General features: G+C 61.5%; 50 protein-coding genes and 2 riboswitches (1 of these 52 running past the window's edge). Of the genes, 26 read left to right on the top strand and 24 right to left on the bottom strand.

Annotated elements, in window-relative coordinates; genetic code table 11:
• From IB245_RS09890 to pedF, 6 genes are all read right to left on the bottom strand, one after another.
• Positions 1-261: the beginning of an aldehyde dehydrogenase family protein gene (locus IB245_RS09890; protein WP_008024867.1), read on the bottom strand. The gene continues 1,260 nt to the left of window position 1, outside the view; the window shows 261 of its 1,521 coding nt (coding positions 1-261); its start codon is at positions 259-261; its stop codon lies off the left edge, out of view.
• Positions 262-512: 251 nt separating this feature from the next.
• On the bottom strand, positions 513-2,288 hold the full coding sequence (locus IB245_RS09885) for a PQQ-dependent methanol/ethanol family dehydrogenase (RefSeq protein ID WP_008024869.1): 1,776 nt from the start codon (positions 2,286-2,288) through the stop codon (positions 513-515).
• 248 nt (positions 2,289-2,536) lie between these two features.
• Positions 2,537-3,478, bottom strand: coding sequence for a quinoprotein relay system zinc metallohydrolase 1 (locus tag IB245_RS09880; RefSeq protein WP_192227444.1), 942 nt, complete (start codon positions 3,476-3,478; stop codon positions 2,537-2,539).
• Between the two features lie 16 nt (positions 3,479-3,494).
• Complete coding sequence (locus tag IB245_RS09875) at positions 3,495-4,256, bottom strand: quinoprotein dehydrogenase-associated SoxYZ-like carrier (protein ID WP_192227443.1); 762 nt, start codon at positions 4,254-4,256, stop codon at positions 3,495-3,497.
• A complete protein-coding gene (locus tag IB245_RS09870; RefSeq protein ID WP_192227442.1) occupies positions 4,253-5,131 on the bottom strand; it encodes a substrate-binding periplasmic protein in 879 nt (292 codons plus the stop codon). Before IB245_RS09870 ends, IB245_RS09875 begins: the two co-directional genes overlap by 4 nt.
• A 3-nt stretch (positions 5,132-5,134) precedes the next feature.
• Complete coding sequence (gene pedF / locus IB245_RS09865; RefSeq protein ID WP_192227441.1) at positions 5,135-5,596, bottom strand: cytochrome c-550 PedF; 462 nt, start codon at positions 5,594-5,596, stop codon at positions 5,135-5,137.
• Between the two features lie 254 nt (positions 5,597-5,850).
• Between pedF and exaA the strand changes: the two genes are divergently transcribed.
• On the top strand, positions 5,851-7,743 hold the full coding sequence (gene exaA / locus IB245_RS09860) for a quinoprotein ethanol dehydrogenase (RefSeq protein ID WP_192227440.1): 1,893 nt from the start codon (positions 5,851-5,853) through the stop codon (positions 7,741-7,743).
• 98 nt (positions 7,744-7,841) lie between these two features.
• On the top strand, positions 7,842-8,489 hold the full coding sequence (locus IB245_RS09855) for a pentapeptide repeat-containing protein (RefSeq protein ID WP_192227439.1): 648 nt from the start codon (positions 7,842-7,844) through the stop codon (positions 8,487-8,489).
• 123 nt (positions 8,490-8,612) lie between these two features.
• On the opposite strand, the gene IB245_RS09850 is transcribed toward IB245_RS09855, so the two are convergent.
• From IB245_RS09850 to IB245_RS29205, 3 genes are read right to left on the bottom strand one after another with little or no spacing between them, the layout of a single operon-like run.
• Entirely contained in the window at positions 8,613-9,251 is a 639-nt protein-coding gene (locus IB245_RS09850; RefSeq protein ID WP_192227438.1) for a response regulator transcription factor, read from the bottom strand.
• The gene (locus IB245_RS09845) at positions 9,248-10,510 is read right to left on the bottom strand and encodes a histidine kinase (RefSeq protein ID WP_192227437.1); all 1,263 of its coding nucleotides are present in this window, start codon (positions 10,508-10,510) and stop codon (positions 9,248-9,250) included. The genes IB245_RS09850 and IB245_RS09845 overlap by 4 nt, the downstream gene beginning before the upstream one ends.
• A gap of 2 nt (positions 10,511-10,512) precedes the next feature.
• Complete coding sequence (locus IB245_RS29205; protein ID WP_008024888.1) at positions 10,513-10,635, bottom strand: hypothetical protein; 123 nt, start codon at positions 10,633-10,635, stop codon at positions 10,513-10,515.
• Between the two features lie 157 nt (positions 10,636-10,792).
• Between IB245_RS29205 and IB245_RS09840 the strand changes: the two genes are divergently transcribed.
• From IB245_RS09840 to IB245_RS09815, 6 genes are all read left to right on the top strand, one after another.
• The gene (locus IB245_RS09840) at positions 10,793-11,977 is read left to right on the top strand and encodes an ABC transporter substrate-binding protein (protein WP_192227436.1); all 1,185 of its coding nucleotides are present in this window, start codon (positions 10,793-10,795) and stop codon (positions 11,975-11,977) included.
• A gap of 29 nt (positions 11,978-12,006) precedes the next feature.
• Positions 12,007-12,966 (top strand): YVTN family beta-propeller repeat protein, encoded by a 960-nt coding sequence (locus IB245_RS09835; protein ID WP_192227435.1) that lies wholly within the window; start codon positions 12,007-12,009, stop codon positions 12,964-12,966.
• A complete protein-coding gene (locus tag IB245_RS09830) occupies positions 12,963-13,694 on the top strand; it encodes an ABC transporter ATP-binding protein (RefSeq protein WP_192227434.1) in 732 nt (243 codons plus the stop codon). Before IB245_RS09835 ends, IB245_RS09830 begins: the two co-directional genes overlap by 4 nt.
• Entirely contained in the window at positions 13,691-14,482 is a 792-nt protein-coding gene (locus tag IB245_RS09825) for an ABC transporter permease (protein WP_008024895.1), read from the top strand. Before IB245_RS09830 ends, IB245_RS09825 begins: the two co-directional genes overlap by 4 nt.
• Before the next feature lie 172 nt (positions 14,483-14,654).
• Entirely contained in the window at positions 14,655-15,212 is a 558-nt protein-coding gene (locus tag IB245_RS09820) for a PQQ-dependent catabolism-associated CXXCW motif protein (protein ID WP_192227433.1), read from the top strand.
• 56 nt (positions 15,213-15,268) lie between these two features.
• Entirely contained in the window at positions 15,269-15,934 is a 666-nt protein-coding gene (locus IB245_RS09815) for a response regulator transcription factor (RefSeq protein WP_192227432.1), read from the top strand.
• Between the two features lie 321 nt (positions 15,935-16,255).
• Here IB245_RS09815 and nahK read toward each other — a convergent pair whose 3' ends face one another.
• The 4 genes from nahK to IB245_RS09795 form a co-directional block, all read right to left on the bottom strand.
• Positions 16,256-18,889, bottom strand: coding sequence for a hybrid sensor histidine kinase/response regulator NahK/ErcS' (gene nahK / locus IB245_RS09810; protein WP_162130703.1), 2,634 nt, complete (start codon positions 18,887-18,889; stop codon positions 16,256-16,258).
• Entirely contained in the window at positions 18,819-19,982 is a 1,164-nt protein-coding gene (gene nosP, locus IB245_RS09805) for a nitric oxide-sensing protein NosP (protein WP_008024902.1), read from the bottom strand. Before nosP ends, nahK begins: the two co-directional genes overlap by 71 nt.
• Positions 19,983-20,226: 244 nt before the next feature.
• Positions 20,227-21,411 (bottom strand): porin, encoded by a 1,185-nt coding sequence (locus IB245_RS09800; RefSeq protein ID WP_192227431.1) that lies wholly within the window; start codon positions 21,409-21,411, stop codon positions 20,227-20,229.
• 175 nt (positions 21,412-21,586) lie between these two features.
• Positions 21,587-22,393 (bottom strand): sulfite exporter TauE/SafE family protein, encoded by an 807-nt coding sequence (locus IB245_RS09795; protein ID WP_008034065.1) that lies wholly within the window; start codon positions 22,391-22,393, stop codon positions 21,587-21,589.
• 160 nt (positions 22,394-22,553) lie between these two features.
• On the opposite strand from IB245_RS09795, the gene IB245_RS09790 reads away from it, so the two are divergent.
• The gene (locus tag IB245_RS09790; RefSeq protein WP_192227430.1) at positions 22,554-23,417 is read left to right on the top strand and encodes an MBL fold metallo-hydrolase; all 864 of its coding nucleotides are present in this window, start codon (positions 22,554-22,556) and stop codon (positions 23,415-23,417) included.
• 214 nt (positions 23,418-23,631) lie between these two features.
• Here IB245_RS09790 and bkdR read toward each other — a convergent pair whose 3' ends face one another.
• Complete coding sequence (gene bkdR / locus IB245_RS09785) at positions 23,632-24,120, bottom strand: Bkd operon transcriptional regulator BkdR (protein WP_008034067.1); 489 nt, start codon at positions 24,118-24,120, stop codon at positions 23,632-23,634.
• Positions 24,121-24,306: 186 nt separating this feature from the next.
• On the opposite strand from bkdR, the gene IB245_RS09780 reads away from it, so the two are divergent.
• The 5 genes from IB245_RS09780 (at position 24,307) to IB245_RS09760 (ending at position 30,493) form a co-directional block, all read left to right on the top strand.
• Positions 24,307-25,542 (top strand): 3-methyl-2-oxobutanoate dehydrogenase (2-methylpropanoyl-transferring) subunit alpha, encoded by a 1,236-nt coding sequence (locus tag IB245_RS09780; protein WP_008034068.1) that lies wholly within the window; start codon positions 24,307-24,309, stop codon positions 25,540-25,542.
• Position 25,543: 1 nt separating this feature from the next.
• Entirely contained in the window at positions 25,544-26,602 is a 1,059-nt protein-coding gene (locus tag IB245_RS09775) for an alpha-ketoacid dehydrogenase subunit beta (protein ID WP_008034069.1), read from the top strand.
• Positions 26,603-27,874 carry a dihydrolipoamide acetyltransferase family protein gene (locus tag IB245_RS09770; RefSeq protein ID WP_192227429.1) on the top strand — a complete coding sequence of 424 codons (1,272 nt, stop codon included), beginning with the start codon at positions 26,603-26,605 and terminating at the stop codon, positions 27,872-27,874.
• A gap of 3 nt (positions 27,875-27,877) precedes the next feature.
• A complete protein-coding gene (gene lpdA, locus IB245_RS09765) occupies positions 27,878-29,260 on the top strand; it encodes a dihydrolipoyl dehydrogenase (protein ID WP_192227428.1) in 1,383 nt (460 codons plus the stop codon).
• A 213-nt stretch (positions 29,261-29,473) separates the two neighbouring features.
• Positions 29,474-30,493, top strand: a complete 1,020-nt coding sequence (locus IB245_RS09760) for a branched-chain amino acid aminotransferase (protein ID WP_008034076.1) — start codon at positions 29,474-29,476, stop codon at positions 30,491-30,493.
• 180 nt (positions 30,494-30,673) lie between these two features.
• Here the strand turns inward: IB245_RS09760 and IB245_RS09755 are convergent, their stop codons facing one another.
• Positions 30,674-31,504, bottom strand: a complete 831-nt coding sequence (locus tag IB245_RS09755; protein ID WP_192227427.1) for an ArsR/SmtB family transcription factor — start codon at positions 31,502-31,504, stop codon at positions 30,674-30,676.
• Positions 31,505-31,586: 82 nt separating this feature from the next.
• Between IB245_RS09755 and IB245_RS09750 the strand changes: the two genes are divergently transcribed.
• Together IB245_RS09750 and IB245_RS09745 are read left to right on the top strand one after the other, a co-directional pair.
• Positions 31,587-32,699, top strand: coding sequence for a cytochrome P450 (locus IB245_RS09750; protein ID WP_192227426.1), 1,113 nt, complete (start codon positions 31,587-31,589; stop codon positions 32,697-32,699).
• 116 nt (positions 32,700-32,815) lie between these two features.
• The gene (locus IB245_RS09745) at positions 32,816-33,847 is read left to right on the top strand and encodes a D-cysteine desulfhydrase family protein (protein ID WP_192227425.1); all 1,032 of its coding nucleotides are present in this window, start codon (positions 32,816-32,818) and stop codon (positions 33,845-33,847) included.
• 115 nt (positions 33,848-33,962) lie between these two features.
• Here the strand turns inward: IB245_RS09745 and IB245_RS09740 are convergent, their stop codons facing one another.
• Positions 33,963-34,301, bottom strand: coding sequence for an FKBP-type peptidyl-prolyl cis-trans isomerase (locus tag IB245_RS09740; RefSeq protein WP_032832522.1), 339 nt, complete (start codon positions 34,299-34,301; stop codon positions 33,963-33,965).
• A 163-nt stretch (positions 34,302-34,464) separates the two neighbouring features.
• Here IB245_RS09740 and IB245_RS09735 point away from each other — a divergent pair, with 163 nt between their 5' ends.
• The 4 genes from IB245_RS09735 (at position 34,465) to IB245_RS09720 (ending at position 39,275) form a co-directional block, all read left to right on the top strand.
• On the top strand, positions 34,465-35,538 hold the full coding sequence (locus IB245_RS09735) for a sensor domain-containing diguanylate cyclase (protein ID WP_008040041.1): 1,074 nt from the start codon (positions 34,465-34,467) through the stop codon (positions 35,536-35,538).
• A 127-nt stretch (positions 35,539-35,665) separates the two neighbouring features.
• A complete protein-coding gene (locus IB245_RS09730; protein WP_008040042.1) occupies positions 35,666-36,271 on the top strand; it encodes a LemA family protein in 606 nt (201 codons plus the stop codon).
• 24 nt (positions 36,272-36,295) lie between these two features.
• A complete protein-coding gene (locus IB245_RS09725) occupies positions 36,296-37,315 on the top strand; it encodes a M48 family metallopeptidase (RefSeq protein ID WP_192227424.1) in 1,020 nt (339 codons plus the stop codon).
• Positions 37,316-37,466: 151 nt separating this feature from the next.
• Entirely contained in the window at positions 37,467-39,275 is a 1,809-nt protein-coding gene (locus IB245_RS09720) for a monovalent cation:proton antiporter-2 (CPA2) family protein (protein ID WP_008040046.1), read from the top strand.
• 128 nt (positions 39,276-39,403) lie between these two features.
• Here the strand turns inward: IB245_RS09720 and IB245_RS09715 are convergent, their stop codons facing one another.
• Both IB245_RS09715 and IB245_RS09710 read right to left on the bottom strand, forming a co-directional pair.
• Positions 39,404-40,963, bottom strand: a complete 1,560-nt coding sequence (locus IB245_RS09715) for a TerC family protein (RefSeq protein WP_008040048.1) — start codon at positions 40,961-40,963, stop codon at positions 39,404-39,406.
• A 405-nt stretch (positions 40,964-41,368) separates the two neighbouring features.
• Positions 41,369-42,235 carry a LysR family transcriptional regulator gene (locus IB245_RS09710; protein ID WP_192227423.1) on the bottom strand — a complete coding sequence of 289 codons (867 nt, stop codon included), beginning with the start codon at positions 42,233-42,235 and terminating at the stop codon, positions 41,369-41,371.
• A 165-nt stretch (positions 42,236-42,400) separates the two neighbouring features.
• Here IB245_RS09710 and IB245_RS09705 point away from each other — a divergent pair, with 165 nt between their 5' ends.
• Entirely contained in the window at positions 42,401-43,942 is a 1,542-nt protein-coding gene (locus IB245_RS09705) for an MFS transporter (protein ID WP_192227422.1), read from the top strand.
• A gap of 108 nt (positions 43,943-44,050) precedes the next feature.
• Entirely contained in the window at positions 44,051-45,274 is a 1,224-nt protein-coding gene (locus tag IB245_RS09700; RefSeq protein WP_192227421.1) for an NADH:flavin oxidoreductase/NADH oxidase family protein, read from the top strand.
• Positions 45,275-45,425: 151 nt separating this feature from the next.
• On the opposite strand, the gene IB245_RS09695 is transcribed toward IB245_RS09700, so the two are convergent.
• The 5 genes from IB245_RS09695 to cobW form a co-directional block, all read right to left on the bottom strand.
• Positions 45,426-47,072: a phospholipase D-like domain-containing protein gene (locus IB245_RS09695; RefSeq protein WP_192227420.1), complete on the bottom strand. Its 1,647-nt coding sequence runs from the start codon at positions 47,070-47,072 to the stop codon at positions 45,426-45,428.
• Between the two features lie 173 nt (positions 47,073-47,245).
• Positions 47,246-47,857 carry a vWA domain-containing protein gene (locus tag IB245_RS09690; protein ID WP_192227470.1) on the bottom strand — a complete coding sequence of 204 codons (612 nt, stop codon included), beginning with the start codon at positions 47,855-47,857 and terminating at the stop codon, positions 47,246-47,248.
• A 53-nt stretch (positions 47,858-47,910) separates the two neighbouring features.
• On the bottom strand, positions 47,911-48,909 hold the full coding sequence (locus IB245_RS09685) for an ATP-binding protein (protein ID WP_192227419.1): 999 nt from the start codon (positions 48,907-48,909) through the stop codon (positions 47,911-47,913).
• A 138-nt stretch (positions 48,910-49,047) separates the two neighbouring features.
• Positions 49,048-52,914 carry a cobaltochelatase subunit CobN gene (gene cobN / locus IB245_RS09680; protein WP_192227418.1) on the bottom strand — a complete coding sequence of 1,289 codons (3,867 nt, stop codon included), beginning with the start codon at positions 52,912-52,914 and terminating at the stop codon, positions 49,048-49,050.
• Positions 52,915-52,917: 3 nt separating this feature from the next.
• Positions 52,918-53,985 carry a cobalamin biosynthesis protein CobW gene (cobW, locus tag IB245_RS09675; protein ID WP_008035722.1) on the bottom strand — a complete coding sequence of 356 codons (1,068 nt, stop codon included), beginning with the start codon at positions 53,983-53,985 and terminating at the stop codon, positions 52,918-52,920.
• A 95-nt stretch (positions 53,986-54,080) separates the two neighbouring features.
• A riboswitch (cobalamin riboswitch) is annotated at positions 54,081-54,293 on the bottom strand.
• Positions 54,294-54,471: 178 nt separating this feature from the next.
• A riboswitch (cobalamin riboswitch) is annotated at positions 54,472-54,700 on the top strand.
• Positions 54,701-54,819: 119 nt separating this feature from the next.
• Between cobW and IB245_RS09670 the strand changes: the two genes are divergently transcribed.
• The 4 genes from IB245_RS09670 (at position 54,820) to cobM (ending at position 56,969) form a co-directional block, all read left to right on the top strand.
• Positions 54,820-55,014 (top strand): CbtB domain-containing protein, encoded by a 195-nt coding sequence (locus IB245_RS09670; RefSeq protein ID WP_192227417.1) that lies wholly within the window; start codon positions 54,820-54,822, stop codon positions 55,012-55,014.
• 11 nt (positions 55,015-55,025) lie between these two features.
• Entirely contained in the window at positions 55,026-55,730 is a 705-nt protein-coding gene (locus tag IB245_RS09665; protein WP_008035813.1) for a CbtA family protein, read from the top strand.
• Positions 55,727-56,152 (top strand): cobalamin biosynthesis protein, encoded by a 426-nt coding sequence (locus IB245_RS09660; RefSeq protein ID WP_192227416.1) that lies wholly within the window; start codon positions 55,727-55,729, stop codon positions 56,150-56,152. The genes IB245_RS09665 and IB245_RS09660 overlap by 4 nt, the downstream gene beginning before the upstream one ends.
• 70 nt (positions 56,153-56,222) lie before the next feature.
• Positions 56,223-56,969, top strand: coding sequence for a precorrin-4 C(11)-methyltransferase (cobM, locus tag IB245_RS09655; protein ID WP_192227415.1), 747 nt, complete (start codon positions 56,223-56,225; stop codon positions 56,967-56,969).
• 87 nt (positions 56,970-57,056) lie between these two features.
• Here the strand turns inward: cobM and nfuA are convergent, their stop codons facing one another.
• Positions 57,057-57,641 carry a Fe-S biogenesis protein NfuA gene (gene nfuA, locus IB245_RS09650; RefSeq protein WP_008035804.1) on the bottom strand — a complete coding sequence of 195 codons (585 nt, stop codon included), beginning with the start codon at positions 57,639-57,641 and terminating at the stop codon, positions 57,057-57,059.
• Positions 57,642-57,671: the final 30 nt, after the last annotated feature.

Genomic DNA, 57,671 nt, shown 5'->3' with positions numbered 1-57,671 from the left:
GATTTTCAGCAGCACCAGCGAGCGGTCCTGGGCCGAGGTTTTGCCCCAGGCATCGGCAGCGGCGTGGGCGGCGTCGAGCGCCCTTTCGATGTCGGCGGCGCTGGAGCGCGGGAACTCGGCGATCACTTCACCGGTTACCGGCGAGGTGTTGGTGAAGTACTCGCCATTGACCGGTGCGACGAACTCGCCGCCGATGAAGTTGCCGTAGCGCGGTTTGAAGGAAACGACGGCGCCGGGTGTTCCGGGTTGTGCGTAGATCATGATGGGCCTCTGTCTGGGTCGATGCCTGTCGGGCAAACAGGCGATGAACCGATAGTAGAGAGCCCCGCGTGCCAGACGAATGCGCCGTTGGCAGGGGGGGCTCTCGTTATTTGGTAGTAGGTTTCACACAAATCCCAATGTGGGAGCGGGCTTGCTCGCGAAGGCGGTGCGTCAGTCAACCAATGTGTTGAATGTGAAGCCGCTATCGCGAGCAGGCTCGCTCCCACAGGGGTTATGTGGTGGATTTGAGGTTAGTGCTTGGCCACCAGGTCTTTCGGCAACTTGAAGGTCCAGAGCATGCCGCCCTGGTTGAAGTCCTTCACGCGCTTGGCCACTTCACCGCCCCACAGCGGAACCGCGCCGCCCCAACCGGACAGCACCGAAACGTACTGCTCGCCGTCCATTTCCCAGGTCACCGGCGAGCCCAGTACGCCGGAGCCGGTCTGGAATTCCCAGACTTTCTCACCGGTCTTGGCATTGAATGCCTGGAGGAAACCTTCCGGCGTGCCGGTGAACACCAGGTTGCCCTTGGTGGTCAGCACCCCGCCCCACAGCGGCGCGAAGTTCTTGTGACGCCAGACTTCCTTGCCGGTTTTCGGGTCGATGGCGCGCAGCACGCCGATGTAGTCTTCGTTCAAGGGCTTGATGGTGAAACCGGCACCGAGGAACGCCGCGCCTTTCTTGTAGGCGATGCCTTCGTTCCAGATGTCCATGCCCCACTCGTTGGACGGTACGTAGAACAACCCGGTGTCCTTGTTGTAGGCCATCGGCATCCAGTTTTTCGCGCCGAGGAACGCCGGGGCGACGAACACCGAACTGCCCTTGGCTTCGGTGCCCGGTGCGCCCGGACGGCTGGCTTCGTTGTAGATCGGTCGGCCTTGTTTATCGAGGCCAGTGGCCCAGGTGATCTTGTCGACGAAGGGGAAGCCGCGAATGAACTTGCCGTTGGTGCGATCCAGTACGTAGAAGAAACCGTTGCGGTCCGCAGTCGCGGCGGCTTTGATTTCTTTGCCGCCTTCGCTGTAGTTGAACGACACCAGTTCGTTCACGCCGTCATAGTCCCAGCCGTCGTGGGGCGTGCTCTGGAAGTGCCATTTGATGGTGCCGTCGTCCGGGTTCAGCGCCAGGCGTGACGAGGAGTAAAGGTTGTCGCCAGGACGCAGGTGCGAGTTCCACGGCGCCGGGTTGCCGGTGCCGAACAGCAGCAGATTGGTTTCCGGGTCGTAGTAGCCGCCGAGCCAAGGGGCGGCGCCGCCGGTTTTCCACAGATCGCCCGGCCAGGTCTTGCCTGCTTCGCCACCGGAGATGCCGTTCTCTACCGCTTTGCCGTCCTTGTAGACGTAGCCCATGTGGCCCTCGACGGTGGGTCGGGTCCACAACAGATCACCGTTTTTCGGGTCGTAGGCTTCGATCTTGCCCACCACGCCGAACTCGCCACCCGCCACGCCGGTAATCAGTTTGCCGTTGATCACCAGCGGCGCGGCGCTGATCGAATAACCTTCCTTGTGGTCGGCGACTTTCTTGCTCCACACCACTTTGCCGGTGTCTTTGTTCAGGGCCACGAGCTTGGCGTCGAGGGTGCCGAAAATCACCAGGTCGCCATACAGCGCCACGCCCCGGTTGATCACGTCACAGCACGGGCGGATGTCATCGGGCAGACGCGCATCGTATTGCCAGAGTTTCTTGCCGGTGCGCGCATCCACCGCAAACACCCGCGAGTAGGAGCCGGTCATGTACATCACGCCGTCCTTGATCATCGGTTGCGCTTGCTGACCGCGTTGTTTTTCACCGCCGAAGGAGAAGGCCCAGACCGGCCGCAAGTCTTTCACGTTGTTGACGTTGAGGGTGTCGAGCGGGCTGTAGCGTTGACCCTGGACGCCCAGACCGTTGGTGACGACCTGCTCCGGGTTCTTGGGGTCCTGGAGAATGTCCTGGTCGGTGACGGCGGCCAATGCGGTGCCGGACAACAGCATGGCACTGAGCAACAGGCTCAAGACGAAGGGTTGGCGACGTGCGGGTTGGGTCATGACGGCTGCCTCTGCGGTTATTGTTATACCCGGGAAATTTTCCCGGTCTGGTGCAGATTCTTGGGCGCCGCCGCCCTTGCAACAATTGCCCGCAGTGCTGAGATTGCTAGTTCCTTAGTACAGGGTCGGGTGTTATTGACCAACACACATCCCCTGTGGGAGCGAGCCTGCTCGCGAAGGCGGCCGCACATTCAGCATCAATGTGACAGACAGACCGCTATCGCGAGCAGGCTCGCTCCCACAATGGATCAGCGTTGGTTGGTGGTGGAGTCAACGCGTTTCATTTGTGTGCGCTCGTAGCGCGGATAGAGATGGCTGACGCTGCGGATCAGTTCGTAGCGACTCAGGCTGATCCCGGCGAAGCGTTCGGGAATCGGGCTGCGGATCATCTCGGCCATGTCGCTGCCGTCGGCCGCACCCTCGCGCATCAACTGGTCGAGCCAGCCGAGGTAGTCACGCATTTGTTCGAACGGTTTTGCATCCGTGGAGATCGGGCCGTGACCGGGGACGATAAGCGTCCACGCCAACCCCTGAAGCGTGGCGATGTCCGCCAGCCACACCGACAACCCCGGACTGTTGGGCGTGGTCAGCGCCCGCTGGTAAAACACCAGATCCCCGGCAAACAGCACGCCGGTTTGCTGGTCGAGAATAGCCAGATCCGCGCCGGTATGCCCACCCAGGCTCAGCAGGCGCAGATCGTGATCCCCAAAATTTCGCACGCCGGGCGTCAGCGTCTCGGTCGGCAACACCACTTCGGTGCCCCGCATCCAGTCGCCCACCAGCCGATACATGTTCTCGGCCATGGCGTCGCCCTGCTGTTTCAACAACTCACAGGTGCCCGCGAGCGCGCCGATCGGCACATCGCTGAAGGCCTGATTGCCCAGCACATGATCGGGATGATGATGGGTCAGCAACACCTGGATCACCGGTTTGTCGGTGGTCGCGGCAATGGCTTTGCGCATCGCTTCGCCGTATCGCCTGGACGGCCCGGTGTCGATCACCACCACGCCGCGTTCGGTGACGATGAACGCGGTGTTGACGATGTTGCCACCGTTGGTCTTGGCAAAATTGTCGGTACTGCCTTCCAGCAGCCAGGTGTCGGCGGCGATCTGCCGGGGCTTGAGTGAATAGTCGAGTTCGGCCAACGCCGGAAGGCTCAGGCTGATGAACAACAGCAGCATCCAGCGCATCACGCGCTCCTTTGAGTCAGGGTATGGCCGCATCAAATTCGTTGCCGCTGTTGTCGCGCAGCAACAGGCGCGTCTGCCCTGCCCCTTCGATGTCGAAGGCCAGGTTGGGGTTTTCGCTGACGGCGGGAAACAGTTCGAGGCGGGCCAGCACTTGATCGTTCTGATCCCGCAGCTCGGCATGGTTGATGAAGAATTCCGGGATACCGCCGACCATGCCGTTATCCATCGGGTGCGCCACCTGCAAACGCAAGCGGCTGAATTCGCCACGGGGATAACGTCCGCCAAGCACTTCGCCGATGTGCTCTTCCCAGCCCGGCTGGGTGCGCACCACGCTCGGCGCCGTGCATCCGCCGCCCGCCGCATCGATCAGGGTCGAGCCGACATGCCACACACCGTCGCGAGTCAGGACGGCCGCGCGCAGCGGGGTGGCTTGTTCGACACGAATGCGGATCGACAGCCAGGGCAACACCCGATCCAGCGGCTGGAAATCGACAATCTTCGGCAAAGGATTGAGCTCGGCCCAGGCGAGGATTTTCACCACCTCGCCCTTGAACGCTCGGGCGTCGATTTCCAGCGGCACTTGCCGGGCATCTTCGGCGAACGGCGGCGCCAGCAACCTGACCCGCTCATCAAACACGAACGGCGCGTCGCCAAGCATCTGCTTGTGATAGAAGGCCCACATCACCGACGGCACCGGGTCTTTACCCGGCGCGATGTCTGCCGCGTGCGCGGCCAAGGGTAGCCAACAGGCCAACAGACAACACGCGCGCCAGTTCACTGTTGATACATCTCCGGGACGTCATAGCGCAGGCCATAACGGGCATAAATGGCTTTCACCGAACCCTCGCGGATCAAGGCTTCCAGCGCCTCTTCCACGGCATAGGCCAATTGCCGGTTGCTCTCGTGCACGGCCATGCCGATTTCCCAGAGTTGCTTGCCCATGTTCGGGTAGGCGTTTTCCGCCAGCGCCACTTGCGGGTCGGCGGCTTCATGAACCTGCCAGTCGATCTCGCCGCGCATGGCCATGACCGCGTCGACTTCCCCAGCCTTCATCGCCGCGAATGCCTGGGGCACGCCGGGATAGTGATGGGTTTTGCCGGCGAGCATGCCGTTGAACACCGAGGTCAGGTAGAACGACGGCACACTGTCGACCTCGACGCCGATCGGGTGATGCTCGAACACGGCAACGCTGGCCACCGATTCCAGTCGACGACGGTCATAGGCGACTTGCCATTGTTCGTTCTGATACGGACCGAACATCACCACATGGCTGTTTTCCAGTTCGCCCAGTTCGTTGCGTTTGCGCGCGTAATCCTGGTCATAGGGCACGCGCATCATCAGGTCCGCCAGTTGCAGATCGTGCAACGGACTGGCGCGCCAGATGTAGTCGCGCAGGTCGTCGTCGAGCTTCTCGCCGGCGGGCGCCCAGATCAGCGTCAGGCGCACACCAAGCGCTTTTGCCAGCGCCTCGGCGAGGTCGACATCGACGCCACGGGGTTGGCCGGCGTCGTCGAAACTGTAGGGGGCGAAGTCTTTGTAGACCGCCACTTTCAGCTCCCCGGCAGCGATCATTTCGTCATAGCTGCGGACCTGCGCCTGCACCGACTGGCAGCACAGCAACACAGCGCTGATCAACACCGCGAGCAGGCGCATGCATTACTCCTCGACGCGGACGCTGTCCAGGTAAGTGCGCACCGCCCACAGGGCTTCCTGGCTCAGGTAATCCGCCATTTTCGGCATGTACACCCGGCCGTCACGCACCGCGCCATGGCGCACCCGTTCGACGAACCATTCATCACCGGCCTCGCCGACATCGAGCATGCGCAAATCAGGAGCGATGCCGCCGGACTTGGCTTCCAGGCCATGACAGGCCGCGCAGTTCTGGTTGTAGGCCGATGAACCGATCTCGACGGCCTTATCGTGTTCCGGGGAAGTGCGGTAAGGGTTCACCGCCGCCCATCCATCGCCATCGAGTTGCACGCCGGCGTCCTTGATCGGGGTCAGTCCCTGGGTTTCGACGGCTTGTGGCACGACATTGCCGTGAGCCCAGACCGAACCTGCACTGATGAAGCCGGCCAGCAGGCCGGCAACGAGCAAGACGTTGCGTTTTGTTGTCATTGTTATGCCCTCAGGATTGCACGCAAAACCTCTTTACAGAGGCTATGGCAGCCATCTTAGGAATCACTTCGCACAAGCCCCATGCTGCTTTGGTGGTCGCCACCCAGTACCTTGGTAGTAGGGCTTGCGACGCACATCCAAATCAGGTGCCGCCTGGGAAATTTTCCCGGCAACAGCGGGACTTTTTCCGTATTCGGCACCCCGTCGGACGCACCACCCTGTGCAGGCCAAAACCTCCACTGGGAACTGCAACCATGACAATAAGATCGCTACCCGCCCTTTCCCCTTTGACCCTCGCCGTGCAAGCCTTTTTGCTGGTGAGCAGCCTGTCCCTGAGCGCTGCCAGCCAAGCTGCAACCGCGCCTGCCACACCGACGCACAACGTGAGCTGGGAAGACATTGCCAACGATCACCTGACCACCAAGGACGTTCTGCAATACGGCATGGGCACCAACGCCCAGCGCTGGAGCCCACTGGCCCAGGTCAATGACAAGAACGTGTTCAAGCTGACACCGGCCTGGTCCTACTCCTTCGGCGATGAGAAGCAGCGCGGCCAGGAATCCCAGGCCATCGTCAGTGACGGCGTGGTGTACGTCACCGGTTCGTACTCGCGGGTATTTGCCCTCGACGCCAAGACCGGCAAGCGCCTGTGGACCTACAACCATCGCCTGCCGGACAACATTCGTCCGTGCTGCGATGTGGTCAACCGTGGCGCGGCGATTTATGGCGACAAAATCTACTTCGGCACCCTCGACGCGCGGCTGATCGCGCTGGACAAGAACACCGGCAAAGTGGTCTGGAACAAAAAATTCGGCGACCACGCCGCCGGTTACACCATGACCGGCGCCCCGGTGCTGATCAAAGACAAGACCAGCGGCAAGGTGCTGTTGATCCATGGCAGTTCCGGTGATGAGTTCGGTGTGGTCGGGCAACTCTATGCCCGCGACCCGGACACCGGCGAAGAAGTGTGGATGCGACCTTTCGTCGAAGGCCACATGGGCCGCTTGAACGGCAAGGACAGCACGCCGACCGGCGACGTCAAGGCGCCGTCCTGGCCGAACGATCCAACCACTGAAACCGGCAAGGTCGAAGCCTGGAGCCACGGCGGTGGTGCCCCTTGGCAGAGCGCCAGTTTCGACTCGGAAACCAACACCATCATCGTCGGCGCCGGCAACCCTGGCCCGTGGAACACTTGGGCGCGCACCTCCAAGGATGGCAACCCGCACGATTACGACAGCCTCTACACTTCGGGCCAGGTCGGCGTCGATCCGAGCACCGGCGAGGTGAAATGGTTCTACCAACACACCCCGAACGATGCCTGGGATTTCTCCGGCAACAACGAGCTGGTGCTGTTCGACTACAAGGACAAGGACGGCAAAACGGTCAAGGCCACCGGCCATGCGGACCGCAACGGTTTCTTCTACGTGGTCGACCGCAACAACGGCAAATTGCAGAACGCCTTCCCCTTCGTCGACAACATCACCTGGGCCAGCCACATCGACCTGAAGACCGGGCGGCCGGTCGAGAATGAAGGCCAGCGTCCGGCCAAGCCGCTGCCGGGGGAAACCAAGGGCAAACCGGTGGAGGTTTCGCCGCCGTTCCTCGGTGGCAAGAACTGGAACCCGATGGCCTACAGCCAGGACACCGGGCTGTTCTACATTCCGGGCAACCAATGGAAAGAGGAATACTGGACCGAAGAGGTCAACTACAAGAAAGGCTCGGCCTATCTGGGCATGGGTTTCCGCATCAAGCGCATGTACGACGATCACGTCGGCACCTTGCGGGCGATGAACCCGACCACGGGCAAAGTGGTGTGGGAGCACAAGGAACACTTGCCGTTGTGGGCCGGCGTGCTGGCGACCAAGGGCAACCTGGTGTTCACCGGCACCGGCGACGGTTTCTTCAAGGCCTTCGACGCGAAAACCGGCAAGGAGCTGTGGAAGTTCCAGACCGGCAGCGGCATCGTCTCGCCGCCGATCACCTGGGAACAGGACGGCGAGCAGTACATCGGCGTGACCGTCGGCTATGGCGGCGCGGTGCCGTTGTGGGGCGGCGACATGGCCGAGCTGACCAAACCGGTGGCTCAGGGCGGGTCGTTCTGGGTGTTCAAGATTCCGAGCTGGGATAACCAGACCGCGAAACGCTGATGCCCCCATCGCCAGCAAGCCGGCTCCTACAGACGTGCGCAACCTGTAGGAGCCGGCTTGCTGGCGATAACGCCCTCCCAGACAACGAGAACTCCGCCATGAAATACCTGCCTCTAATGTTATTACTCGCCGCCCTTCCGGTTTTCGCGGACGACAGCGACGACGCCCCCCTGATCATCAACGGCTGCACCCTCGCCGAACACAGCCAGTGCCCCGGCGCCAATCTCAAAGGCGCCAACCTGAGCAATCAGGACCTGCGCAACATGAACCTCAGCGGCGCCGACCTGCGCGACGCCGACTTGCGTCACGCCCGCCTCGACCTCGCCAACCTGGAAAAAGCCCAACTGCAAGGCGCCAACCTGACCCGCGCCAGCCTGCAACAAAGCAACCTGCGCCTGGCCGACTTCAGCGGTGCTACGTTGATGGCGGTCCAGGGCTGGGGCTTGTTTGCCCAGGGTGCGCAGTTTCAGGACGCCAACCTCAGCGGCGCCTACCTGCAATTCGCCCGCCTCTCCGGCGCCAAACTGCACAACGCCAATCTGCGGGCGGCCGACCTGGAAATGACCTGGTTGAGCAAAGCCGACCTCAAAGGCGCGAATCTCAGTGATGCCAATCTGCAGGAAGCCAAGTTCGGTGAAAGCAACCTGGAACAGGCAAACCTCAGCGGTTCGCGTCAGCATTATGCGAACTTTCAGGATGCGAATATGGACGGCTGCATCGGTTGCCCGACGACGTGGAATAAATAACACCTCCCCTCTTTGTAGGAGCCGGCTTGCTGGCGATAGCGGTGGGTCAGGCACCATTGATGTCGACTGATCCACCGCTATCGCCAGCAAGCCGGCTCCTACAAGGGGAATGTGTGAGTTCAGCTACCCCGCCTTTCGCACCACCCCCATATCAATCCCCAGATGCACCAGCTCGGCATGGGAGCTCACCTGCAATTTGCTCTTGAGCAACGTCAGGTGATTGGAGACGGTCTTGCTGCTGATGCTCAGCTGTTCGGCAATCACACGGGCCGGGGTGCCTTTGGCGAGCATCACGAAAATCTCCAGTTCGCGCTGGGTCATGCTCTGCAAACGGGGGTCGCTGGCGTCCTGTTGTGGGTGACACGCCAGTTGAGTGGCCAGGGGCTGTTCGATGTAGGCGTGGCCCGCGAGAATCCGCCGCACCGCCTCGATCAGCACTTCGGGCGCCGAGCTTTTGGTCAGGTAACCCGAAGCGCCCGCCTCCAGTGCCTGGCGCACCAGCGGCAGCTCATCGTGCATGCTGAAAAACAGCACGCGCAGTTGCGGCAGACGCTGTCGCAACCGGCGCGTGGTTTCCAGCCCGCTGATCCCCGGCAGGCCGAAATCCATGATCACCAGATTTGGCACGGCCTCCTGAACCCTGATCAGCGCTTCTTCACCCGTCGCGGCTTCACGCACCTCCATCGCCGGCAGCAACGCGCGCAACAAACTCGCGTAGCCCTGACGGACTACCGCATGGTCATCCACCAGCAGAATATTCATGACGCCTCCAAAGGCATGCTCAAGGCCAGCGCCCAACCGGCGCCGGGGTGGCTGATGATGCGTAACTCACCGCCCAGACTGCGGGCGCGCTCGAACATCGAATACAAACCGATACCCGGCCGCTGTGGCTGGCGGGCGCCGCGTCCGTTGTCACGAATCAATAAGCGCAACTGCCCGCCGCAGTGTTGCAGGCGAACCCGCACCTGGCTTGCATCGGCGTGGCGGGCGACGTTGGTCAAGGCTTCCTGCAACAGGCGGTAGAGATGGGTTTTGGCCGGCGCAGACAATGGCGGCAACGAAGCGCTGACGCGCAACTGACAATCGACACCCTGTCGGCCTTGCCACTGCTCCACCAGCAACGCGAAAGCCTCGGCCAACGGCAGGTGTTGCAACACCACCGGATAGAGGTCGTGCACCAGCGCTCTGAAACCTTGTTGCAGGTGCTCGCAGTTGTGTTCCAGCTCACGCACCGTGCGCTCCACGGTGTCCGGTTGATCGGCGACCAGGCGCAACAGACAGGCCTGCGCGCGAATCCCCGCCAGGTATTGACCGAGGTCGTCGTGCAGGGTCTGCGCCAGATGAGTGCGTTCCTGTTCCTGCACCGCCAGCAAGGTCTGGGTCAGTTGCGTGTTGTCTGCGCGCGCCTGTTCCAGTGCTTCGGTCATGCGATTGAAGTGCACCGCCAGTTGCTGCGCTTCCGGCAGCCCTTGCGCGCGCAGTCGCACCTTGAGCTGGCCTCCGGAAACCTGCCGCAATGCGCGCAGCAACTCATCGAGCAGGCCCATGCCCCGGCGCACGGCCCAGCGAATGGTCAACAGACTCAACAACAACGCCAGACCACACAGGCTCAGTAATTGCTGGAGGGAATCCCAGACTTCATCGATTTCATCCCGTGGATCGACCGCAATCAGCACACGCCGGCCATCCTGCAGATCCAGCTCCCGCACGCTGTGCCGGGCCTCGGCAAACAGCAATCGCCCGAGCCAGGCGTCGAGCCCGTCCTGCATTGGCGGTTGTGCCGCTTCGCCCGGTTCGAGCCAGCGCACCCGCACGTGACGCAGACTTTGCGTCAACCGTGGTTGCAGGCTGGCGGGATCGCGCGCGGCGGTTTCGCTCAAGTACTCGACCACCGCCTCGGCGGATTGCAGCTCTCGCTCCACATCCGCCAGTGCCTGGTGCACCAGCAAGCCCATGCACGCCAAAGTGACCAGCGCGAAAAATCCGCAGACCCAGAGGTTGATCCGCCACAGGGCCGACACGCCTAGCGCCCCGGTGTCGCAGGCATCACCAGCAGCGACGCAGGGCGCGGGCCGTGGAGCTTGTCGACGCCGATCAGACTGAGGATCAGCAGCAACGGCAGGAGCAGCGCCTTGAGAATACGCATGGTCGATCTCCTTCAGAGTGATGGCCGTTGTTGCCCATGCTAAAACCGCGCCGCCCTCGGCGAGTTACTACCTTGGTACTGCCTCACTGGTACTTTCTGCATATTTCATCCCGTCCTCAGGCTTCCTATGCTGGCGCTACCCGTGATGGAGTGCCCTATGCGCCAGCTTGCCCCTTACGCCCTGATCTACCTGTTGGCGATTGCCTGCGCCGCCGGGCTGGCGACGCAAAGTCAGGCGGCCGATGCACCGCTGCAAGTGCAGATCGGTTACCTGGGTTATCGTCCCGACCCGGGGCCCTTGCTGTCGAACATCATTCCCGAGCCCGTCGATGCCGGCCTGCGTGGCGCCGAACTGGCGATCACCGACAGCAACAGCACCGGGCGTTTTCTCAATCACAGTTACAGCCTGGCCAACGCCAACGTCGACAACCCGCAGGCCTTGCTCGATGCGGCCAAGGCGCAACACGCGCAAGGTCTGCGCCTGTTTGTGGTGAACGCGCCGGTGGCCAGCCTGCGGCAACTCAGCGCCGCCCTGCCCGACAGTTTGCTGATCAACGCCGGCAGCCCGGATGACAGCCTGCGCACCACCGATTGCCTGCCGAACGTGCTGCACACGCTGCCGAGCCGGGCCATGCTCGCTGATGCCTTGGCGCAGTTTCTGGTGGTGCGCAAATGGCAGCGGGCACTGCTGATTGTCGGCCCGACCGCCGACGATCAAGCCTATGCCGCCGCCCTGCGCCGCGCGGCGAAACGCTTCGGCGTGCAACTGGTGGCGGAAAAAACCTGGAGTTTCGATAACGATCAACGCCGCAGCGCCCAGGCCGACATGCCGCTGTTCACCCAGACCGCCGAGTACGACGTGGTTCTGGTGGCCGATGAACGCGGTGACTTCGGCGAATACGTGCCCTACCAGACCTGGTATCCGCGCCCGGTGGCCGGCACTCAAGGCCTGACCCCGGTGGGCTGGCACAAGACCGTGGAAACTTACGGCGCAGCGCAATTGCAGAAACGCTTCGAAGCTATGGCCGGGCGCTGGATGAACGACCGCGACTTTGCCGCGTGGATAGCCGTGCGCAGCATCGCCAGCGCGGTGAGCAAACTGCGTCAGACCGATCCGATGGCGATCCGCAACTTGGAAACCAGTGAACAATTGCCGCTCGATGGCTTCAAGGGTCGCAAGCTCAGTTATCGTCCGTGGAACGGCCAGTTGCGCCAGCCGATCCCCATCGTGCAGCCGCGGGCGCTGGTCAGCACCTCGCCACAGGACGGCTTTCTGCACCCCTTCAACGAAATGGACAGCCTCGGTTACGACAAGCCCGAGGTCAGCTGCCGCTTTCCCTGATCTTCCACAACAACAATAAGGAATCCGCCATGCGCCGCACCCTGCTTTCATGCACCCTGTTGCTCGCTGCCGGGCACGCCGCGGCCAGCACCGCCTGGGTCTCCAACGAAAAAGACAACAGCCTCAGCCTGATCGACATGCAGACCCTGCAAGTCACCGACACCCTGCCCGTCGGTCAGCGCCCGCGCGGTCTGTTGCTGTCCCATGACAACAAGCTGCTGTACATCTGCGCCAGCGATTCGGACCGTGTGCAGGTGATGGACGTGGCCACGCGCAAGATCATCAAGGAACTGCCTTCGGGCAAGGACCCCGAGCAATTCGCCCTGCACCCGAACAATCGCTGGCTCTACGTTTCCAACGAGGACGATGCACTGGTGACGGTAATCGACACCGAAACCTCCAAGGTGCTGAGCCAGATCAACGTCGGCGTAGAGCCCGAAGGCATGGCCGTCAGCCCGGACGGCAAATGGGCGGTGAACACCAGCGAAACCACCAACATGCTGCACTGGATCGACACCGGCACCCAGACCCTGGCCGACAGCACGCTGGTGGATCAGCGCCCGCGTTTTGTCGAGTTCGCGCCCGATGGCAAACAGTTGTGGGCCTCGGCGGAAATCGGCGGCACCGTGACCATTCTTGACACCGCCACCCGGCAGGTCCTCAAGACCCTGACCTTCCAGATCAAGGGCGTGCACCCGGACAAGGTGCAACCGGTGGGCATCAAACTCAGCGCTGACGGCAAGTACGGTTTCGTCGCGCTGGGCCCGGCCAACCACGTCGCGGTGATCGATGCCAAAACCTTCGAAATCCTCGATTACCTGCTGGTCGGCCGGCGCGTGTGGCAGATGGCATTCACCCCGGATCAGAAGCAGTTGCTGGCCACCAATGGCGTCAGCGGCGATGTGTCGGTGATTGATATCGACAGCCTTAAAGTGAGCAAATCGGTGAAGGTCGGGCGCTATCCGTGGGGCGTGGTGGTGACGCCATGAACGCACTGGAAGTCAGCGACCTGAGTTTCGCCTACGGCGCGCGGGAGGCGTTGCGCCAAGTGAGTTTCAGCCTGGCGCCCGGTCGTTTTGCGGCGCTGCTGGGGCCGAACGGCGCCGGCAAATCGACGCTGATTGCCTTGCTGACCCGACTGTACGATGTGCAACGCGGTGATATCCGTGTCGGCGCTTGTTCATTGCGGGGTGCGCCGCGCCCGGCGCTCAAGCAATTGGGTGTGGTGTTTCAGCAAAGTACGCTGGACCTGGACCTCAGCGTCGAGCAGAACCTGCGTTATCACGCCGCGCTGCACGGAATGTCGCGGCGTGAAACCGCAATTCGGGTCGATGCCGAACTGGCCCGTCAGTCGTTGACCGAACGCCGTCGCGAGCGGGTACGCGAGCTGAATGGCGGTCATCGTCGCCGGGTGGAAATCGCTCGCGCGCTGCTGCATGAGCCACGCCTGTTGCTGCTCGATGAGGCCAGTGTCGGCCTCGATCCGGCCAGTCGTCTGGCGCTCAATCAACACATCCGCAGCTTGTGCCGCGAGCACCGCCTCAGCGTGCTCTGGACCACGCACTTGCTGGACGAGGTGCAGCCGAGCGATGACTTGCTGATTCTCCATCAAGGCCGTTTGGTCGCCAGTGGCCAGGCCGATGCGCTGAGCCTGGAACACGGCGGCGACCTCGGTTCGGCCTTCGCTCGCTTGACCACCTCGGGAGCCGTGCGATGAATGCTTATTGGCAATGTTTCAGCGGCATCGTGCTGCGTGAATGGCTGCGTTTTGTGTTGCAGCGCACGCGATTTCTCAGTGCACTGGTGCGCCCACTGCTGTGGCTGCTGGTGTTCGCCGCCGGTTTTCGCGCGGCACTTGGCATCGCGATCATCGAGCCCTACGACACCTACATTCCGTATGAGGTCTACATCATTCCGGGGCTGGCCTGCATGATCCTGTTGTTCAACGGCATGCAAGGTTCGCTGTCGATGGTCTACGATCGGGAGATGGGCAGCATGCGTGTACTGCTCACCAGCCCCCTGCCCCGCACGTTTCTGCTGTGCAGCAAACTGTTGGCCACGTCGCTGATTTCGCTGTTGCAGGTGTACGCCTTCCTGGCGATTGCCTGGGTGTACGGCGTGCAGCCGCCGGCCATGGGCCTGTTGATCGCCTTGCCGGCGTTGCTGCTGGTGGCGTTGATGCTCAGTGCGTTGGGGTTGTTGCTGTCGAACGCGATACGCCAGTTGGAGAACTTCGCCGGGGTGATGAATTTCGTGATCTTCCCGCTGTTTTTCCTGTCGTCAGCGCTGTACCCGCTGTGGAAGATGCGCGAGTCGAGCGAGTGGTTGTATTGGTTGTGCGCCGTGAACCCGTTTACGCATGCAGTGGAACTGGTGCGGTTTGCCTTGTACGAGCGCTTCAACCCGTTGGCATTGGCGGTATGCATCGGCCTGACGCTGCTGTTCTCGCTACTGGCAGTCCTCACCTTCAACCCCCAACACGCCGCCCTGCGCAAATCCAGCTAACCCCAGTGTGCCAGACACGCCGCCATCGTCGGAACGCCGCCCGCAGCAAGCCGGCTCCTACAGTTGATCTCACCAAAATTACTACTTTAGTACTGGTTTTCCTGTCTATCGTCGCATTCCCAACGCACCGCGACTGGCATGTAATGGGTCCATAACTATAAGGACTGAACCCATGCCGCGTGCCCGACGTGTTCTGCTGCGCCCTTCCCTCGCTGTGTTATCGCTGAGCCTGTTGCTGGGCGTCGCACACGCCGAAACACCGCTGTTCTCAGCTGATGGCTACCGCATCGGCCTGTACCGCAGCCCCACGCCGAATCAGGCCGAGGGGGTCACCATCGTCGACACCGCCGCCCTGCAAACCCTGCTCACCCAGACGCCTCGCCCAGTGTTGATCGATGTCTACCGCCGCCAATGGCTGCAAGGGCGTTTCATCGAAGACCAGCCCCACGAAAACCTGCCCGGCAGCCACTGGCTGGCCAACACCGGCGATGGCGACCTGACACCCGACTGGCAGGATTACTTCTCGCGCAATCTGCAAAAATTCACCGCCGGCGATCCCCGGCAACCGCTGGTCTTTTACTGCCGGTCCGATTGCTGGTTGAGCTGGAATGCGGTCAAACGCGCCGCCGCCATGGGCTATAAGACTCTGTATTGGTATCGCGATGGCCTGGATGCCTGGCAAGCGGCGAACCTGCCCGTGACACCCGCCCTGCCCGAACCTTTTCCCTGACCTTTACGCGTGCGTGTTGTTGCCACACCATAATCAAAATAATGAGGTGAAAGGCTATGTACAAAATTCTGATTGCCGACGATCACCCGCTGTTTCGCGAGGCCATTCATAACGTCATCAGCGATGGATTCCCGGGCAGCGAGGTCATGGAAACCGCCGACCTCGACAGCGCCCTGGCGCTGACTCAGGATCACGACGACCTGGACCTGATCCTGCTCGACCTGAACATGCCCGGCATGCACGGCCTCAATGGCCTGATCAACCTGCGCAACGAGGCGCCGACCATTCCAGTGGTGATCGTCTCGGCGGAACAGGACAAGCAGGTCGTGCTGCAAGCCATCACCTATGGCGCGGTGGGTTTCATCACCAAGTCCTCGCCACGGGTGCAGATGACCGAGGCGATCCAGCAGATTCTCAATGGCAACGTCTACCTGCCGCCGGACATCATCCGCACGCAGAAAAGCGGCACCCACCGCCGGATGAACGACACCCCGAGCTTCCCGCCGGAACTGCTCCAGGCCCTGACCCGCAAACAGTTGCTGGTGCTGGAGCGCATGACCAAAGGCGAGTCGAACAAACAGATCGCCTACACCCTGGAAATCGCTGAAACCACGGTCAAGGCCCACGTTTCGGCGATCTTGCGCAAACTCAACGTGCATAATCGGGTACAGGCGATCCTGAGTGCCGGGGATATTGATTTCGGCTCTTATCTACGACGTTGAGACCGCGTCGCGCCCATCGCCAGCAAGCCGGCTCCTACAAGAACAACGCAATCCCCTGTAGGAGCCGGCTTGCTGGCGATGAGGCCCTCAACATCAACAAATATCTCAAGGCCTGCCGAGCAAATCGCCAGCAAGCTGGCTCCTACAGGAACAACGCAATCCCCTGTAGGAGCCGGCTTGCCGGCGATGAGGCCATCAGCCCCCGCACAAATTTCAGGGCCGGCCAAGCAAATCGCCAGCAAGCTGGCTCCTACAGGAACAACGCGATCCCCTGTAGGAGCCGGCTTGCTGGCGATGAGGCCCTCAACATCAACAAATATCTCAAGGCCTACCGAGCAAATGACTCATCGCCGTCTTCAGCTTCATCGGCCGCACCGGCTTATGCATCAAGGTGTGCCCCAGCTCTCGAATCTGCAATTTGAGCTCATTGCTGTAATTGGCGGTGATCATCATCGCCGGAATGGCTGAGCCGCGCCGGGCGTTGATCCGCGCCACGGCATCCACGCCGTTCTGATCGTCATCCAGGTGGTAATCGGCAATCAGCAAATCCGCCTCGGCGTGATAGTTGTCCACTTGCCGCGCCAGGTCCTGCTCCGACAGCGCCGTCACCACCAGACAGCCCCAGCCTTCGAGCAAGGTGCGCATGCCGGCGCAAATCGCCGCATCGTTATCCAGCACCCACACTCGCGCACCGCGCAGACGTTCGAGCATCGGCTCACTCATCAACAGGCTCGGCAGTGCCTTGGGTGCCGTCGCGCTCAACGGCACCTCGACGGAAAACACCGAGCCCTTGCCCGGCCACGAACGCACGTGAATGCGGTGCCCGAGAATCCCGGCAATTTTCTCGACGATTGCCAGCCCCAGCCCCAACCCGCGATCCTGATCCGGACGTTGCACATCACCGCGTTTGAACTCCTGGAAAATCTCTTCCAGACGGTTTTCGGCGATGCCCATGCCGCTGTCCCAGACCTCGATCGACAGCCGCTGATGATGCCGCCGGCAACCGAGCACCACGCGGCCGCTGTAGGTGTAGCGAATCGCGTTGCTCAACAGGTTGCGCAAGATCCGCGCGAGCAATTGAATGTCGCTGCGCACCAGCGCCGAACACCCGATGAAATGCAGCTCAAGCCCTTCACTGCGCGCGACCTGGGTGTACTCGGCGGCGAGGTTTTCCAGCAACTCGCTCAAGGCGAACGGCGCAATGTCGGCCTTGATCACCCCGGCATCGAGTTTGGAAATGTCGACCAGCGTACCGAGCAGATTCTCCACGTCTTCCAGGGAATTGCTGACGTTGCGCACCAGAATCTCGTTGGCCAGCGGCTCCCGGCGTTCGAGCAAGGCGCTGGTAAACAGGCGCGCGGCGTTCAGCGGTTGCAGCAAATCGTGGCTGACGGCGGCAAGAAACTTGGTCTTCGACAGGTTGGCCTGCTCGGCTTCGAGCTTGGCCTCCCGCAGGCGTGATTCAACCCGCCGACGTTCGTCGATCTCGCGCAGCAACTGGTCATTGAGGGTCGTCAGTTCCGCCGTGCGTTCGCGCACCCGCAGTTCGAGGTTCTGATAGGCCTGGTGCAACGCCTCGGCCGTGCGGCGGCGCTCGGTGATGTCGCGGATCAACACGAAAATCCCCACCACTTCGCCGGTTACCAGCCGATTGGGCACGTAGGAGCGCAGCATGTAGCGCTCCTGGTTGTTGATGTTGGTTTCGGCGAACTCGAACGTCACGCTTTCACCGGCCAACGCCCGCGCCACATAGGCTTCCAGGCGCTGGTAATGCTGCTCGCTGTGCACTTCGCGCAGGCTCTGCCCGAGCATCACGCCGCGTGGCCAGCAGTACCATTCTTCGTAGACCTTGTTGGTGAACTCGTAGACCAGATCGGCATTGAGGTAGGCGATCAGCGCCGGTACGTGGTCGGTGATCAGGCGAATCCAGCGCTCGCTTTCGCTCAGTGCTTCGGCGTGCTGGTAGCGTTCGGTGATGTCGGTAAAGGTGTTTACGAAGCCGCCGGTGGGCAGCGGATGCGTGCGGATTTCCAGGACCCGGCCATCGTACAGTCGCTGCTCGCATTCCTGCACCGGGCGCCCGTTGCCGTCGCGGCTGGCCGGGGTCAGCAGGTTCAACTCGCTGTCGGCGATCACTTCGGCGAACGGTCGATGCGCCGCCACCGGCGCCAGGCCGCTGAGTTCAAGGAAGCGCCGGTTCCACAACTCCAGAATGCCCTCGGCGTTGACCATCGCCACGCCTTGGGACAGGTTGTCCACGGCCCGTTGCAACAAATGCGATTTCTGCGCCACGGCCTGCTCGCGGCGCACGGTTTCACTGAGTTTGACGTCGGTGATGTCGGTGAACAGGATCACCCGCCCGCCTTCCTGGGTCGGCCGTTCGCTGACTTGCAGCCAGCGACCATCCTGCAAGCGGAACAGCAGGTTCTCGTCGGCCTGCCCGCGCGGTTCTTCGGTGAACAGACCGGTGGACAGCATCAGCCGCTTGACCTCGGCCAGGCGCATGCCGGCGTTGATTCGCACCCGGCTGTTACCCCAGAACGCCTTAAAGCGGCTGTTGAACAGCACGATCCGCTGCTCTGCGTCGAACAATACAAAGGCGTCGGAAATGCTCTCGATCGCGTCGATCAGGTGTTGATGCGCGGTTTCCGCACGCAGACGCGCTTCGCTGAGCAAGTGATTGCCTGACTTCAGTTCAGCCATGGCCTGGTTCAAGGCATCGGTGCGCTCACGTACCTGTTCGGCCAGCACCACCGAATGCTGGAACGCCGCGTACGGGTCGTTGCCGCGGGTGATGCCGGACTCGATCCGTTCGATCAGCGCAGCATTGATGCGCTGCAATTTGTGGTTTTCGTGCCGCAGGCTGGCGACTTGAGCCGCAAGCTCAGCGATGTCCAGGGGAGCGGCCTCGGGCAATGGCAACCCCGGTGAAGGTCTGGTTGATGTGCATGCCATTGAACTGTTCTCCGTAGGTGTTGAAACCCATCACCCGCTGGTCGCGCAAAAACCTGCCGATCTGCTCCAGATTGCCGCCGTCTTCCAGTTCCAGGCGCCTGAGAAAGCAGTCGCAGCCGATGGTCAACAACAGGTCACCGAGGCGTTCCTGCAAACCGTCGAACAGGGTTTGCAGATTGGGCAGCATCGGCCCTGGGGTCATGACGGTGAGGACGATGCCGTTTTCCACGGCGCAGTAGAAACTCAGGCTCAAGTCCGGGTGCACCTGCTGGATGGCCCGCACGTAATACTGATCGTTGATCCGCACCGCCAGCGGGTGGGCGGCGAAGATCCGATGATCGAGTTCAGCCACGGGCACGCCGATGTGCCGGGCGTACTCCTCGGCGGCCGGTTCGGCATTCAGTTCGAAGACCCGGCGCGAGGCGCTGTCGGCGCCAGTGACCACCAGTTTTTCCGCCCTCGGCAGGATGTGGTGGGTGGTGAAGACTTCGAAGTCGAGCCAGGTGTTGACCAGCACCACCACCGCCGCGCCGCTGTGGAACTCGCCGCCGAAGTAAACGTGGGTGTGGGTCAGGTAATTGTCGTCGCCGGCCGAGCCACCGAAATGCGGAATGTCGCCCAACGCCGCGCTCAACGCCGCGAGCACCATTTCTTCACGGCTGGACAAACCATCGAGCAAGGTCAGGGCGAAGCTGTTGCCCTTGATCGGCGCCAGGGTGTTGCTGCGACAACCACTGACCAGACGCTCGACCATTTGCTGGGCGTCGATCAGGCTGAAGCGCTCCATCTCGTCGATCAATTCGGCGTCGATGGAAAAATGCCGATGGTCGAAACCCACCGCCGTCACGCAGTTGCGCCCGTAACCCAGCGGGGTGATTTCACCGGCGCTGGTGCAACCGACCAGACGGATACCGCCGAAGCTCTGCTGCAAGGCCTGGCCCAGCGCCTGCAAGTCGTACTCGGCGGAGCAGAAAAACAGCACAAAGCCCAAATGCGGATGCAGCAACTGCCGCGCCAACTCCTGGGCTACCTGCTGGGCATCGGTCGCCTGGGACATCGCACTGACGACCCCGTCGCTCTGAACCTGCTGCATCGTCGCCTCCCGCAGGTGCGCATGTGTGAGGTTGGAGTGTACGAAGGCAGCGGTCGGCGACGTATGCTACTTGGGTAGCGGTCAGGCGCTTCGATGGGATGAGAGTCCCAGCAAACACCGTCGATCCTTTGTAGGAGCGAGGCTTGCCCGCGAAAGCGGTGTGTCAGTCGACATTAATGTCAAATGTGACGGCCTCTTCGCGGGCAAGCCTCGCTCCTACAAAGGGTTTGCGGTGTGGCTGGGGTTACCAGGTCAACACCGCCCCCACCGCGAAGGTGTCGGTGTCTTCGTTTTGCGCGCTGGTTTGGTGGCCATTGATTTCGAACTGGTTGTACTCGGCCACCAGCTTCAGGTTGTCATTGACGTCGTGGAACAGCGCAATGCCGCGAGTCTCATAGTCCGCGCCGCTGCCCACCACGCCGTTGCCATCGTCCTTGGTCTTGCCATAGGACAAGGCCAGGCGGTTTTTGCCCAGTTTGTACGAGCCCTGCAACAGGTAGCCGTCGCTGTCGACATTACGCAGCGTCGGTTCGCCGGCGTTGTTGGTGAAGAACGGGTTGATGCCCTTCGCCTGGAATCCGGAACCGGTCAATGACAAACCGCCCATTTTCGCCTGCACGCCATAACCCAAACCTTTGGAGGTCACGGACTGCACCGTGGAATCGGTGTTGTCCGAAGTCTGGTAGCTGCCGTTCACCCAGCTGTAAATCTTCGCCCCGGCGAGGTCGAACTGATAGGTGATCTCGCTCTCGGTGCGCGGGTTTTCCTGATAGGCCTTGCCGGTCGCGCTGCTGTCGTTGGTGTCCACCGGGTCCATGATCCCGACCGCCACTCGCAAGCCGTCCATCACCGGGGTGCGGTAAGTGATCTGCGACGTCGGGAACGGGTACGGATAGCCGCTGCCGATGTTGCCGAACGACACCCCGCCGCCATCCACCAACCCGAGCGTGTCGCTGACCTGGCCGTAACCGGCCAGCAACTCATCGAGCAGAATGTTGGAACGGGCAAACAGGCCGAAGTCCTTGCCGATCAGCACTTCGCCCCATTCCGGGTTGGCCACTGTGCCGTAGAACTGCCGCACGTCGATGGCGGTGTCGGTGCCGTTGGTTTCGCTGTCGTTGATGGTCACCCAGAACGACGCCCGGGCGCCGAGCTTGAGGTCGTCGACCTGCTTGCCCATGTTGAAGCCCAGGTAGTTGGGCAAAAAGCCCATTTTCACCCGCGCCTGTCGACGGTCGAACTGCTCGCCGGCACGGTCGACGTCGCTGTTCACATAGAAGGCGTTGATGTAGCCATCGGTGGAAAACGTAGTCTGGTCCTTGTCGTACAGCATGATTTCGGCTTCGGCCATTGAGCTCAAACCCAGGGTCGACAGGCTGGCGATGAAGGCTGGCAAGTAACGGTGCTTGAAATTCTTATTGTTGTGCATGACGCGCTCCGCAGCGGGGGACTGGATGTCGGAGGCGATTATCGAAAGCGGACCGGCGGCGTCATACGCTGCCTTGGGGGTGGTTTTGAAGTGCTTTGGCGTGGCCGGTGGCGTGCAGCAAGTTGGGTGTAAGACCGGGCCACGACGAGGGCCCGGAACTTAAGGTGTAAGACGCCTAGATGCCGGCCTTGAACAGCATGTAGGCCGCGACTACCACGCAGAGGCTCGCGAAGCCGATCTGCAGGGCCCGGGCCGGGACTCGGGCGCACAGCTGTCGGCCAACGATCATGCCGATGACGCTCGCAACAATGAACGCCACCCCCAGACCATCGATCCGCACCCCGGCATGAAATGCACCGATCACGCCGATGGCAGAAATCAGGCTGATGACCATCAAGGACGTCGCGACGATCCCGCGCATCTGCACATCGGTCAGTTGCTTGAACGCCGGGACAATCAGGAAACCGCCACCGACCCCGAGCAACCCCGAGACCACGCCGGTCACCGCGCCGAGTGCGGCCAGGGTTGCGGTGCATTTGGCGGTCCAGGAAAAACGCCCGGTCTGTTGATCGAGCATGCAGTTTTTCTGGCCCCAGTTGGCGTGGCCGTGATCGCTCGGCCCTTCTTCATGGCGCTCGCGGCGCAGCATCCGCCAGGCCACCATGACCATCAGCAGGCTGAACAGAATCATCAGGATTTTTTCCGGCAGTTGATGGGCAAAGTAGATGCCGACCGGGGAAAAAATCGCCCCCAGCAAGGCGATCAACAACGCCGCGCGATAACGCACCAGGCCATGGCGCAACCCATCGACGGCCCCGACCGCCGCCGCGCTGCCCACCGCAAACAATGCAACGGGGGCCGCTTGTGTCATGGTCAAACCCAACCCCAGCACCAGGGCCGGAACCGCAAGAATGCCGCCACCGGCACCGGTCAATCCGAGGACCAGGCCCATGGCCACACCAAAAAAACTTGCCAGCAACATAAAACGCTCGTGATCCGTGAGAAGAGCCGGGAACGCCCGGTATCGATGACTGACAGGATAGAGCCCGCGCAGCTTTTTTCCTGCATTGAATTGATCGGGACTGGTCAGCGCAGGGAAAATGAAACTACCCTGAACACCTGTCCCAAAAGAAACGGCCACCATGCCCGCCTTGATTGAAGCCTTCCTCGACCCCGCCTCATCGACCTACAGTTACGTCGTTTACGAGGCCGACGGCAGCCAGTGTGCAATCGTCGACCCGGTGCTCGACTACGACCCGGCCGCCGGGCGCACCGCCACCACCCAGGCCGATAAAATCATCGCCTTCGTGGGTGAACATCAGTTGCAGGTGCAATGGCTGCTGGAAACCCACGCCCACGCCGATCATATGTCTGCCGCGCCTTATCTGCGTCGGGAGCTGGGCGGCAGGATTGCGATTGGTCAGTCGATCAGCAAGGTGCAGGGCGTGTTCAAAGGCCTGTTCAACCTTGAACCGGAATTTGCCGTGGACGGTTCGCAGTTCGATCACCTGTTCGCCCCCGACGAATCGTTCATGATCGGCAACCTCAGGGCCACGGCGCTGCACGTACCCGGTCACACGCCGGCGGACATGGCCTATTTGATCGACAGCAGCGTCATTCTGGTGGGCGATACGTTGTTCATGCCGGATGTCGGCACTGCGCGCTGCGACTTTCCCGGCGGGAATGCCAATCAATTGTTCGCCTCGATCCAGAAGCTGCTGGCGTTTCCGGCCAGCGTGCGGCTTTACGTTTGCCACGACTATCCGCCTGAAAATCGCAAACCCCAGTGCCAGACCACGGTGGGCGAGCAGCGCAAGAGCAACATCCACATCCATGACGGCATCGACGAAGCGGCATTCGTCGCCATGCGCACCCGGCGCGATGCGGGGCTGGGCATGCCGACGCTGTTGTTGCCGGCGATTCAGGTCAACGTACGAGCCGGGAATTTGCCGCCGCCCGAAGAAAACGGCGTCACCTACCTGAAAATCCCCCTGAACAAACTCTGACTCTTGCTGGCCATGGCGATTCCGAGGCCGCCATCGCCGGCAAGCCAGGCTCCCACAATTGCGCGGTGTCACACAAACCCGCCCCCACCACAAAACCTGTAGGAGCCGGCTTGCTGGCGATAACGGTGTGTCAGGCAACAATGATGGTGGCTGATGCGCCGCCATCGCCAGCAAGCCGGCTCCTACAGGTTTTGTGGTGTTTGGGGGGGGCAGGTCAATTGGTCAGGGTCAATCCATTTGCCGGCAGCGGCAGCGCGGTTTTATAGCGCACTTGCTTCAGCGCAAAGCTTGAGCGGATGTTCGCCACACCGGGCACTTTGGTGAGGAAGTCCATCATGAAGCGCTCCAGCGACTGAATGGTCGGCACCAGCACCCGGATCAGATAATCCGGATCACCCGCCATCAAATAGCACTCCATCACTTCCGGACGATCCGAGATCGCTTCCTCGAAATGCTGCAACGCCTCCTCCACCTGTTTCTCCAGGCTGACATGAATGAACACATTCACATGCAGCCCCAACAGGTCGGCGTCCAGCAGCGTCACTTGTTCGCGAATCAGTCCCAATTCTTCCATCGCCTTGACCCGGTTGAAGCACGGCGTCGGCGACAGATTCACCGAGCGTGCGAGGTCGGCGTTGGTGATGCGCGCGTTCTCCTGAAGGCTGTTGAGAATGCCGATATCGGTACGGTCCAATTTGCGCATGAGAAAAAACCACCTGTTATTTTTGTTTATGCAGATTTTTTAACCTCAAATGACCACCAACGCAACGAAACACAGATAAATATTCTCCTGCGCCGGGCCTATGATGTTTGTAGGACAAGATTTCCATAACACGTGGAATGACGGTCAGCTCACTACAAGAAATTCACAAGATCGAGCGTAGAAGCCATGAACCAAGCGTATGAACCGCTGCGCCTGCACGTCCCTGAACCCTCGGGCCGTCCCGGCTGTAAAACCGACTTCTCCTACCTGCATCTGACCGATGCCGGCACGGTGCGCAAACCCCCAATTGACGTTGAACCCGCCGACACGGCCGATCTGGCCCGCGGCCTGATTCGCGTGCTCGACGATCAGGGCAATGCCCTGGGCCCGTGGGCTGAAGGCGTACCGGTGGAGATCCTACGTAAAGGCATGCGCGCCATGCTCAAGACGCGGATCTACGACAACCGCATGGTGGTCGCCCAGCGTCAGAAAAAAATGTCGTTCTACATGCAAAGCCTTGGCGAAGAAGCCATCGGCAGCGCCCAGGCCCTGGCCTTGAACATCGACGACATGTGCTTCCCGACCTACCGCCAGCAAAGCATCCTGATGGCACGTGAAGTGCCGCTGGTGGACCTGATCTGCCAGTTGCTATCCAACGAGCGCGATCCGCTCAAGGGCCGTCAGTTGCCGATCATGTACTCGGTCAAGGAAGCCGGTTTCTTCACCATTTCCGGCAACCTCGCCACCCAATTCGTCCAGGCCGTCGGCTGGGGCATGGCCTCGGCGATCAAGGGCGACACCAAAATCGCCTCGGCCTGGATCGGCGACGGCGCCACTGCCGAGTCGGACTTCCACACCGCCCTGACCTTCGCCCACGTGTACCGCGCGCCGGTGATCCTCAACGTGGTCAACAACCAATGGGCCATCTCCACCTTCCAGGCGATTGCCGGTGGTGAAGCCACTACGTTCGCCGGTCGTGGCGTCGGTTGCGGCATCGCCTCCCTGCGCGTCGACGGTAACGATTTCTACGCGGTCTACGCCGCTTCCGCCTGGGCCGCCGAGCGCGCCCGCCGCAACCTCGGCCCGACCATGATCGAATGGGTCACCTACCGCGCCGGCCCGCACTCGACCTCCGATGATCCGTCCAAATACCGTCCTGCCGACGACTGGAGCCACTTCCCGTTGGGCGACCCGATTGCGCGCCTGAAGCAGCACCTGGTGAAAATCGGTCACTGGTCCGAAGAGGAACACGTCGCCGTCAGCGCCGAACTGGAAGCCGAAGTCATCGCCGCGCAGAAAGAAGCCGAGCAGTACGGCACCCTCGCCGGCGGCCAGATTCCGAGCGCCGCGACCATGTTCGAAGACGTTTATAAAGAGATGCCGGAGCACTTGAAGCGCCAGCGTCAAGAGTTGGGGATCTGACATGAACGATCACAACAACAATATTCAACCGGAAACCGCCATGACCACGACCACCATGACCATGATCCAGGCCCTGCGCTCGGCCATGGATGTGATGCTTGAACGTGACGACAACGTCGTGGTGTTTGGTCAGGACGTTGGCTACTTCGGTGGCGTGTTCCGTTGCACCGAAGGCTTGCAGAACAAGTACGGCACCTCCCGCGTGTTCGATGCGCCGATCTCCGAAAGCGGCATCGTCGGCGTTGCCGTGGGCATGGGCGCCTACGGTTTGCGTCCGGTGGCCGAGATCCAGTTCGCCGACTACGTGTACCCGGCATCGGACCAGATCATTTCCGAAGCCGCCCGCCTGCGTTATCGCTCGGCCGGCGAGTTCACCGCACCGATGACCCTGCGCATGCCTTGTGGCGGCGGCATCTACGGTGGCCAGACGCACAGCCAGAGTATCGAGGCGATGTTTACCCAGGTCTGCGGCTTGCGCACGGTGATGCCGTCCAACCCGTACGACGCCAAGGGCCTGCTGATCGCCTCGATCGAAAACGATGACCCGGTGATCTTCCTGGAGCCAAAACGCCTGTACAACGGCCCGTTCGATGGTCACCACGAACGTCCGGTCACGCCATGGTCGAAACACCCGGCCGCGCAAGTCCCGGACGGTTACTACACCGTACCGCTGGACGTCGCCGCCATCACCCGTCCGGGCAAGGACGTGACCATCCTGACTTACGGCACCACCGTTTATGTGTCGCAAGTCGCCGCTGAAGAAACCGGGATCGACGCTGAAGTCATCGACCTGCGCAGCCTGTGGCCGCTGGACCTGGAAACCATCACCAAGTCGGTAAAGAAAACCGGCCGTTGCGTGATCGTTCACGAAGCGACCCGCACTTGCGGTTTCGGTGCCGAACTGGCTGCCCTGGTGCAAGAGCATTGCTTCCACTACCTGGAAGCGCCGATCGAACGCGTCACCGGTTGGGACACCCCCTACCCGCACGCGCAAGAGTGGGCGTATTTCCCTGGTCCGTCCCGAGTGGGCGCGGCTTTGCATCGGGTTATGGAGGTCTGAATGGGCACGCACGTTATTAAAATGCCGGACATTGGTGAAGGCATCGCAGAAGTTGAGTTGTCTCAGTGGCATGTGAAAGTCGGCGACATGGTCGTCGAAGATCAGGTGCTGGCCGATGTAATGACCGACAAGGCGATGGTCGACATCCCTTCGCCGGTGCACGGCAAGGTCATTTCGCTGGGCGGCGTGCCCGGCGAAGTCATGGCGGTTGGCAGCATCCTGATCAGCATTGAAGTTGAAGGCGCGGGCAACGTTAAAGAGTCGGCCCAGCCTGCGGTTGCCGCCGCGAAAGAAGCACCGGCCCCCAAAGTCGAAGCTGTTGCAGCAACCAAACCGGCTCCTGCCGCAGCGCCGCGAGCGGCCGTCTGCCAGGGCCCGATGGTGGCTCGCGAAGCTGACGAGCGTCCGCTGGCCTCCCCGGCCGTGCGCAAACATGCGCTGGACCTCGGCATTCAATTGCGCCTGGTGCGCGGCACCGGTCCTGCCGGTCGCGTGCTGCACGAAGACCTGGACGCCTATCTGGCGCAAGGTCAGTCGAATGCAACGACTGCCACCGCCGCTTACGCCCAGCGTAACGACGAAGAACAGATCCCGGTGATCGGCATGCGCCGCAAGATCGCCCAGCGTATGCAGGACGCCACCCAGCGCGCCGCCCACTTCAGTTATGTCGAAGAAATCGACGTGACCGCCGTGGAAGAACTACGTGCGCACCTGAACGAAAAACACGGTGCGACCCGTGGCAAGCTGACCCTGTTGCCATTTTTGGTCCGCGCCCTGGTCGTCGCCCTGCGCGACTTCCCGCAGATCAACGCCCGTTACGACGACGAAGCCCAGGTCATCACCCGCCTCGGCGCGGTGCATGTGGGCATCGCCACTCAAGCCGACATCGGTTTGATGGTGCCCGTGGTGCGTCACGCCGAAGCCCGCAGCCTGTGGGAGAACGCCGCCGAAATCTCCCGCTTGGCCAACGCCGCGCGTAACGGCAAGGCCAGCCGCGATGAATTGTCCGGTTCGAGCATCACCCTGACCAGCCTCGGCGCATTGGGCGGAATCGTCAGCACCCCGGTGCTGAACCTGCCGGAAGTGGCGATCGTCGGCGTCAACAAAATCGTCGAACGCCCGATGGTGGTCAAAGGCCAGATCGTGATCCGCAAGATGATGAACCTCTCCAGCTCCTTCGATCACCGCGTGGTCGATGGCATGGACGCGGCGCAATTCATCCAGGCCGTTCGTGGCTTGCTCGAACAACCCGCTACCTTGTTTGTGGAGTAAGGCATGCAGATTTTGAACACCACGCTGCTGATCATCGGCGGCGGCCCTGGCGGTTATGTGACGGCGATCCGTGCCGGTCAGCTGGGCATCTCGACCATTCTGGTGGAAGGCGAATCGTTGGGCGGTACGTGCCTGAACATCGGCTGTATCCCATCGAAAGCGTTGATCCACGTTGCCGAGCAGTTCCACCAGACGCAGCACCACAGCAAACATTCTGCGTTGGGCATCAGCGTCTCAACGCCGACCCTCGATATCAGCAAAAGCGTCGAGTGGAAGGACGGCATCGTTGATCGCCTGACCACCGGCGTTTCGGCGTTGCTGAAAAAGAACAAAATTCAGGTTATTCAAGGCTTTGCGAAAGTTATCGATGGTAAAACCGTAGAAGTCGGCGACACGCGCATTCAGTGCGAGCACCTGGTGCTGGCCACCGGTTCGAAAAGCGTGAACCTGCCGATGCTGCCGATTGGCGGGCCGATCATCTCCTCCACCGAAGCCTTGGCGCCGACGTCGGTGCCAAAACGGCTGGTGGTGGTCGGTGGCGGTTACATCGGTCTGGAACTGGGGATTGCCTATCGCAAGCTCGGCGCCGACGTCAGTGTGGTCGAGGCGCAGGATCGCATCCTGCCGGCCTACGACGCTGAACTGACCCAGCCTGTTCATGATGAATTGAAAAAACTCGGCGTGAAGCTTTACTTGAAGCATAGCGTCCAAGGCTTTGATTCTAATAACAATACATTGCAGGTTCTGGAGCCTAACGGCGAAACCCTGAACCTGGAAACCGATCAGGTACTGGTCGCCGTTGGCCGCAAACCCAACACCCAGGGCTGGAACCTCGAAGCGCTGAATCTGGACATGAACGGCTCGGCGATCAAGATCGACAACCGTTGCCAGACCAGCATGCGCAACGTCTACGCCATCGGCGACCTCAGCGGTGAACCGATGCTTGCGCACCGGGCCATGGCTCAGGGCGAGATGGTGGCCGAGCTGATCAGCGGTAAAACCCGCGAGTTCAACCCTACCGCTATCGCGGCCGTGTGCTTCACCGACCCGGAACTGGTGGTGGTCGGCAAGACCCCGGACGAGGTCAAGGCAGCGGGCCTGGACTGCATCGTTTCAAGCTTCCCGTTCGCGGCCAATGGCCGGGCGATGACGCTGGAATCGAAAAGCGGCTTCGTGCGAGTGGTCGCTCGTCGGGACAATCACGTGATTGTTGGCTGGCAGGCCGTTGGCGTGGGTGTTTCGGAATTGTCGACCGCGTTTGGCCAAAGCCTGGAAATGGGCGCCCGGCTGGAAGACATCGCCGGTACCATCCATGCGCATCCGACCTTGGGCGAAGCCGTCCAGGAAGCGGCGTTGCGGGCTCTTGGCCACGCGCTGCACCTTTAAGCCGAACCCGTAGGAGCGAGGCTTGCCCGCGAAGAACGATAACGCGGTGGTTCAGATACACCGCGTTATCGTTCTTCGCGGGCAAGCCTCGCTCCTACAAAGGAATGCATTCCGGGCTGCGATTTAGGCCCGGAATGAAGTATTGTTGTCCCCATCCAAAAAACGTCAGAAGCCTTGAACCGTTTCGACGGTTGTTAAGTGATAGAGGGTGTCATGGGTAACGAAAGCATCAATTGGGACAAGCTGGGTTTTGATTACATCAAGACAGACAAGCGCTATCTGTCGCACTGGCGTAATGGCGAGTGGGACAAAGGCACCCTGACCGAAGACAATGTGCTGCACATCAGCGAAGGCTCGACTGCCCTTCACTATGGCCAGCAATGCTTCGAAGGCCTGAAGGCCTATCGTTGCAAGGACGGTTCGATCAACCTGTTCCGCCCGGACCAGAACGCCGCCCGCATGCAGCGCAGCTGCGCCCGCCTGCTGATGCCGCATGTGTCGACCGAGCAGTTCATCGAAGCGTGCAAGGAAGTGGTCCGCGCCAACGAGCGTTTCATCCCGCCTTACGGCACCGGCGGCGCGCTGTACCTGCGCCCGTTCGTGATCGGCGTGGGTGACAACATCGGCGTGCGTACCGCACCCGAGTTCATCTTCTCGATCTTCTGCATCCCGGTCGGCGCTTACTTCAAAGGTGGCCTGACCCCGCACAACTTCCTGATCTCCAGCTACGACCGTGCCGCCCCACAAGGCACCGGCGCAGCCAAGGTCGGTGGCAACTACGCCGCCAGCCTGATGCCTGGTTCCCAGGCCAAGAAGGCGCATTTTGCCGACTGCATCTACCTGGACCCGATGACCCACACCAAAATCGAAGAAGTCGGTTCGGCCAACTTCTTCGGGATCACCCACGACAACAAGTTCGTCACCCCGAACTCGCCGTCGGTGCTGCCGGGCATCACCCGTCTGTCGTTGATCGAACTGGCCAAGACACGTCTGGGCCTGGAAGTGGTTGAAGGTGACGTGTTCATCGACAAGCTGTCCGACTTCAAGGAAGCCGGCGCTTGCGGTACGGCTGCCGTGATCACCCCGATCGGCGGTATCAGCTACAACGACCACCTGCACGTGTTCCACAGCGAAACCGAGGTCGGCCCGGTCACCCAGAAGCTCTACAAAGAGCTGACTGGCGTGCAAACCGGTGAGATCGAAGCGCCAGCAGGCTGGATCGTCAAGGTTTGACCTGACATCTGCTGCAACCAAGCCCCCCGTCGTCTTGGCGATGGGGGGCTTTTTTATGAGCCAGACATTCCATTCGCCTCAGAACTGTAGGAGCCGGCTTGCTGGCGATGGTCGTTAACGATAACGCTTACTGACTGGTTCACCGCGGTGCACTGGAGTCCATCGCCAGCAAGCCGGCTCCTACAGGTTCTGTGTTTCCCGAGAATCCGTGTCAGGAACTCCGTTTGCCAGTGTGAGGCGCTTGCCCACCCTGCCCTTGATGCCGCGGACCTGACCGGCCTGGGTGATCAATCCCGGAATCAGCTCGCCTACGGGCAGACTTTGCTTCAGGTCAAACCGGGCGCCGATTTCCTTGCGGCCCAACGCGGTCAACGTCAGCGCCCGGCTGTCCAGATCCTGCGTCACCCATTTGCGCTTGATCGCCGTTTGCAGCAACGCCGCGCCCAACGAACCACCCAGATGCGGGCGGCGCATGCTCCAGTCCAGGCACGGGCAGGCAAACCGTCGGCGCTGCGTGGTCAGGTCGTTGACTTCAATGCCCAGCCCTTCGAACAACGCCTCGCCGCTGTCACTCAGCCGATAAGCCTGCTCATCGGTTTCCAGCAACCAGCCTTTTTCCAGCAGCCGGTCATGCAGCAACACCGCCAGCGTGCCGGCCATGTGGTCGTAGCACGTGCGGGCAAATTGCAGGCGGTCCGGAGTGCGAGGGTTGAACGTCGGCGCGGTGTTCTGGCCGATCACCATCAACGCTTCCAGCGCCTGGGCCACGCGTTTGTCCGCGAGGCTGTAATAGCGATGACGCCCTTGAACATGCAGACGCAGCAGCGCCAGGTCCTTGAGTTTGGCCAGATGCGCGCTGGCAGTGGAAGCGCTGACTTCGGCAATCGCCGCCAACTCGGTGCTGGTGCGGGCGTGGCCGTCCATCAAAGAACACAACATTTTGGTCCGGGCCGGTTCGGCAATGGCCGCCGCCACCTGTGAAACACCGAGGTCGTGTGGTTCTGCGTTCATATTTCGCTCCCGGACGAATCAAGCCCCTTTCGGACTGGAGATAGTAGCAACACTTTTCCCACCACGAACAAGGCTGCGACCCATGGACCCGATCATCGCTGCGACTCATGCCGATCCTTATCCTTATTACGCGCAACTGCGCGCTCAAGGCGGACTGGTTTTTCACCAGGGACTGAAACTGTGGGTGGCCAGTAGCGCCAAAGCCGTGGCGGCGGTGCTGGCGCATCCTGACTGTCACGTTCGGCCGACTCACGAGCCAGTGCCCAAGGCCATTGCCAGTGGCATGGCCGGCAAGGTCTTCAGTCAGTTGATGCGGATGAACGAGGGCGAACGCCAGCGTTGCCCAAGATCGGCGATCCAGCCGGAGGTGGCGCTTATTGACGGGGAGGAAGTCAACGCGCTGGTCGGCGCGCGGCTGCTCAGCCCCGACGCCGAAGGGCTGCACAAGGCAATGTTTCTTGGCCCGGTGTGCGTAGTGGCGGTGTTGCTGGGGTTTTCGCCCGCACAGGCTCGGGTGATCAGCGAGCTGACCGGGGATTTCGTCGCGTGCCTGTCGCCCCTCAGCGCTCAGGCACACCTGGACGCTGCCCATGCGGCGGCGGAACAGTTGCGTGGTTATTTCATTGAGCTGCTGGACGACCCGGACAATCAAAGCGCCCTGCTTGCCGGTATCCGCCAGCGGTTTTCGGCAACCTCCGACGACAGCGAAGCCCTGATTGCCAACCTCATCGGCCTGTTCTCCCAAACCTATGAAGCCACCGCCGGGCTGATCGGCAATGCGTTACTGGCGTTGATTCGACATCCGCAGTGGCTGAACGATTCGATCAACATTGACGACCTGCTGGCCGAAGTCCAGCGCTTCGATCCGCCGGTACAGAACACCCGTCGCTTCGTCGCCGCATCCTGTGAAATCGAGGGTATGAACTTCAATGCGGGCGATGTGATCCTGGTGATGCTGGCGTCGGCCAATCGCGATCCGCAGTTCAATGAGCAGCCTGATGCATTCATGCTCGAACGCCCGCAGCGACGCAGTTTTACCTTCGGTGCCGGTCGTCATCAATGCCCGGGGCAGGTACTGGCCATGAGTATCGCCAGCGCCACGCTGAGGCAGATTCTGGCCTTGAAACCCGCGCTGGAGCACTTGACCTGGCGCTACCGCCCTTCCCTGAATGGCCGAATCCCGCTGTTCTCGTGAAGAGCACGCCGGCGCATTTGTTACATCAGGTTAAGGGTGTAATGACTGGCAATGCGTTTATCGCGAGTGACTTTCTCCCTAGAGTCACTCTGATAAACGTCAGCGAGGCGCCATCGATGCAAACCCAACTGGACAAAGCCCTGAGCGCTTTTGCGCGAGCAGACCTTCTGCAAGGCCCCACGCCCATTCAACGAGCCGAACGCCTCGAACAGCTGTTGGGCCTGGGCGCGCGGGGAATTCGCCTGTTTCTCAAGCGCGACGATCACATGTTGCTGGGTGGTGGCGGCAACAAACTGCGCAAACTCGAATTCCATATCGGCGCGGCGCAGCAGGCCGGCATTGATACGGTCATTACCGTCGGCGGCGTGCAGTCCAACCATGCGCGCCTGACCGCCGCAGCCTGCGCACGTTTAGGCATCGCCTGCGAATTGATCCTGACCCGCTCGGTCCCCAAGGCTGATGTGGATTACGAACTCAACGGCAATGTGCTGCTCGACCAATTGTTTGGCGCGCAACTGCAAGTGCTGGCGGGAGGCACTGACTCGCTCGCCCGGGCCGAGGCTCGCGCGGCGCAACTTCGGGACGCGGGACACAAGGTGCTGGTGATTCCCATGGGCGGCTCAACGCCCCTCGGCAGTCTCGGTTATGCACGTTGCGCCGCAGAAATCACGCAGCAGGAGACGGCACTCGGCCTGGTCTTCAATCAGGTCGTGGTGCCCAACGGCAGCGCCGGCACCCACGCCGGGCTCGCGGCCGGCTTCCAGTTGCTGGACCGAGGGGCCTCGATGGTCAAGTCGTACTCAGTGTTGTCGGATCGGGAATCGTCAGCGACCAGAACCCTGAAATTGACCCAGGATACGCTGGCATTACTCGGCGGCAATACCAGCGTACGACCCGAAGAGATCGTCGTTGACGGCAGTCAGTTGGGCGAAGGTTACGGCCTGCCTACCGAAGCCATGCAAGACGCCGTACGCCTGATGGCTCGCGCCGAAGGCTTGTTGATCGACCCGGTTTACTCCGGCAAGGCGTTTGCTGGCCTGGTGGCGGATCTCAAGCAAGAACGTTTTCGCGCCGGGGACAACGTGTTGTTTGTGATGACGGGCGGGACACCGGGGTTGTATGCGTACCGGGAGACGTTTCAGGGTTAGTCATGCCAGATTGACCGCGTTATCGTTCATCGCCAGCAAGCCGGCTCCTACAGGGATTGCGTACTTGCCGGCGATGGCGGCATGACAAACAACACACCTCCCCCTGACGCGCCAATCAATCATCCCGCGTCAAAACTTCCAGCAATTCAATCTCGAAAATCAGGTTCGAGTTCGGCGGGATCGCCCCCATCGTGCGCTCGCCATAGCCCAGATGCGCCGGCACCAGCAATTTGCGCTTGCCACCGACCTGCATCCCCATGATCCCCTGATCCCAGCCCTTGATCACACGTCCGGTACCGATCACGCACTGGAAAGGTTTGCCCCGGCTGTAGGAAGAATCGAACTCGCTACCGTCTTCCAGCCAGCCACGATACTGGGTGGTGATCAGTGCACCTTTGACGGCAGCTTTGCCGTCGCCCGCTTCAAGATCGATTACCTGCAGTTCATCATTCATCATGTTCACTCTATTGTTCATTCGCCCAATTGGACGTAACGGCGCCGTTTTCCCAGAAACGTGCGCGATTGGCAACCCATACGGCCTGTTTCTGTCACTAGGCGTGAACTAAGATATGCAGCACCTACCCTAGGAATCAAAACGCCATGACGGCAACCTCTGCATGATTCATGTCTGGACCGGCGCAGCCATTTGCGCGTTGCTGCTTGCCCTGATTATTGCGCTGATCTGTCGCGAGCGTTCGCTGCGAAAGCAGCTCGACGAGTATCGCGTGCTCATCACCCACCTGTCCGAACGACAAAACATCCATCAGGACAGCGACGCCGAACGCTTCAAGCGCAGCCAGTATTTCGCCCGCATCGGCACCTGGGACTGGGATGTCGACACCGATCGGCTCTACTGGTCGGATGCGATTTACGGCATGTTCGGCTTCAAGATCGGCGAAGTGACGCCCTCCTACGCCTTGTTTTGCGCCTGCGTGCATCCCGACGACCGGGTCAGGGTCCGGGCCGGTGAGCTGCGTTGCCTGGAAACCGGCGAGAACCATGACGAGGAATACCGGGTCATCTGGCCCGACGGCACCATCCGCTGGTTGCGCGAGACCGGCAACGTGGTGAAAAACAACCACGATGAAACGATCAAGATGATGGGCGTGGTCCGCGACATCACCGAGGAAAAAGCCTCCGCCAGTTACCTGCAGCACCTGGCCCATTTCGACCCGTTGACCGGCCTGCCCAACCGGCTGGTGCTCGAAGAACGCCTGTCCGAGGCACTGGAACAAGCCCGAATCACCGCCACCCGAGTAGCACTGGTGTTCGTCGACCTTAACGGTTTCAAGGCGATCAACGACCGCTACGGCCATGCCGCCGGCGACCGCGTACTCGTCACCACCGCCACGCGCCTGAAGCGAATCCTGCGCTCAACCGACACCGTCGCCCGCATCGGTGGCGACGAATTCGTGGTCATCCTCCAGGGCCTGCCGCAAGGCGGCAGTTTGCAAGACGAAGCCCGCAACATCTGCCAGAAAATCTTCGTCGAACTCTCACCACCCGTGACCATCGGCAACGACCAGCGCCACATCGGCACCAGCCTGGGCGTCGCGGTGTTCCCCGATCATGCGCCGAGCATGGACCGGTTGATTCATATTGCAGACCTGGCGATGTATGAAGCCAAGCGCAGCGGAAATAATCAGTATCGGTTGGGCACCGAGCCCCCGGTGCGGGTTCACAGCGAATAGGGTTTGACGCGCCACTGGCCGACATGAAGCTGCACGATCAACCTGACTTGGCCGAAAGCAGTCAAGCCTTGGGTTTTCCGTTAACATCCTGCGCAAAATCTCCTTCCGTGAACAAGGACATCACACCATGAGCACTAACAGCATCGTCTTGCTGGTCATTTTGGCCGTTCTGGTTCTAGGCATTCTGTACGTCATCGGGCTCTTCAATAGCCTGGTCGCCCGCCGCAATGAAATAGCAAATGCCTTCGCGCAGGTTGAGGTGCAACTCAAGCGCCGTTATGACCTGATCCCCAATCTGGTAGCAACTGCCAAAGGTTATCTGACCCATGAGCGCGAGACGCTCGAGGCCGTCATCGCCGCCCGCAACAACGCACTGGCCGGGCTCAAGGCCGCCCAGGCTCAACCGGGCGACGCGCGAAATATGGCTCAACTGAGTCTGGCCGATGGTGTACTCAGCAGCGCCATGGGGCGACTGAATGTCACCCTGGAAGCCTACCCGGAACTCCAGGCTTTGCAGGCCATGCAGCAACTCAGTGAAGAAATCAGCAGCACTGAAAACAAAGTGACTTTCGCCCGCCAAGTGTTCAACGACGCGGTGCTGACCTACAACAATCTCAAACAAAGCTTCCCCGCCGTGCTACTGGCCGCTCGCTTCGGCCATGCCGCCGATGCCACCCCGCTGGAATTCCCCGATACCGCGTCTATTCAACAAGCACCTCAGGTTTCCTTCTAAAACGCTTTGCCCACGGATGGTCCGATGAATTTTTTTGAGCAACAGCGCCAGGCCAGACACCGAACGGCGCTGCTCGTCCTATTGATGATCCTGTCGGTGCTAAGCCTGATCACCATAACCTGCCTCGCATTCAGTCTTGACCATGCGAATGACGGCAGCCGCAGATTGACCATCAACTGGCAAGCCGTCGGGGTTGTGGCGCCGTTAATCATCGGCGTTGTTCTGCTGGGCAGTCTGGTCAAGTACGCAGAGCTCCGGGCCGGCGGAAAGGTCATCGCAGAAAAACTGGGCGGACGTCAGCTCAATCACGGCGGGCGAACGCTCGAAGAGCAACGCCTGATCAACATCGTCGAGGAAATGGCGCTTGCCTCAGGCATCGCTGTGCCGACGGTTTATCTGTTACCGGATGAGGGCATCAACGCCTTCGCGGCCGGGTTTACCCCCGAAGATGCAGTGATCGGCGTGACGCAGGGTGCGATATCGCTGCTCACGCGAGAAGAGCTGCAAGGCGTGATTGCCCATGAGTTCAGCCATATCTACAACGGGGACATGCGTCTCAACATGCACATGCTGGCAATCATTAGCGGACTGCTGGTGCTCGGACTGGCGGGCAGCCTGATATTGGTCAAAGCGAGTCAGAGCAACCACCGTGACCAACGACTGAAACTGGCGGGTGTACTGATCGGCATTTTTTTGTGTATAGCCGGATTCGCCGGGAGTTTTTTTGGCAGTCTGATCAAGGCCGCCGTCAGCCGGCAACGTGAATTTCTGGCCGATGCCACGGCGGTGCAGTACACCCGAAATCCGCAAAGTATTGCCGGCGCACTGAAAAAGATTGGCGGTCATGCACAAGGTTCGCACATCAAGGCCGCCAGGGCGGGTGAGTTCAGTCACCTGTATTTCAATACTGGCGTGTCGTCGGCAATGGATCGTTTATTTGCAACCCATCCTGATTTGAGTGAACGAATCCGGCGGATCGATGCGCAATGGGACGGCACTTTTCCTCACGTTGAAATCCCTCGTTCTCAACTAAAAAGGACCTGAATAAACATTGGGGTTTTCTGTTCATCGGCTTTGTTGCAGGTGAAATACGCAACAACGCGCCATCCATACAATCATTGCAGGCCTGGCTTGCGCCCGTCGTCTCAGCCTTTATCCTTGTACCCCCCGCCGTACCGAGTTCTGGAGTTTCCCCATGCCCCATGAAGGCAACCTGTTGCAAGCCGCTGTCGTGTTCCTGTTCGCGGCGGTGCTCACCGTTCCTTTAGCCAAGCGCCTGCAACTCGGGGCGGTGCTGGGTTATCTGTTTGCCGGGGTGATCATCGGGCCGTCGGTACTGGGGCTGATCGGCAACCCGCAAAGCGTCAGTCATATTTCCGAGCTCGGCGTGGTGTTGCTGCTGTTTATCATCGGCCTGGAGCTGTCGCCGCGACGCTTGTGGGTGATGCGCAAATCGGTGTTTGGCGTCGGTCTGGCGCAGGTGCTGCTGACCGGATCGGTGATTGGCGTGGTGGCGCTGTTCGTGTTTGGCCAGCCGTTGAACAGTGCGATTGTGTTGGGGCTGGGCCTGGCACTGTCCTCCACGGCCTTCGGCCTGCAAAGCCTGGCCGAACGCAAGGAATTGACCAGCCCCCATGGGCGTCTGGCATTCGCGATTCTGCTGTTCCAGGACATCGCAGCGATCCCGCTGATCGCCATGGTGCCGTTGCTGGCGGGCGGCGATCACACCACCACCGCGACCGAGGATTTGAACCACGGCTTGCGCGTTTTGGGCAGCATCGCCGTGGTGGTGATCGGCGGACGGTATCTGCTGCGACCGGTATTCCGTGTGGTCGCCCGCACCGGTCTGCCGGAGGTTTCCACCGCCACCGCGTTGCTGGTGGTGATCGGCACGGCGTGGCTGATGGATCTGGTCGGCGTATCGATGGCACTGGGCGCGTTCCTCGCCGGTTTGCTGCTGGCGGATTCCGAATACCGCCACGAACTGGAAGCGCAGATCGAACCGTTCAAGGGCCTGCTGCTGGGGCTGTTTTTCATCAGCGTCGGCATGGGCGCGAATCTCAGCCTGCTGCTCAGCGCACCGATCACGGTGCTGGGCCTGACCCTGCTGCTGATCGCCATCAAGTTGCCGCTGCTGTTTGTCGTGGGGCGACTGGCTGGCGGTTTGGGCAAGGTCAGTGCGATTCGCCTCGGCATCGTACTGGCGGCGGGCGGTGAGTTTGCGTTTGTGGTGTTCAAGATCGGCCGCGACCAGGGTTTGTTCGAACCGCGTCTGTACGATCTGCTGGTGCTGACCATCACCCTGTCCATGGCGGTGACGCCGTTGTTGTTGCTGATCTGCGCGCGACTGGTCAGCCCCAAGGTGCAGCCGGTGGTGGTGCCGGAGAAATTCCGCGAGATCGATACCGACGAACCGCGTGTGGTGATTGCCGGCATGGGCCGGATGGGGCAGATCGTCGCCCGTATCCTGCGCGCGCAGAACATCAAGTTCGTCGCCCTCGACACCTCGGTGGAAACCATCGAACTATCGCGCAGCTTTGGCGGCGTGCCGGTGTTCTACGGCGACCCGATGCGCCCGGAAATCCTCAGCGCGGCCAAGGTCGAGCAGGCGGAATACTTCATCATCGCTACCGACGACCCGGACACCAACATCAAGACCGCCGAGGTGGTGCACCGGCTGTATCCGCACATCAAGATCATCGCCCGCGCCCGTAACCGTCAGCATGTGCACCGTTTGGTGGACCTGGGGGCCGAGGCGATTCGGGAAACCTATTATTCGAGCCTGGAAATGAGCCGGCGCACCCTGGTGGGATTGGGCCTTACCCAGGCGCAGGCGGATGCGCGGATCAAGCGTTTCCAGCATCACGACGAGCAAGTGCTGGAAGCGCAGCATGCGGTGTACGACGATGCGGCGAAGGTGTTGCAGACCGCGCAGGAAGCCAGGGCGGAACTGGCGAAGCTGTTTGAGTCGGATCAGCTGGAAGAGCAATCCGCAAAGGGTTGAGGTGAATGTGAGGGCCCCATCGCGAGCAGGCTCACTCCCACAGTTGACCGCGTAATTCAGGCCGACACGGTCAACTGTGGGAATGAGACCGGCTTGCCGGCGATGAGGCCCTCAAACTCAGCGAATAATCACCCGCCGATCCGCGTCAGGAACACCCGCGTCACCCGCCGCTCCTCAACCGCCATCACCGTCATGCGCCAGCCTTCCCACTCATGGCTGTCGCCAATCATCGGCAGACGATCCAGCAAGCTCATCACCAGCCCCGCCAAGGTCTGATAGTCCTCGGTCGGCTCTACGGCGAACCCGGTCCGCTGGCGAACCCGCATCAGGTTCAACGCACCATTGACCCTGAACCCGCCCGGCTCTTCCACCACGTCCGGCCCCTCGATTTCGCTGGCGTCGGGCAACTCGCCGGCAATCGATTCGAGAATGTCGGTCATGGTCAGCACGCCCACGAAGTCACCGAACTCATTGACCACAAAGGCGATGTGCGTCGAGGCCTGGCGCATCTGTTCCAGGGCATTGAGGATCGAATAACTGTCCAGCAGGTTGATGGTCTTGCGCGCCAGATGCTCAAGGTCCGGCTCGTTGCCGGCCAGGTATTCCTTGAGCAATTCCTTCTTGTGCACGAAGCCCAGCGGCTCATCCACCGCACCGTCGCGTATCAACGGCAGGCGCGAGTAGGACGAATGCATCAGCCGTGTACGAATGGCTTCTGCGTCGTCGGACAGGTCGATGTGATCGACGTCGGCGCGGACCGTCATCAACGTGCGAATCGGGCGCTCGGCCAGTTGCAGCACGCCGCTGATCATCACCCGCTCGCGACGGTCGAACAGCTCTTCGCTTGGCGCCTCGCCGTTGTCGAGCATGTCGGCAATCTCTTCGCCGACCTCTTCCACCGCCAGTTTGCGACCACCCAGCAAACGCAAGACCGCGTGGGCTGTGCGCTCGCGCATCGGTCGCAGGCCCTGCATGGACTTTTTGCGACGCGCCCGGGCGATCTGGTTGAACAGCTCGATCAGGATCGAGAAACCAATGGCCGCGTACAGGTAGCCCTTCGGAATATGGAAGCCCAGGCCTTCAGCGGTCAGCGCGAAGCCGATCATCATCAGGAAGCCCAGGCACAGCATGATCACCGTCGGGTGTGCGTTGACGAAACGGGTAAGCGGCTTGCTGGCGACAATCATCAGGCCGATGGAGATGATCACCGCGATCATCATGACCGCCAGCTCATCAACCATGCCCACGGCGGTAATCACCGCGTCGAGGGAGAACACCGCGTCGAGCACCACGATCTGCGCGACGATCGGCCAGAACAGCGCGTAAGCCGTGTTGGACGAGCGCTGGCCGACATGACCTTCAAGTCGCTCGTGCAATTCCATCGTCGCTTTGAACAACAGGAACACACCACCGAACAACATGATCAGGTCACGGCCGGAGAAACTGTGCTCGAACACCTCGAACAGCGGCTGGGTCAGGGTCACCAGCCAGGAAATACTCGCCAGCAGGCCCAGACGCATCAGCAAGGCCAGGGACAAACCGATGATTCGCGCACGGTCACGCTGCTCGGGTGGCAGTTTGTCCGCCAGGATCGCGATAAACACCAGGTTGTCGATGCCGAGCACCAGCTCCAGCACGATCAACGTCAACAGGCCCAGCCACGCGGTGGGGTCAGCTATCCATTCCATAAAAACGTCTCGATCTCTTCAGTGAATTCAGAATGCCGGGCACGGCAAGGCGCGGCGCAAAGGCCGTGGAGCTGCAATGACAAGGGTGTTCGGAAGGCGAAAGACCGGGTGTTTCGCGTGTATCAGGCGCGCACGATGGCGCCGAGAGGAAGGATAACCGGGGGGCTCCGAGAGGGTGTTCATGCAAGTCCTGAAAGGAAAAAGGCCTTGGAGCGTACAGGTGAAAGCGACTTTTCCTACAGCCAGAAATCATTACAAAATCTGTAACCAGCAGCAGATTCTGTGTTTTTGAAGCCGCCTTCGTCGGAATGCCGCCCAGACCAAGCCCGCTCCCACACTTGACCGTGTTCTATCAAATAATGGAGATCAAATGTGGGAGCGGGCTTGCTCGCGAAGCTTTTGCTCTTAGCGATGTTTGACCTGCTCGATATACCTGACAACCGCCGCCGATTTCTCAAACCGCCGATACACCAACGACAACCACGAGCTCGCCTCACACCCTTTGATCGACCGGTAAACCACACCGGGCAACCCGACGTGCCCGACCACCGACTCCGGCACCACCGCCACGCCCTGCCCCAGCGACACCAGCGCCAGCACCGCCACCAGCCCGCCGGGTTGTGCCCCGAGTTTCGGCGCAAACCCACCCTCGGCGGCGACTTGCAAGCTGCCGCTGATCTGCTCCGGCAGGATGAACGTCTCGCCCTGCAAATGCTCCGGGCCGATCTCGCTCAAACGGCACAGCCACGACTCGCTCGACAGCGCCAGCACAAAACCTTCCGCGTCGAGGCGAATGGCTTCCAGCCCCTCGGGCAACGTCATGGGCGAACGCACATAACCGATATCGAACCGGCCTTCGAGGACCATCGCCGGCAAGCTCGCCATCGGGCTTTCGCGCACGTTGAGGCTGACGTCCGGGCATTCGCGGCTGAACGCCTGCACCTGCTTTTGCAGCAGGCCCGAGTACACCGCAGAGGCCACGTAACCCAGCTCGATATGACCGATATCCCCTCGCCCGGCGCGCTGGGCGTTGCGTTGGGCGTACTCGAATTGCCGCACCGTCGCCTCGGCTTCAATCAGCAGTGCGGCGCCAGCTTCGGTCAGGCTGACTTCGCGGGTCTGGCGCACGAACAGTCGCGTGCCGAGCTCGTTCTCCATGTCCTGGATCTGTCGAGTCAGGGTCGGCGGTGCGATACCGAGTTGTTCGGCGGCACGCGTGAAGTTGCCTTGCCGGGCAACGGCCAGAAAGTAGCGGAAATGCCGTATGTCCATGGGCGCATTAGCTCAAAGGTAATGAAATGCCGATTTTCGGCTAACGAAGCGCACAAGCGGTCGCGATAAGCTCATTCGGCAATCACAGTAGAGAGCCCACAGCATGTACGTCAAACCCCTTTTCGCCGTTACAGAAAGCTGCCTTGTGCAAAAGGCAATCAGGTCATGAGCCGCGTCAATCCGCGCCTCACATTGCTGACCGCTTCCGGCGTGTGTTCGTTGATCGTCCTCGATACCAACATCGTCGCCGTCACCCTGCCGACGATCGCCCGGGACCTGGGCGCCAATTTTGCCGATATCGAATGGGTGGTCAGCGCCTACATGCTCGCCTTCGCCGCCCTATTGCTGCCGGCAGGCAGCATCGCCGACCGCTTCGGCCGGCAGAAAACCCTGCTCTGTGGCCTGGGCATTTTCATTCTGGCGTCCATCGGTTGCGGCGCTGCGCCCAACGCGTTGTTCCTCGACATCGCACGGGCGATCAAGGGGGTCGGCGCGGCGTTGCTGCTGACCTCGGCCCTGGCCTCTATCGGCCATACGTTTCACGATGAGGTGGAACGGGCCAAGGCCTGGGCGTTCTGGGGCGCGTGCATGGGCGTGGCGATGACAGCCGCGCCGACCGTCGGCGGTTTGATCACTGAATTCATTGGCTGGCGCTGGATCTTCTACCTCAATTTACCGGTGGGCCTGTTCCTGATGGTCATGGTCTGGCGTGCGGTGCCGGAGTCCCGCGACCCTCAATCCGCGCGCCTCGATCCGTGGGGCAGCCTGGCGTTCAGTGGCAGTTTGCTGTGCCTGATCTGGGGCCTGATCGAAGCCAACCGGATCGGCTGGAACAACCCGATCACTTACGCCCGACTGATCGGCGGCGCGCTGTTACTGGGGTTGTTCGTCGTGATCGAGCGGATGCAGCGGCGGCCGATGGTCGACCTGCAATTGTTCAAACATCCACGCTTCATCGGCGCGCTGCTGGGGATGTTTGCCTACGCCGGCTGCGCGCAGGTGATGATGACGTTGCTGCCGTTTTATCTGCAAAACGGTCTGGGTTTTTCGGCCATCGCCTCAGGGCTGGGCATGTTGCCGTTTGCCCTGACCATGTTGATTTGCCCGCGTATCGGCGTGCGCCTGGCCAGTCGATTTGCCCCGGCCACGTTGATGGCGACCGGTTTGACCCTGGTCGGCAGCGGCAATCTGCTCAGTGCCTGGGCGGTGAGCAGCGGCGGTTACCTGCCTTTTGCCCTGGCGATTGCCGTCACCGGCGCGGGGGCCGGGCTGCTCAATGGCGACACGCAGAAAAACATCATGGCCTGCGTGCCCAGGGAGCGCACCGGGATGGCCTCGGGCATGAGCACCACCATGCGTTTCAGTGCGATCGTGCTGGCCATCGGCGTGTACGGCGCGTTGCTGTCCAGCCATGCCGAACAGTTGTTGCGCGCAGATTTGTCGGCACAAGGCGCGCAATGGCTCGCCCAGACCCAAGGCATCGCGTCGCGGGTGGTGGCCGGTGACATGCCGGCAGCGCTGGACCTGTTGCCGCAAGCCGCGCGCAGCGTGGTCGAACCGTTGGCCCGACAGGCGTTCGTCGGCGGCTTCAGTCTCTTGTTGTTGGTCGCCGGATTACTCGCATTGCTGGGGGCGTTGGTGGTGGGCACGCTGATGCGCAATCCGATTCCCGCCCCATCGGCTGCCGCCATCAGCGCGAGGGCTTGAACGACGCCAGAGCCAATTCACCAATTTTCATCCCGGCCTCGTTTTCCTGCTTGACATTAAAGTGAGCTTTAAGCTTAGCCTCTGTACTCCACTGATGAGGAGTCAAGCATGTCGCCCTTCCAAGCGTTGAATTTGCCCAACGGCCAGACAATCGGCAATCGCATTGCCAAAGCGGCGATGGAAGAGAACCTTGCCGACACCGGGCAGGCGCCGTCCGATGCACTGTTTCGCTTGTACCAGGCCTGGGCCGGGGGCGAAACCGGGTTGTTGCTGACGGGCAATGTGATGATCGACCGCCGCGCCATGACCGGCCCCGGTGGCGTGGTGCTGGAAGATGATCGCGACATGGAACGCTTTCGCCAATGGGCAACGATTGGCCGCTCCGGTGGCGCGCAATTCTGGGTGCAGCTCAATCATCCGGGGCGCCAGACCATGGCCAACCTCGGCCAGCAAGCGTGGGCGCCCTCGGCGGTGGCGCTGGATCTTGGTTCATTTTCCAAGATGTTTGCCGAACCCAAACCGATGTCCGAAGACGATATCGCCGAGGTAATCACGCGCTTCGCCACCAGCGCTGCCCTCGCCGAAAAGGCCGGTTTCACCGGCGTGCAGATTCATGCGGCACACGGTTACCTGATCAGCCAGTTCCTGTCGCCATTGACCAATCGCCGCACCGACCGCTGGGGCGGATCCCTGGAGAATCGCGCACGCTTGTTGCTCGACGTGATCAGCGCCGTTCGCCAGGCCGTATCACCGAAATTCTGCGTCTCGGTAAAACTCAACTCGGCCGACTTCCAGCGCGGTGGCTTCGACGCCGACGATGCTCGCCAAGTGATCCAGTGGCTCAACGATCAGCCGATCGATTTGCTTGAGTTGTCGGGCGGCAGCTACGAAGCACCGGCCATGCAGGGCGAGGCACGCGATGGCCGGACCCTGGCGCGGGAAGCGTACTTTCTGGAAATGGCCGGTGAACTGGCGAGCGTGGCGCGCATGCCGGTAATGGTGACCGGCGGGATTCGGCGTTTGGCGATCGTCGAACAAGTACTCGACAGCGGCATCGCCATGGCCGGCATCGGCACCGCGCTGGCCCTCGAACCGCAGCTGGTCAAACACTGGCGCGAAGGCCGGAACAGCCATCCGCAACTGCCGCCGATCCAGTGGAAACGCAAACCGTTGGCCGCGCTGGCGAGCATGGCCGTGGTGAAATTCCAGCTCCAGCGCCTGAGCCGTGGCCGCAAGCCCCGGCCTGAGGTGTCGGCAGTCTGGGCGCTGATCCTTGACCGTTTGTACATTGGGCGGCGTACGCGGCAGTACCGACAGGCGATGGGGAAGTAATCAGGGGGAAGTTCAAAGTTCCACTGACGCGGGGAGACCGTGTCGCCCCCATCGCCGGCAAGCCGGTCTCGCTCCCACATTTGGTCGGTGGCGTACACAAATCCCATGTGGGAGCGAGCCTGCTCGCGATGGGGCCATTGGATACACTGATTTACCGTCCGGAGAATCGCAATCTGGACAGCTGCCGCAAATCCCCCGCCAGGTAGTAATCATCAGTCCAGCTGTCATCCACCTTCAACGGCTGCACCTGTTTGAGCGCAAGTTTCTTGGCGAAGTAGCGAAAGCGGTAATGCTCGTAGAACCGCAGCAACTCCAAACCATAACGATCAGCCAGATCGGTATCGCCGCGCACGATCAGGTAGTTTTCGTCGTTGCCGTTGCTGGCCGCAGCGCTGAGGTTGTGGCTGCCGCTGATGATCGTCGGCGCGTCGCTGGTGAAGTCGGTGACCACGGCTTTGGTGTGCACCAACAAGTTGCCCTTCTGGCCCTTCATATTCTCTCGAAGCCAGCCCTCCAGCCCGGTGTTGAGCAGCGCAGTCGCGGCAAATTCGGCGCTGCGATCAGCGTGAAAACCGGTGATGCGGCTGGCGGTGTTTTGCAGGCCGTAACGCAAAATGTCGTCGTGGGGCTGGCCGAGCAGCGCGTTGAGAATGTCATCGGGCAAGGCGAACGCGGTGACAAACAGCACGTCCTTTTTCGCGGCGTTGATGATCTCGACAAACGCCCGCAAATCACCCTGCCCTGAACGCGGTGAGAACCCAGCGAACAACGGCTGCTGCGGGTCTATCGGGTTGTGTTGCGTGATCCATTGCCGGGTGGCGCCGACGTCGTCCGGTGCCGCCCAGACTTGCTCGAAGGTCTGCAGATAGCTGGCGCTGATGCGCGCGTCGTCCAGCACATGCACCACGTTGGCCTGTCGATAAACGCCATTGGGCGTGAAGTTGGTGCTGCCGCACAGCACCGCTTCAGGCTGAAGCTGCCCGGCGGCATCGACCTGGCTCAGCACCATGAATTTGTTGTGGAAGATGTTATGGGTGACACGCCCGCGCTTGTTCGCCGCCGGGATTTTTTCCAGGCTGGCCTGGTTGATGACGGTGTCGTCATCGTCGGGTTGTGCGTGATACAGCACGCGAACCTTCACACCCCGTTCGAACGCCGCGTTGACGGCATCGACGATCACCTGCAACTCGTACTCGTAAATGGCAATGTCCAGCGCCCACTGACCATCCAGCGCCCGTTCGATAAACCCCAGCAAGCGCCCGAGCAAACCGTTTTCCAGCCACTGGCGCGGCGCATCGGGCCAGGCCTCGATGGGCAGGTTCTTGTTGGCGCTGATCAACGCGTCGAGGTCGGGAAACTTGCGCTGGAATGCCTGGCTGGCGGCCACCGCGCGGTTGAAAATCACACTCTGATTGTGTGGCAGGCCGTTGTCGGACGTGACGGTCACTTCGAGAAATTCGCCCAGCTGCGGTGCATCTGCGCTGCCATAGGCGAGGTGGATTCGGTAATGGATCGTCATCCCCGGATTGACCGCGTAATCGGCCCAGCGAAATTTCTGCAACGGCGCGAGGTCGCTCGGGGTGGCGTGAAACTGCGGGAACGTATGAGCCTTGCCGGGGAACGTCAGGCTATTGAACAGGAACAACCAGGGCTTGCTGCCTTGCTGTTTTTCGATGGCGAAACCCAGCAGGCCCTTGCGGCGGGATTCGGCCAGGTCCATGGCCAGCAGCACGCCGTTGGTGCCGGCGTAGGCTTTGACGCGGAAATCGTCCTGACTGTTTGTGGCTAGAACACGCATGCTTCACTCCTGTGAATGGCTTGCCTGGATAGCATAGGGCAGCGCTGCAGATTAACCGGATTATCCGGAACCGAGGTGATGCCTTCGCGGGCAAGCCTCGCTCCTACAGGTTACGCATTGTCCCTGTAGGAGCGAGGCTTGCCCGCGAAGAGGCCACCACAGACACTGCAAACTCAGCCTGAAACCAGCTCATCGATATGCCGATAATCCGTTTGCAGCTCCGCTGCCAACTGCCGCGCGCGCCCAAGCCGGATCGGTCCACGCTCGATGTCGATCAGCAGCCCCGGACACTCCAGCGCCGGCAACCCCGACCACTCCTTCAACCGCCCATCGGTCACCAGCAACAACCGTTGCTGTTCCGCCGGAAAGCGTTTTTGCCGGACCGCGAGCCATCGCCCCGCTTCGCCCAGTGCCGCCAGCAACGGCGTACCGCCGCCCGCGCCAAGGCCATCGAGCCAGTGGCGCAACCCGCTGGAAGCTTTCAATCCTTGCACTTGCCACTTCGGCGCATGGCCGCTGGCCGTCAGCAACGCCAGGTGCGCACGCTGGCGATAAGCGTCGTCGAACAACTGCGCCAACAGCCCCTTGGCGTCGCTCAAGGCCTGGTGGCGGCGCGTCGAGGCCGAGGCGTCGACGATCACCAGCCACAGTTCATGGGGCGAACGGGTGCGCAATTGAAACAGCACATCCTGGCGTTGGCGCGGGCGGCCGTTGAGCAAGGTGCCGGGCCAATTGATCGAGCCGCTGCGGGCGGCATGACGCTTACCCTGCTTGCCGTGGTCCAGCCGTCCGGCGCGGGGCCTGGCATTCGCCCCCGCGTCAGATCGAGGGCGAATGCCTAGGGCTTTTTTGGCCAGCTCGGCACTTCACGTCGAGCGCCGACCGGCAGCGCCTGCGCGGGCATTTCGCCCCATTGGCCCTGGCCTTCGCTCGGGCTGGATGGTTGCGGCGCGGATTGCTGGGCCTGCTGCGGCGCAGGTGGCGACTGTTCGCGACGACGATGGCGCAAGGCGAACTCGGCAACGGCATCGATATCTTCCTCGGCAATGGCGCTCGCCCCCCGCCACGCCGCATGGGCACGGGCAGCACGCAGCCAGACCAGGTCGGCGCGCAGGCCATCGACACCGGCGGCAAAACAGCGCTCGGTAATCTGTGCCAGCGCCTCATCGTCCAGGGGGATGCTCGCCAGTGTGCTGCGCGCTGTCTGGCAACGCTCACGCAAAGACTGCTGCTGGCTTTCCCACTCGGCGCAAAAGCGTTGCGGATCGCTGTCGAAATCCAGCCGCCGACGGATGATCTGCCCACGCTGGGCGGGTGCGGTATGACCGCTAAGGGCGACGTTCAGGCCAAACCGGTCGAGCAGTTGCGGACGCAACTCGCCCTCTTCCGGATTCATGGTGCCGATCAACACGAATTTCGCCGAATGCCGATGGGAAATGCCGTCACGCTCGATCAGGTTGGTGCCGCTGGCGGCGACGTCGAGCAGCAAGTCCACCAGGTGATCGGGCAGCAGATTGACTTCATCGACGTAGAGCACGCCGCCGTCAGCCTTGGCCAGTACGCCGGGCGAAAACTGCGCACGACCTTCGCTCAGGGCGGCATCAAGGTCGAGGGTGCCGACCAGGCGTTCTTCAGTGGCACCCAGCGGCAAGGTGACGAATTGACCGCTGGCGAGCAGGTCCGCGAGGCCACGGGCCAGGGTGGACTTGGCCATGCCGCGTGGACCTTCGATCAGCACGCCGCCGATTTTCGGGTCGATGGCGGTGAGGTACAAAGCGAGCTTGAGATCGTCGGCGCCGACCACGGCGGATAAGGGGAAATGCGGGGTGTCGGTCATGTCGGGGTTTCTCAGTGTGGTCGGTGGTGTCTTTTCGTACGTCTTCGCGGGCGAGCCTCGCTCCTACAGATTGGCGTAAATCTGTAGGAGCGAGGCTTGCCCGCGATCGAGGACGAAGTCCTCGCAGCGATTTCTGATCTAACTGTCTTCTTCGATGTCCAGCAGCAGGTTTTCCAGTGCTTCTTTATAGGCACCGGGTTCCTGCCACATCCCCCGCTGCTGCGCTTCCAGCATGCGCTCGGTCATGTCGCGCAACGCATGAGGATTGTGCTCGCGGACAAAATCCCGGGTCGCCGGGTCCAGCAAATAGGCATCGGCCAGCAACGCGTATTGGTGATCGTCGATCAACTGCGTCGTCGCGTCGAAGGCGAACAGGTTATCGACCGTCGCCGCCAGTTCAAACGCACCTTTGTAGCCGTGGCGCTTCACGCCGTCGATCCACTTCGGATTGGCCGCCCGCGAGCGGATCACCCGGTTCAGTTCTTCCTTCAGCGTACGGATTTTCGGCAAGTCCGGCTGGCTGTGGTCACCATGGTAACTGGCCGCCGCTGCACCGCTGAGGCTTTCCACGGCCGCGAGCATACCGCCCTGGAACTGGTAATAGTCGTTGGAATCGAGCAAATCATGCTCGCGGTTGTCCTGATTTTGCAGCACGGCCTGAACCTGGCTCAGGCGCTGGGCGAACTGCTCGCGGGCCGTGGTGCCTTCGTCGGCACCGCCGTAAGCGTAGCCGCCCCAGTTCAGGTAAACCTCGGCCAGGTCCTCGCGGCTCTGCCACAAACGACCATCGATTGCCCCTTGCACGCCAGCACCGTAAGCACCGGGTTTGGCGCCGAAGATGCGCCAACCGGCCTGCCGTTTGGCCGCTTCTTCATCAAGGCCCGATTGCAGCAACGCTTCGCGTTCGGCGCGGACCTTGGCCGCCAATGGATTGAGATCGTCCGGTTCATCCAGCGCAGCGACTGCCTGCACTGCCGCATCGAACAGGCGGATCAGATTGGCAAAGGCATCACGGAAGAACCCGGACACGCGCAAGGTCACGTCCACGCGTGGGCGGTCGAGCAGGCTCAGCGGCAGAATTTCGAAGTCATCGACCCGCTGACTGCCCGTCGCCCAGACCGGGCGCACACCCATCAGCGCCATGGCTTGCGCGATGTCGTCGCCGCCGGTGCGCATGGTCGCGGTGCCCCAGACCGACAGGCCGAGCTGACGCAAGTGATCGCCGTGGTCCTGCAAGTGCCGTTCGAGAATCAGGTTCGCCGATTGAAAACCGATGCGCCACGCGGTGGTGGTCGGCAGGTTGCGCACGTCCACCGAATAGAAATTGCGTCCGGTCGGCAGCACGTCCAGCCGCCCGCGACTCGGCGCGCCGCTGGGGCCGGCGGGGACGAAACGACCGCTGAGGGCGTCGAGCAAGCCGCGCATTTCCGCCGGGCCGCAGGCGTCGAGCCGTGGCGCAACCACTTCGCGCAGGTTGTCGAGGATGGCGCTCACATCAGACCAACACTGTCCCTGTGGGAGCGGGCTTGCTCGCGAAAGCGGTGTGTCAGGTAAATCAATGTCGACTGACACACTGCTTTCGCGAGCAAGCCCGCTCCCACAGGGTCCGGGTATAACTTCAGATTGATTTAGCGTCTGCGAGATCAGTTGAGCGGCGAACAGTTCGAGGCGTTCGCGGGTATCGCCTGCCGTGCGCCAGACTTCATCGTCGAGCGATTGCAGCTCAATCGGTCGCGGCCCAACCCAAGGCTCAGCCAACGCGCAATCCAGCGGATCAAAGCCCAACCCAAACGCCTTGGCCAACGCCCGCAACAAACTCGACTGCGCGCCACGGCCATCGCCCCGTGGAATCCGCAACAAAGCCAACAACGTGTCGATGCGCAGACGCCCCGTCGGCGATTCGCCGAAGATGTGCAACCCATCGCGGATCTGCGACTCCTTCAGATCGCACAAATACGTGTCCAGACGCGGCAGCCAGATCGCTGCATCGGCGTCGCTGTCGAGCTTCTCGTCCAGTTGCAGTTCACGGTCGATGTGCGTGTCGCGCACCAATTGCAGAATGTCGCGCTGCAATTCACGGGCGCGGCGCGGGTCAAGCAATTGCGCTTCGTAATACTCGTCGGCGAGCAGTTCGAGGTTGCGCAGCGGGCCGTAGGTTTCGGCGCGGGTCAGCGGCGGCATCAGGTGATCGATGATCACCGCTTGCGTGCGGCGCTTGGCCTGGGCGCCCTCGCCCGGGTCGTTGACGATGAACGGATAGATGTTCGGCAGCGGCCCAAGCAGCGCATCCGGCCAGCAATGCTCGGACAGTCCGACGCCTTTGCCCGGCAGCCATTCGAGGTTGCCGTGCTTGCCGACGTGGATCACGCCGTGGGCGCCGTAGGTGTTGCGCAACCAGAAATAGAACGCCAGATAACCGTGGGGCGGTACCAGGTCCGGGTCGTGATAGACCGCGCTCGGGTCCACCTGATAACCGCGCGCCGGTTGAATGCCGACGAAGGTCAGGCCGAAACGCAGGCCGGCGATCATCATTCGCCCGCCACGGAACATCGGATCGTTTTGCGCGGTGCCCCAACGTTCCAGCACTGCCTGACGATTAGCCTCGGGCAAGGCGTTGAACATCAGGTTGTAATCATCCATCGCCAGGCTTTGCTGGCACGGACGCTGGTCGAGGGTGTCGAGGTCATTGCTGACGCCGCCGAGCAATTGCTGGATCAGTTCGGTGCCGCTGCCCGGCAGTTCGGCCGGCAGCGGGTAACCTTCTTGATGCAGCGCACGCAGAATATTCAGTGCAGCGGCCGGTGTGTCGAGGCCCACGCCGTTGCCGATGCGCCCGTCGCGGGTCGGGTAGTTGGCGAGGATCAGGGCAATGCGTTTTTCGCTGTTCGGCACCCGCGCCAGATCGATCCAGCGCCGCGCCAGTTCGGCGACAAAGTCCATGCGTTCCGGTTGTGCTCGATAACACACCACGTCGGACTGACTGCGCTCACTGCGCCACGCCAGGTCCTTGAAGCTGATCGGGCGACTGATGATCCGCCCGTCCAGCTCCGGCAGCGCGATGTGCATCGCCAGATCACGCGGGCCAAGGCCTTGCTCGCTGGCACGCCAACCGGGTTCGTTGTCCTGGGCGCAGATGGCCTGGATCACCGGGATGTTGCGTCGAAACGGTCGCAAGTGCGGTGCTTCGGGGCTGGATTGGGCGAAGCCGGTGGTGTTGAGAATCACCGAGGCTTCGACGTCATCCAGCCAATCCTCGACCACCGAGAGGCAGCCGGGCTCTTTGAGACTGGCCACGGCAATCGGCAAGGGATTCAACCCCGCCGCTTGCAAACGCTGGCAGAAAACATCAATGAAAGCGGTGTTCGCCGCCTGCAAATGCGAGCGGTAAAACAGCACCGCCGCCACCGGTTGACCGGCCTGCCAGTCGGCTTGCCAATCCTGCAGTGCAGCGGGACTTTTTTGTGGATGGTAAATCGCTGTGCGCGGCAGGGTTTGCGGTTCGGCCCACGCGTAGTCGCGCTCCAGCCAAAGAGTGGCGAGGCAGCGAAACAGATCGAGCGCGTTGGCCATGCCGCCCTGACGCAAGTAATGCCAAAGCCGGTCGCGGTCTTCGGCAACGACGGTGCTCAGGTCGCTGAGTTCCGGGTCGGGGCGATCATCGCCGGGCACCAGAATCAGCTGCACGCCGCGCTGGGAGAGCTCGACCAACCGCTCGACGCCGTAACGCCAATACGCAATGCCGCCGTGCAGCGAGATCAGAATCACCTTGGCGTGGCGCAGCACTTCGTCGACATACAAATCGACCGAGGCGTGGTTCTGCACCTGCATCGGGTTGGCCAGACGCACGCTCGGGTAATCGTCCGGCAACTGTTGCGCGGCTTCGGCGAGCAGCGCGAGGCTGGAATCGCCGCTGCACAGGATCACCAGCTCGGCAGGGGTTTGTCCAAGGTCGGCAATGTTGTCATCCGAGACGAAACCGCCGGGCTGGGTCCTGAGCAGATGCATGGGTTAAACGCTGAGCGCGGCGCGCAGTTGCGCTTCGAGTTGCGCGGCGTCGAGCGCCTGGCCGATCAGCACCAGACGCGTGGTGCGCGCTTCGTCGGCGCCCCACTGACGGTCGAAATGCTTGTCGAAACGCGTGCCCACGCCCTGGATCAACAGGCGCATCGGCTTGTTCGGGATCGCCGCGAAACCCTTGACCCGCAGGATGCCGTGCTTGACCACCAATTGCGTCAGCGCGTCCATCAGCAGGCTTTCGTCGGCTTGTGGCAGTTCGATGGAAATGGAGTCGAACGCGTCGTGATCGTGGTCGTCATGGTCATCGCCGTCGTGGTGATGATCGTGGTGGCTATGACGGCTGTCGATGTGTTCTTCGGAGCCGGCGCCGAGGCCGATCAGCACGTCCAGTGGCAGGCGACCGCTGCTGGCTTCGATGACTTTGACGGCGGGCGGCAGTTCTTCGGCGACTTCCAGGCGTACGCGGGCCAGGTCTTCGGCGCTGATCAGGTCGGCCTTGTTGAGAATCACCAGGTCGGCGCTGGCCAGTTGGTCGGCGAACAACTCGTGCAGCGGCGATTCGTGGTCCAGGTTCGGGTCGAGTTTGCGCTGGGCATCCACTTGGTCCGGGAACGCGGCGAACGTGCCGGCTGCCACGGCCGGGCTGTCGACCACGGTGATCACCGCGTCAACGGTGCAGGCGCTGCGGATTTCCGGCCACTGGAAGGCCTGGACCAAAGGTTTTGGCAGGGCCAGGCCCGACGTTTCGATCAGAATGTGATCGAGGTCGCCGCGACGGGCCACCAGTTCACGCATCACCGGGAAGAATTCTTCCTGAACGGTGCAGCACAGGCAGCCGTTGGCCAGTTCGTAGACGCGGCCGTTGGCTTCTTCTTCGGTGCAACCGATGGAGCACTGCTTGAGGATTTCGCCGTCGATGCCCAGTTCGCCGAACTCGTTGACGATCACCGCGATGCGGCGACCCTGCGCGTTATCGAGCATGTGCCGCAGCAAGGTGGTTTTGCCCGAGCCGAGGAAGCCGGTAACGATGGTGACGGGGAGTTTGGCCAGTGTTTTCATCGGATGCCCTTTGGCAAGGTGGCGGGCATGCGGGACGACGACCGCAGCGACAGGCGCGCGGAAGAGTTCGCCACCGGATCACCCCGCCCGGTTGTAGTGAGAATTCGTGTCGAGGCAGGTCTCCTGGCTGACGGTGTGCCTGTCGCGAGACTGGCGTTGGCTGCGCCTTCCCGCGAACCCGTTGGACAGGTTTGCAGTGGCGTGGCAGCGAACATCACCGTTCACAGTTGCGGGGGCAGCCGCGGCATCGACCGCGTTCCCTTCTTAGCTCCGGCAAACGCCGAAGAACCTCGAATGCGCAAGGCTACGCATGGTGTGGGGGCGGGTCAATGTCTTGTGGTAGCCGCACGGGCCCCTTCGCGGGCAAGCCTCGCTCCTACCAAGAACACCGCCGCCCCGTAGGAGCGAGGCTTGCCCGCGAAGAATCCACCTCGGTTCCGAGTTGAGAACCCTTGCCAATTGACGCCCAACCCCCGCCCATGCTCTCCTACACACCTTGTTACGGGTGCCCTTCACAGGGTGAAACGGGAAACCGGTGATTCATGTGCTTTACTCAAAGCCATGTCAGTCCGGTGCTGCCCCCGCAACGGTAAGCGAGCGAAGCGTCAGATCCACTGTGCCAGCAGTTCGGCATGGGAAGGTGACGCTTGCAGGTTTCGGCTGACGCCAAAACCCCTCGTGAGCCCGGAGACCGGCCCGCAACACAAAGTGACGATTACGTTCACTGAATAACAAACCCGCGGTGGGCGGGCGCTGTTTGAATCTCTGCGAGCCCGATTCGCAGGGGTCTTCCATGCGCTCTATTCACCCGCTGACAGACCAGAGGGAAGCGCCATGTCGATCATCAGCAGCACCGGCCACACAACCGCCAGCACCACCACGACCACCCTGGCTCAACGCCTGACCGCCGCCGTCTGCGCGTCGATCTTTGGCGCGTGCCTGGTGTATTTCGCCGGTTTCTCGCACATCGAAGCGGTGCACAACGCTGCGCACGATACCCGTCACAGCTCCGCCTTCCCGTGCCATTGAGACCTGTCGACATGATCAAGCGTATTGCGCAAACCGCAGGTTTCACAGGGCTGCTGGCCGCCCTGTTGCTGACCCTGCTGCAAAGCTTCTGGGTCGCTCCGCTGATTCTGCAGGCCGAGACTTACGAAAAATCCGAGCCGGCCGCTGTTGAAGTTCATGAACACGCCGCCGGTGCCGCCGCTCACACCCACGATGCAGAAGCCTGGGAGCCGGAAGACGGCTGGCAGCGCGTGCTGTCGACAACTGGCGGCAACCTGGTAGTGGCTGTCGGTTTTGCCCTGATGCTCGCGGGCCTCTACACGCTGCGCTCGCCGACCAAAACCTCGCAGGGCTTGCTCTGGGGCCTGGCCGGTTACGCGACGTTTGTACTGGCACCGACCCTCGGCCTGCCACCGGAACTGCCGGGCACGGCAGCAGCTGACCTGGCACAACGGCAAATCTGGTGGATCGGCACTGCAGCGTCCACCGCCGTCGGCATCGCGCTGATCGCTTTCAGCCGCCACTGGCTGATGAAGCTCCTGGGCGTGGCGATTCTCGCCGTCCCTCACGTGATCGGTGCACCACAACCGGAAGTGCACTCGATGCTCGCGCCGCAAGCCCTGGAAACGCAATTCAAAATCGCTTCGCAGCTGACCAACCTCGGATTCTGGCTGGCCCTGGGCCTGATCAGCGCCTGGTTGTTCCGCCGCAAAAGCGATGGTCAATACCACGCATGAGCGACACCAGCACAGCGCCGACGTTAGTGGTCGGCCTGGGCTGCCAGCGCGGCTGCCCCGTCAGCACGCTTCGGGCGTTACTCGATCAGGCATTACAGGCGCATCAAATCGGACTTCAGCAGATCACGGCGTTGGCCAGCATCGACCTGAAGCGCGACGAACCGGGCCTGATCGAGCTTGCCGCACAACTCGAATTGCCGCTGACGTACTTCAGCAGTGAAGAGTTGGCCGGTTATCAACCGCAACTCAGCCACCGTTCGGAAATCGCTTTTGAGCGCACCGGCTGCTACGGCGTAGCAGAAAGCGCCGCCCTCGCCCTTGCCGAACAACTGGCCCAGGCGCCGGCAAAACTGCTGATTTCCCGACAAAAATATGCCCAGGCGACCCTGGCATTGGCCTGCGCTGCGCAAAATCCCCGATAATCCTCGCCTTCGATCATGAGCAATCTTCATCTGAAGCCTTGCCCAGCCCCTTTTTTGACAGGAAACGACGATGACCGTCTATTTCATTGGCGCAGGTCCCGGCGACCCGGAACTGATCACCGTCAAAGGCCAGCGGCTGATTCGCAGCTGCCCGGTAATCATCTACGCCGGCTCATTGGTGCCCGCCGCCGTATTGGAAGGCCACAACGCCGAACAGGTGGTCAACAGCGCAGAACTGCACCTGGAACAGATCATCGAGCTGATCAAAACCGCCCATGCAAACGGCCAGGATGTGGCGCGGGTGCATTCCGGCGATCCGAGCCTGTATGGCGCGATTGGCGAGCAGATTCGTTACCTGCGCGAACTCGATATTGCGTTTGAAATCATTCCCGGTGTTACCGCGACGGCGGCGTGTGCAGCGCTGTTGGGTGCGGAGCTGACGCTGCCGGACGTCTCACAGAGCGTGATCCTGACTCGCTATGCCGACAAGACCGCAATGCCGGCCGGTGAAGAGCTGGGCAGCCTGGCGCAGCATGGGGCGACCATGGCCATTCATTTGGGGGTGAATCACCTGGAGAAAATCCTGGTTGAATTGCTGCCGCATTACGGCGCGGACTGCCCGATTGCGGTGATTCACCGGGCAACCTGGCCGGATCAGGATTGGGTGGTGGGGACGATTGCGGATATTGCCGCGAAGGTTGAGGCGAAGGGGTTTCGGCGCACGGCGTTGATTCTGGTGGGTCGGGTGTTGGGCAGTGATCAGTTCAGTGAGTCGTCGCTGTATCGTGCCGGGCATGCACATTTGTATCGACCATAGCGGGCTTGCTCGCGAAGGCGTCCTTGAATTTCACCCATAAAAAAACGGCGCTCACGGGGCGCCGTTTTTCATGTCGCAGCGAACACCTTAGTAGTAGGCGTTTTCTTTCTGCGTGTGGTCAGTCACGTCACGAACACCCTTGAGCTCGGGAATGCGCTCGAGCAAGGTGCGCTCGATGCCTTCACGCAGGGTGACGTCTGCCTGGCCGCAGCCCTGGCAACCGCCGCCGAACTTCAACACGGCGATGCCATCATCGACCACATCGATCAGGCTGACCTGACCGCCGTGGCTCGCGAGCCCCGGGTTGATCTCGGTTTGCAGGTAGTAGTTGATGCGCTCGTTGATCGGGCTGTCGGCGTTGACCATCGGGACTTTGGCGTTTGGCGCCTTGATGGTCAGTTGGCCGCCCATGCGGTCGGTGGCGTAGTCGACAACCGCATCATCCAGGAAAGCTTCGCTGAACGAGTCGATGTAAGCAGTGAAGCTTTTCAGCCCCAGCGCAGTGTCTTCGGGTTTTTCTTCGCCCGGCTTGCAATAAGCAATGCAGGTTTCGGCGTACTGGGTGCCAGGCTGGGTGATGAAGACGCGGATGCCGATGCCCGGGGTGTTCTGCTTGGAGAGCAGATCAGCCAGGTAATCGTGGGCGGCGTCGGTAATGGTAATAGCGGTCATGGAAACTCCTCGCAGGCTTGGGCGCAGTTT

This window comes from Pseudomonas sp. PDM02, from assembly GCF_014852285.1.
In the GTDB taxonomy this organism is placed as follows: domain Bacteria; phylum Pseudomonadota; class Gammaproteobacteria; order Pseudomonadales; family Pseudomonadaceae; genus Aquipseudomonas; species Aquipseudomonas migulae.
Note: the sequence above shows the minus strand (reverse complement) of the source record. Positions and strands in the feature narration are given on the sequence as shown.

Bases quoted from the DNA above. Each gene is read 5' to 3' on its own strand.
- IB245_RS09700 (WP_192227421.1), top strand. From the start codon at position 44,051: ATGTCGCCCTTCCAAGCGTTGAATTTGCCCAACGGCCAGACAATCGGC.
- IB245_RS09830 (WP_192227434.1), top strand. From the start codon at position 12,963: ATGAACGCACTGGAAGTCAGCGACCTGAGTTTCGCCTACGGCGCGCGG.
- IB245_RS09850 (WP_192227438.1), bottom strand. From the start codon at position 9,251: ATGAATATTCTGCTGGTGGATGACCATGCGGTAGTCCGTCAGGGCTAC.
- IB245_RS09710 (WP_192227423.1), bottom strand. From the start codon at position 42,235: ATGGACATACGGCATTTCCGCTACTTTCTGGCCGTTGCCCGGCAAGGC.
- IB245_RS09670 (WP_192227417.1), top strand. From the start codon at position 54,820: ATGTCGATCATCAGCAGCACCGGCCACACAACCGCCAGCACCACCACG.
- exaA (WP_192227440.1), top strand. From the start codon at position 5,851: ATGACAATAAGATCGCTACCCGCCCTTTCCCCTTTGACCCTCGCCGTG.
- IB245_RS09725 (WP_192227424.1), top strand. From the start codon at position 36,296: ATGAATTTTTTTGAGCAACAGCGCCAGGCCAGACACCGAACGGCGCTG.
- IB245_RS09750 (WP_192227426.1), top strand. From the start codon at position 31,587: ATGGACCCGATCATCGCTGCGACTCATGCCGATCCTTATCCTTATTAC.
- IB245_RS09835 (WP_192227435.1), top strand. From the start codon at position 12,007: ATGCGCCGCACCCTGCTTTCATGCACCCTGTTGCTCGCTGCCGGGCAC.
- IB245_RS09790 (WP_192227430.1), top strand. From the start codon at position 22,554: ATGCCCGCCTTGATTGAAGCCTTCCTCGACCCCGCCTCATCGACCTAC.
- IB245_RS09665 (WP_008035813.1), top strand. From the start codon at position 55,026: ATGATCAAGCGTATTGCGCAAACCGCAGGTTTCACAGGGCTGCTGGCC.
- IB245_RS09870 (WP_192227442.1), bottom strand. From the start codon at position 5,131: ATGCGCCTGCTCGCGGTGTTGATCAGCGCTGTGTTGCTGTGCTGCCAG.
- IB245_RS09770 (WP_192227429.1), top strand. From the start codon at position 26,603: ATGGGCACGCACGTTATTAAAATGCCGGACATTGGTGAAGGCATCGCA.
- IB245_RS09820 (WP_192227433.1), top strand. From the start codon at position 14,655: ATGCCGCGTGCCCGACGTGTTCTGCTGCGCCCTTCCCTCGCTGTGTTA.
- IB245_RS09660 (WP_192227416.1), top strand. From the start codon at position 55,727: ATGAGCGACACCAGCACAGCGCCGACGTTAGTGGTCGGCCTGGGCTGC.
- bkdR (WP_008034067.1), bottom strand. From the start codon at position 24,120: ATGCGCAAATTGGACCGTACCGATATCGGCATTCTCAACAGCCTTCAG.
- IB245_RS09780 (WP_008034068.1), top strand. From the start codon at position 24,307: ATGAACCAAGCGTATGAACCGCTGCGCCTGCACGTCCCTGAACCCTCG.
- cobM (WP_192227415.1), top strand. From the start codon at position 56,223: ATGACCGTCTATTTCATTGGCGCAGGTCCCGGCGACCCGGAACTGATC.
- IB245_RS09840 (WP_192227436.1), top strand. From the start codon at position 10,793: ATGCGCCAGCTTGCCCCTTACGCCCTGATCTACCTGTTGGCGATTGCC.
- nfuA (WP_008035804.1), bottom strand. From the start codon at position 57,641: ATGACCGCTATTACCATTACCGACGCCGCCCACGATTACCTGGCTGAT.
- pedF (WP_192227441.1), bottom strand. From the start codon at position 5,596: ATGACAACAAAACGCAACGTCTTGCTCGTTGCCGGCCTGCTGGCCGGC.
- IB245_RS09730 (WP_008040042.1), top strand. From the start codon at position 35,666: ATGAGCACTAACAGCATCGTCTTGCTGGTCATTTTGGCCGTTCTGGTT.
- IB245_RS09735 (WP_008040041.1), top strand. From the start codon at position 34,465: ATGATTCATGTCTGGACCGGCGCAGCCATTTGCGCGTTGCTGCTTGCC.
- nahK (WP_162130703.1), bottom strand. From the start codon at position 18,889: ATGGCATGCACATCAACCAGACCTTCACCGGGGTTGCCATTGCCCGAG.
- IB245_RS09760 (WP_008034076.1), top strand. From the start codon at position 29,474: ATGGGTAACGAAAGCATCAATTGGGACAAGCTGGGTTTTGATTACATC.
- IB245_RS09795 (WP_008034065.1), bottom strand. From the start codon at position 22,393: ATGTTGCTGGCAAGTTTTTTTGGTGTGGCCATGGGCCTGGTCCTCGGA.
- IB245_RS09745 (WP_192227425.1), top strand. From the start codon at position 32,816: ATGCAAACCCAACTGGACAAAGCCCTGAGCGCTTTTGCGCGAGCAGAC.
- IB245_RS09695 (WP_192227420.1), bottom strand. From the start codon at position 47,072: ATGCGTGTTCTAGCCACAAACAGTCAGGACGATTTCCGCGTCAAAGCC.
- nosP (WP_008024902.1), bottom strand. From the start codon at position 19,982: ATGCAGCAGGTTCAGAGCGACGGGGTCGTCAGTGCGATGTCCCAGGCG.
- IB245_RS29205 (WP_008024888.1), bottom strand. From the start codon at position 10,635: ATGCGTATTCTCAAGGCGCTGCTCCTGCCGTTGCTGCTGATCCTCAGT.
- IB245_RS09855 (WP_192227439.1), top strand. From the start codon at position 7,842: ATGAAATACCTGCCTCTAATGTTATTACTCGCCGCCCTTCCGGTTTTC.
- IB245_RS09800 (WP_192227431.1), bottom strand. From the start codon at position 21,411: ATGCACAACAATAAGAATTTCAAGCACCGTTACTTGCCAGCCTTCATC.
- IB245_RS09815 (WP_192227432.1), top strand. From the start codon at position 15,269: ATGTACAAAATTCTGATTGCCGACGATCACCCGCTGTTTCGCGAGGCC.
- lpdA (WP_192227428.1), top strand. From the start codon at position 27,878: ATGCAGATTTTGAACACCACGCTGCTGATCATCGGCGGCGGCCCTGGC.
- IB245_RS09825 (WP_008024895.1), top strand. From the start codon at position 13,691: ATGAATGCTTATTGGCAATGTTTCAGCGGCATCGTGCTGCGTGAATGG.
- IB245_RS09705 (WP_192227422.1), top strand. From the start codon at position 42,401: ATGAGCCGCGTCAATCCGCGCCTCACATTGCTGACCGCTTCCGGCGTG.
- cobW (WP_008035722.1), bottom strand. From the start codon at position 53,985: ATGAAAACACTGGCCAAACTCCCCGTCACCATCGTTACCGGCTTCCTC.
- IB245_RS09740 (WP_032832522.1), bottom strand. From the start codon at position 34,301: ATGAATGATGAACTGCAGGTAATCGATCTTGAAGCGGGCGACGGCAAA.
- IB245_RS09775 (WP_008034069.1), top strand. From the start codon at position 25,544: ATGAACGATCACAACAACAATATTCAACCGGAAACCGCCATGACCACG.
- IB245_RS09720 (WP_008040046.1), top strand. From the start codon at position 37,467: ATGCCCCATGAAGGCAACCTGTTGCAAGCCGCTGTCGTGTTCCTGTTC.
- IB245_RS09885 (WP_008024869.1), bottom strand. From the start codon at position 2,288: ATGACCCAACCCGCACGTCGCCAACCCTTCGTCTTGAGCCTGTTGCTC.
- IB245_RS09755 (WP_192227427.1), bottom strand. From the start codon at position 31,504: ATGAACGCAGAACCACACGACCTCGGTGTTTCACAGGTGGCGGCGGCC.
- cobN (WP_192227418.1), bottom strand. From the start codon at position 52,914: ATGCATCTGCTCAGGACCCAGCCCGGCGGTTTCGTCTCGGATGACAAC.
- IB245_RS09685 (WP_192227419.1), bottom strand. From the start codon at position 48,909: ATGACCGACACCCCGCATTTCCCCTTATCCGCCGTGGTCGGCGCCGAC.
- IB245_RS09715 (WP_008040048.1), bottom strand. From the start codon at position 40,963: ATGGAATGGATAGCTGACCCCACCGCGTGGCTGGGCCTGTTGACGTTG.
- IB245_RS09880 (WP_192227444.1), bottom strand. From the start codon at position 3,478: ATGCGCTGGATGCTGCTGTTGTTCATCAGCCTGAGCCTTCCGGCGTTG.